Annotated in this window: 44 protein-coding genes and 1 pseudogene (1 of these 45 running past the window's edge); 21 read left to right on the top strand and 24 right to left on the bottom strand. The window is 59.5% G+C overall.

Going from position 1 to position 52,055, the window contains the following annotated elements; all coding sequences use genetic code 11:
• Positions 1 to 57: 57 nt before the first annotated feature.
• From AC2LD7_RS06170 to upp, 3 genes and pseudogenes are all read right to left on the bottom strand, one after another.
• Positions 58 to 361: pseudogene (locus tag AC2LD7_RS06170) on the bottom strand (YkgJ family cysteine cluster protein).
• A gap of 115 nt (positions 362 to 476) precedes the next feature.
• Positions 477 to 1,739, bottom strand: a complete 1,263-nt coding sequence (locus AC2LD7_RS06165; protein ID WP_484596943.1) for a uracil-xanthine permease family protein — start codon at positions 1,737 to 1,739, stop codon at positions 477 to 479.
• Positions 1,740 to 1,741: 2 nt separating this feature from the next.
• Entirely contained in the window at positions 1,742 to 2,380 is a 639-nt protein-coding gene (gene upp, locus AC2LD7_RS06160) for a uracil phosphoribosyltransferase (protein ID WP_484596942.1), read from the bottom strand.
• 311 nt (positions 2,381 to 2,691) lie between these two features.
• On the opposite strand from upp, the gene AC2LD7_RS06155 reads away from it, so the two are divergent.
• The 4 genes from AC2LD7_RS06155 (at position 2,692) to AC2LD7_RS06140 (ending at position 9,998) form a co-directional block, all read left to right on the top strand.
• Positions 2,692 to 3,249: a hypoxanthine-guanine phosphoribosyltransferase gene (locus AC2LD7_RS06155; RefSeq protein ID WP_484596941.1), complete on the top strand. Its 558-nt coding sequence runs from the start codon at positions 2,692 to 2,694 to the stop codon at positions 3,247 to 3,249.
• Between the two features lie 583 nt (positions 3,250 to 3,832).
• Positions 3,833 to 5,632, top strand: a complete 1,800-nt coding sequence (locus AC2LD7_RS06150; RefSeq protein WP_484596940.1) for a DUF1302 domain-containing protein — start codon at positions 3,833 to 3,835, stop codon at positions 5,630 to 5,632.
• A 108-nt stretch (positions 5,633 to 5,740) separates the two neighbouring features.
• Positions 5,741 to 7,102 carry a DUF1329 domain-containing protein gene (locus AC2LD7_RS06145; protein ID WP_484596939.1) on the top strand — a complete coding sequence of 454 codons (1,362 nt, stop codon included), beginning with the start codon at positions 5,741 to 5,743 and terminating at the stop codon, positions 7,100 to 7,102.
• Between the two features lie 274 nt (positions 7,103 to 7,376).
• The gene (locus tag AC2LD7_RS06140; protein WP_484596938.1) at positions 7,377 to 9,998 is read left to right on the top strand and encodes a LuxR C-terminal-related transcriptional regulator; all 2,622 of its coding nucleotides are present in this window, start codon (positions 7,377 to 7,379) and stop codon (positions 9,996 to 9,998) included.
• A 159-nt stretch (positions 9,999 to 10,157) separates the two neighbouring features.
• On the opposite strand, the gene AC2LD7_RS06135 is transcribed toward AC2LD7_RS06140, so the two are convergent.
• From AC2LD7_RS06135 to AC2LD7_RS06120, 4 genes are all read right to left on the bottom strand, one after another.
• Positions 10,158 to 10,427: a DUF3509 domain-containing protein gene (locus tag AC2LD7_RS06135; RefSeq protein ID WP_484596937.1), complete on the bottom strand. Its 270-nt coding sequence runs from the start codon at positions 10,425 to 10,427 to the stop codon at positions 10,158 to 10,160.
• Positions 10,428 to 10,557: 130 nt separating this feature from the next.
• Positions 10,558 to 10,821, bottom strand: a complete 264-nt coding sequence (locus tag AC2LD7_RS06130) for a YebG family protein (protein ID WP_484596936.1) — start codon at positions 10,819 to 10,821, stop codon at positions 10,558 to 10,560.
• Positions 10,822 to 10,921: 100 nt separating this feature from the next.
• Positions 10,922 to 11,386, bottom strand: coding sequence for a multidrug transporter (locus AC2LD7_RS06125; RefSeq protein WP_484596935.1), 465 nt, complete (start codon positions 11,384 to 11,386; stop codon positions 10,922 to 10,924).
• A 119-nt stretch (positions 11,387 to 11,505) separates the two neighbouring features.
• Positions 11,506 to 11,967, bottom strand: a complete 462-nt coding sequence (locus AC2LD7_RS06120; RefSeq protein ID WP_484596934.1) for a DciA family protein — start codon at positions 11,965 to 11,967, stop codon at positions 11,506 to 11,508.
• A gap of 320 nt (positions 11,968 to 12,287) precedes the next feature.
• Here AC2LD7_RS06120 and secA point away from each other — a divergent pair, with 320 nt between their 5' ends.
• The 7 genes from secA (at position 12,288) to AC2LD7_RS06085 (ending at position 21,984) form a co-directional block, all read left to right on the top strand.
• Positions 12,288 to 15,032 (top strand): preprotein translocase subunit SecA, encoded by a 2,745-nt coding sequence (gene secA / locus AC2LD7_RS06115; RefSeq protein ID WP_484596933.1) that lies wholly within the window; start codon positions 12,288 to 12,290, stop codon positions 15,030 to 15,032.
• Between the two features lie 110 nt (positions 15,033 to 15,142).
• Positions 15,143 to 16,360, top strand: coding sequence for a bifunctional glutamate N-acetyltransferase/amino-acid acetyltransferase ArgJ (argJ, locus tag AC2LD7_RS06110; protein ID WP_484596932.1), 1,218 nt, complete (start codon positions 15,143 to 15,145; stop codon positions 16,358 to 16,360).
• Positions 16,361 to 16,463: 103 nt separating this feature from the next.
• Positions 16,464 to 17,405: a Nudix family hydrolase gene (locus tag AC2LD7_RS06105; RefSeq protein WP_484596931.1), complete on the top strand. Its 942-nt coding sequence runs from the start codon at positions 16,464 to 16,466 to the stop codon at positions 17,403 to 17,405.
• A 221-nt stretch (positions 17,406 to 17,626) separates the two neighbouring features.
• Positions 17,627 to 18,190 (top strand): alkyl hydroperoxide reductase subunit C, encoded by a 564-nt coding sequence (ahpC, locus tag AC2LD7_RS06100; protein WP_484596930.1) that lies wholly within the window; start codon positions 17,627 to 17,629, stop codon positions 18,188 to 18,190.
• A 118-nt stretch (positions 18,191 to 18,308) separates the two neighbouring features.
• Positions 18,309 to 19,874, top strand: coding sequence for an alkyl hydroperoxide reductase subunit F (gene ahpF / locus AC2LD7_RS06095; protein ID WP_484596929.1), 1,566 nt, complete (start codon positions 18,309 to 18,311; stop codon positions 19,872 to 19,874).
• Between the two features lie 225 nt (positions 19,875 to 20,099).
• Entirely contained in the window at positions 20,100 to 21,221 is a 1,122-nt protein-coding gene (locus tag AC2LD7_RS06090) for a DUF3182 family protein (RefSeq protein WP_484596928.1), read from the top strand.
• Positions 21,208 to 21,984, top strand: coding sequence for an alpha/beta hydrolase family protein (locus tag AC2LD7_RS06085; protein WP_484596927.1), 777 nt, complete (start codon positions 21,208 to 21,210; stop codon positions 21,982 to 21,984). The genes AC2LD7_RS06090 and AC2LD7_RS06085 overlap by 14 nt, the downstream gene beginning before the upstream one ends.
• Here the strand turns inward: AC2LD7_RS06085 and AC2LD7_RS06080 are convergent.
• From AC2LD7_RS06080 to AC2LD7_RS06060, 5 genes are read right to left on the bottom strand one after another with little or no spacing between them, the layout of a single operon-like run.
• The gene (locus AC2LD7_RS06080; protein ID WP_484596926.1) at positions 21,981 to 23,006 is read right to left on the bottom strand and encodes an ion transporter; all 1,026 of its coding nucleotides are present in this window, start codon (positions 23,004 to 23,006) and stop codon (positions 21,981 to 21,983) included. The two genes, AC2LD7_RS06085 and AC2LD7_RS06080, sit on opposite strands and share 4 nt — an antisense overlap.
• Positions 22,999 to 23,589, bottom strand: a complete 591-nt coding sequence (locus AC2LD7_RS06075) for a cob(I)yrinic acid a,c-diamide adenosyltransferase (RefSeq protein WP_484596925.1) — start codon at positions 23,587 to 23,589, stop codon at positions 22,999 to 23,001. Before AC2LD7_RS06075 ends, AC2LD7_RS06080 begins: the two co-directional genes overlap by 8 nt.
• A 15-nt stretch (positions 23,590 to 23,604) precedes the next feature.
• On the bottom strand, positions 23,605 to 25,620 hold the full coding sequence (locus AC2LD7_RS06070; RefSeq protein ID WP_484596924.1) for a sensor histidine kinase: 2,016 nt from the start codon (positions 25,618 to 25,620) through the stop codon (positions 23,605 to 23,607).
• 42 nt (positions 25,621 to 25,662) lie between these two features.
• The gene (locus tag AC2LD7_RS06065) at positions 25,663 to 26,574 is read right to left on the bottom strand and encodes a putative 2-dehydropantoate 2-reductase (RefSeq protein WP_484596947.1); all 912 of its coding nucleotides are present in this window, start codon (positions 26,572 to 26,574) and stop codon (positions 25,663 to 25,665) included.
• Between the two features lie 5 nt (positions 26,575 to 26,579).
• Entirely contained in the window at positions 26,580 to 27,545 is a 966-nt protein-coding gene (locus AC2LD7_RS06060) for a GGDEF domain-containing response regulator (RefSeq protein ID WP_484596923.1), read from the bottom strand.
• A gap of 149 nt (positions 27,546 to 27,694) precedes the next feature.
• Between AC2LD7_RS06060 and AC2LD7_RS06055 the strand changes: the two genes are divergently transcribed.
• Together AC2LD7_RS06055 and AC2LD7_RS06050 are read left to right on the top strand one after the other, a co-directional pair.
• A complete protein-coding gene (locus AC2LD7_RS06055) occupies positions 27,695 to 28,174 on the top strand; it encodes a YajQ family cyclic di-GMP-binding protein (protein ID WP_484596922.1) in 480 nt (159 codons plus the stop codon).
• 90 nt (positions 28,175 to 28,264) lie between these two features.
• On the top strand, positions 28,265 to 29,089 hold the full coding sequence (locus AC2LD7_RS06050; protein ID WP_484596921.1) for a mechanosensitive ion channel family protein: 825 nt from the start codon (positions 28,265 to 28,267) through the stop codon (positions 29,087 to 29,089).
• Positions 29,090 to 29,307: 218 nt separating this feature from the next.
• Here AC2LD7_RS06050 and AC2LD7_RS06045 read toward each other — a convergent pair whose 3' ends face one another.
• Positions 29,308 to 31,008 carry an AmpG family muropeptide MFS transporter gene (locus AC2LD7_RS06045; RefSeq protein ID WP_484596920.1) on the bottom strand — a complete coding sequence of 567 codons (1,701 nt, stop codon included), beginning with the start codon at positions 31,006 to 31,008 and terminating at the stop codon, positions 29,308 to 29,310.
• A 34-nt stretch (positions 31,009 to 31,042) separates the two neighbouring features.
• Positions 31,043 to 31,402, bottom strand: coding sequence for an MGMT family protein (locus tag AC2LD7_RS06040; RefSeq protein ID WP_484596919.1), 360 nt, complete (start codon positions 31,400 to 31,402; stop codon positions 31,043 to 31,045).
• Between the two features lie 147 nt (positions 31,403 to 31,549).
• Here AC2LD7_RS06040 and AC2LD7_RS06035 point away from each other — a divergent pair, with 147 nt between their 5' ends.
• The gene (locus AC2LD7_RS06035; protein ID WP_484596918.1) at positions 31,550 to 32,554 is read left to right on the top strand and encodes a DUF481 domain-containing protein; all 1,005 of its coding nucleotides are present in this window, start codon (positions 31,550 to 31,552) and stop codon (positions 32,552 to 32,554) included.
• 86 nt (positions 32,555 to 32,640) lie between these two features.
• Here the strand turns inward: AC2LD7_RS06035 and AC2LD7_RS06030 are convergent, their stop codons facing one another.
• Positions 32,641 to 33,399 carry an SDR family oxidoreductase gene (locus AC2LD7_RS06030; RefSeq protein ID WP_484596917.1) on the bottom strand — a complete coding sequence of 253 codons (759 nt, stop codon included), beginning with the start codon at positions 33,397 to 33,399 and terminating at the stop codon, positions 32,641 to 32,643.
• A 107-nt stretch (positions 33,400 to 33,506) separates the two neighbouring features.
• Between AC2LD7_RS06030 and AC2LD7_RS06025 the strand changes: the two genes are divergently transcribed.
• The 5 genes from AC2LD7_RS06025 to AC2LD7_RS06005 all read left to right on the top strand — a co-directional run bounded on the left by AC2LD7_RS06025 (position 33,507) and on the right by AC2LD7_RS06005 (position 37,652).
• Complete coding sequence (locus AC2LD7_RS06025; protein WP_484596916.1) at positions 33,507 to 34,211, top strand: HugZ family pyridoxamine 5'-phosphate oxidase; 705 nt, start codon at positions 33,507 to 33,509, stop codon at positions 34,209 to 34,211.
• 126 nt (positions 34,212 to 34,337) lie between these two features.
• Positions 34,338 to 34,802 (top strand): FxsA family protein, encoded by a 465-nt coding sequence (locus tag AC2LD7_RS06020; protein ID WP_484596915.1) that lies wholly within the window; start codon positions 34,338 to 34,340, stop codon positions 34,800 to 34,802.
• Positions 34,803 to 35,220: 418 nt separating this feature from the next.
• Positions 35,221 to 35,514 (top strand): co-chaperone GroES, encoded by a 294-nt coding sequence (locus AC2LD7_RS06015; RefSeq protein ID WP_181101990.1) that lies wholly within the window; start codon positions 35,221 to 35,223, stop codon positions 35,512 to 35,514.
• A 58-nt stretch (positions 35,515 to 35,572) separates the two neighbouring features.
• Complete coding sequence (groL, locus tag AC2LD7_RS06010) at positions 35,573 to 37,225, top strand: chaperonin GroEL (protein WP_484596914.1); 1,653 nt, start codon at positions 35,573 to 35,575, stop codon at positions 37,223 to 37,225.
• A 196-nt stretch (positions 37,226 to 37,421) separates the two neighbouring features.
• Positions 37,422 to 37,652 carry a hypothetical protein gene (locus AC2LD7_RS06005; protein ID WP_484596913.1) on the top strand — a complete coding sequence of 77 codons (231 nt, stop codon included), beginning with the start codon at positions 37,422 to 37,424 and terminating at the stop codon, positions 37,650 to 37,652.
• Between the two features lie 27 nt (positions 37,653 to 37,679).
• On the opposite strand, the gene AC2LD7_RS06000 is transcribed toward AC2LD7_RS06005, so the two are convergent.
• The 7 genes from AC2LD7_RS06000 to AC2LD7_RS05970 all read right to left on the bottom strand — a co-directional run bounded on the left by AC2LD7_RS06000 (position 37,680) and on the right by AC2LD7_RS05970 (position 49,086).
• Positions 37,680 to 40,721, bottom strand: a complete 3,042-nt coding sequence (locus AC2LD7_RS06000; RefSeq protein WP_484596912.1) for a multidrug efflux RND transporter permease subunit — start codon at positions 40,719 to 40,721, stop codon at positions 37,680 to 37,682.
• A 28-nt stretch (positions 40,722 to 40,749) separates the two neighbouring features.
• Entirely contained in the window at positions 40,750 to 41,904 is a 1,155-nt protein-coding gene (locus tag AC2LD7_RS05995; RefSeq protein ID WP_484596911.1) for an efflux RND transporter periplasmic adaptor subunit, read from the bottom strand.
• Positions 41,905 to 42,197: 293 nt separating this feature from the next.
• The gene (locus AC2LD7_RS05990) at positions 42,198 to 43,823 is read right to left on the bottom strand and encodes a methyl-accepting chemotaxis protein (RefSeq protein ID WP_484596946.1); all 1,626 of its coding nucleotides are present in this window, start codon (positions 43,821 to 43,823) and stop codon (positions 42,198 to 42,200) included.
• A gap of 121 nt (positions 43,824 to 43,944) precedes the next feature.
• On the bottom strand, positions 43,945 to 45,039 hold the full coding sequence (locus AC2LD7_RS05985) for a DUF1513 domain-containing protein (RefSeq protein ID WP_484596910.1): 1,095 nt from the start codon (positions 45,037 to 45,039) through the stop codon (positions 43,945 to 43,947).
• 2 nt (positions 45,040 to 45,041) lie between these two features.
• Complete coding sequence (locus AC2LD7_RS05980) at positions 45,042 to 46,115, bottom strand: imelysin family protein (protein ID WP_484596909.1); 1,074 nt, start codon at positions 46,113 to 46,115, stop codon at positions 45,042 to 45,044.
• 42 nt (positions 46,116 to 46,157) lie between these two features.
• Entirely contained in the window at positions 46,158 to 47,573 is a 1,416-nt protein-coding gene (locus AC2LD7_RS05975) for a di-heme oxidoreductase family protein (RefSeq protein ID WP_484596908.1), read from the bottom strand.
• Between the two features lie 172 nt (positions 47,574 to 47,745).
• Positions 47,746 to 49,086, bottom strand: a complete 1,341-nt coding sequence (locus AC2LD7_RS05970) for an imelysin family protein (protein ID WP_484596907.1) — start codon at positions 49,084 to 49,086, stop codon at positions 47,746 to 47,748.
• Positions 49,087 to 49,272: 186 nt separating this feature from the next.
• Here AC2LD7_RS05970 and AC2LD7_RS05965 point away from each other — a divergent pair, with 186 nt between their 5' ends.
• Both AC2LD7_RS05965 and AC2LD7_RS05960 read left to right on the top strand, forming a co-directional pair.
• Positions 49,273 to 49,845 carry a LemA family protein gene (locus AC2LD7_RS05965; RefSeq protein WP_484596906.1) on the top strand — a complete coding sequence of 191 codons (573 nt, stop codon included), beginning with the start codon at positions 49,273 to 49,275 and terminating at the stop codon, positions 49,843 to 49,845.
• A gap of 44 nt (positions 49,846 to 49,889) precedes the next feature.
• A complete protein-coding gene (locus AC2LD7_RS05960; protein ID WP_484596945.1) occupies positions 49,890 to 50,732 on the top strand; it encodes a GIDE domain-containing protein in 843 nt (280 codons plus the stop codon).
• A gap of 148 nt (positions 50,733 to 50,880) precedes the next feature.
• Here AC2LD7_RS05960 and AC2LD7_RS05955 read toward each other — a convergent pair whose 3' ends face one another.
• The gene (locus AC2LD7_RS05955; protein ID WP_484596905.1) at positions 50,881 to 51,567 is read right to left on the bottom strand and encodes a spermidine synthase; all 687 of its coding nucleotides are present in this window, start codon (positions 51,565 to 51,567) and stop codon (positions 50,881 to 50,883) included.
• A gap of 70 nt (positions 51,568 to 51,637) precedes the next feature.
• Positions 51,638 to 52,055: the 3' end of a putative bifunctional diguanylate cyclase/phosphodiesterase gene (locus AC2LD7_RS05950; protein WP_484596904.1), read on the bottom strand. It continues 1,643 nt past the right edge of the window; only the last 418 of its 2,061 coding nucleotides appear in the window; its start codon lies beyond the right edge, outside the window; it ends in the stop codon at positions 51,638 to 51,640.

The following is a 52,055-nucleotide window of genomic DNA, read 5'->3' as shown; positions in this document are numbered from 1 at the left end:
TCCAGCCTCCAGCCTCCAGCCTCCAGCCTCCAGCCTCCAGCCTCCAGCCTCCAGCCTTTACCGATACGCCGACTCGGATCCCTTTCGCTCTTCCAGGCAATCATCCGAGCCGAGTTCGAACTCCCTGCAAATCAACGGACGTTTTTCATAGATTGTGCAGCGCATGCTGTCGCGGTCGAGCGCCGCGCACCAGCCGTCATCGAGACGGTGCATGACCTGACCGCCCCAGGCGTCCTCATCGATAAAGCGCTCCGGTATCGGTGATGAGAAGTACCTCGAGCCGGCAGCAACAGGCGGCGCAAGTAGAGCAGCTAACGGCCGCTTCGCTCAGTTGTCGGTGGGGGATGTATGAGTTGCTCATCGCGGCAGTCTACCCATCCTGCTCAGCGATAGCTGCAAGCAGTGCGATCGAGGCGCACGATGCGGGGTGACCAACAAGGCCAGCTCGCGAAACGCGGCTGGCCAGATACCACGTTTCAGCTGTTTTCTTCGAGCTGCTTGTTCTTCCAGCCTTCGCCGCCGGGGAGGACCAGGTTGAGAATCAGCGCGACGATCGCGCACAACGAAATGCCCGACAGGCTGAACTCTCCATAACCGATCGCCATGCCGCCGATGCCGAACACCAGCGTCACCGAAACGATAATGAGGTTGCGCGCTTCGGACAGGTCTACCTGGTGGCGGATCAGTGTGCTCAGGCCGACCACGGCGATCGAGCCGAACAGCAAGCAGAGGATGCCGCCCATTACCGGCACCGGAATACTCAGCAGGCCAGCTCCGAACTTACCGATGAATGCCAGAACAATCGCGAAAATCGCGGCCCAGGTCATTATCTTCGGGTTGTAGTTCTTGGTCAGCATCACCGCACCGGTGACTTCCGCATAAGTGGTGTTTGGCGGGCCTCCGAACAAGCCGGCGGCCGAGGTTGCCAGACCATCGCCTAGCAGCGTGCGATGCAGGCCAGGCTTCTTGATGAAGTTATTGCCAGTGACGCCGCCGATGGCGATAACACCACCGATGTGCTCGATGGCCGGCGCTAGCGCCACGGGGACCATGAACAGGATTGCGCCCCAGTGAAATTCCGGCGTGACGAAGTTTGGCACCGCCAGCCAGGGTGCGGAGGCGATGCCGTTGGTATCCACGACCCCAAAAACGAACGACAGACCGTAACCCACCGCGACACCTGCCAGGATCGGCACCAGACGGAACAGCCCTTTGCCGAGTACGGCCACAAGCAGCGTAGTCAGCAGGGCCGGCATCGAGATCATCATGGCCGTTTCGTAGGGGATTAGTTGAGCGCTGCCGTCGCCGGCCTTGCCCATGGCCATGTTCACCGCTACAGGCGACAGGGCCAAACCGATGGAAATGATCACCGGAGCGATCACAACGGGTGGCAGCAAACGGTCGATGAATCCGGGGCCTTTGAGGCGAACCGCAAAGCCCAGAATCATGTAGACGATGCCCGCAGCGACTACGCCACCGAGTACCGCCGGCAGGCCGAAGTCACCCTTGGCGGCGATGATCGGCGCGATAAAAGCGAAGCTTGAGGCAAGAAAAACCGGCACCTGACGCTTGGTGACCAGTTGGAACAACAGGGTGCCGATACCTGCGGTGAACAGCGCAACGTTGGGATCCATACCAGTAATCAGCGGCATCAGAACCAGCGCGCCAAAGGCCACGAACAGCATTTGCGCGCCGGCCAGCACTTGGCGTCCGAGCGACTCTTCCATCTGTTGCGACATGCTCAGATGTCCTTCTGCTTCGTGCCGAAGATCTTGTCTCCTGCGTCGCCCAGGCCGGGCACGATATAGCCGTTCTTATCCAGGCGTTCATCAATGGAAGCGGTGTAAATAATTACGTCCGGATGGGCCTTCTCTACCGCATCGATTCCTTCCGGCGCAGCGACCAGCACCAGGGCGCGGATTTCCTTGCAGCCCGCTTTTTTCAGCATATCGATCGCCGCGACCATGGAGCCGCCAGTGGCCAGCATCGGATCGATGATCATCGCCAGGCGCTGGTCTAGGTCGTCAACCAGTCGTTCGAGGTACGTATGCGCCTGCAGCGTTTCTTCGTTGCGAGCGATACCCACCGCGCTGACCTTGGCGCCGGGAATCAGGCTGAGCACGCCGTCGAGCATGCCGATGCCCGCCCGCAAAATCGGCACGACTGTGATCTTCTTGCCGGAAATCTTCTCGACCTGCACCGGACCGCACCAGCCATTGATGCTGTAGTTCTCCAGCGGCAGGTCACGGGTCGCTTCGTACGTCAGAATCGATCCGACCTCCTGCGCCAGTTCGCGGAAGTTCTTGGTGCTGATATCGGCTCGGCGCATCAGCCCAAGTTTGTGGCGAATAAGCGGGTGGCGAATCTCTCGAATGGTCATGGCTGACTCCGGCGGTCGAATAAACCGGCGTAGATTAATGCATCGAGGTGTTAGCGGCTATTGATGTGGTCAAACAGCACTTGCCCTGTCCGCAACTGCATCGGTATCGTCGCGCTCCTTGAATAACGCAGCTGTCCAGGCTGCTTCCACAGACTGTTGAAAGCTACCTGCGTTGGCAACACTGCGTTAAAAGCAGCTCTTAAAATGCTCGTTTACAGCAAGTAAACTCCGCTTTTCGGCTGTTTTCCTTGTCCTTCCTGCCTCGCCTGCGCTTTTAACAGCCGGCTAACCCTTCTTTCTGGAGCATCGCCATGTCCGTCGATCTCGCACACATTCGCCAAGTCATGGCTGAAGCCGATTGTCTGTACGCCGAAGCCGAGGTTGACGCAGCCATAAATGCGGTCGCGGCAAAAATCAACGGTGAACTGGCCGACCGTAACCCTGTGGTGTTCTGTGTGATGAACGGCGGGCTGATTTTCTCGGGTAAGCTGGTCCCGAAGCTGAACTTTCCGCTGGAGCTGTCCTATCTTCACGCCACGCGTTATCGCAACGAGACGAGCGGTGGCGAGCTGTTCTGGAAGGCCAAGCCGGAAATCTCTTTCATCGACCGCGACGTGTTGATCGTCGACGACATTCTCGATGAAGGGCATACGCTTGGGGCGATAATCGATTTCTGCCGTCATGCCGGCGCAGCTGCCGTGCATACGGCGGTACTGGTCGACAAAGACCATCAGCGCAAGGCCCGTCCGGATCTGAAGGCGGATTACGTCGGTCTGAGCTGCGTCGATCGCTACGTGTTCGGTTACGGCATGGATTACAAAGGATATTGGCGGAACGCTCCGGGTATCTATGCCGTTAAAGGTATGTAAGTCGACATCTGCTGATATTGACCTTGTAAAGGACCGAGTGAGTTCGGTCCTAAATCGACAAGCTATGTGGTTGTGCTGCTATAGCCTCGGTTAAAAGCGGCCCCGCTCTTGTCTGGCTATAGTCTGGGCAAGTGCCCTTTCCTTTGCTTCGAATGCGCCACAGCTCGGAGCTGTTCCTCAAATTCCCCCTTCGACTGTTTCGTTTCACCCCAGGCGCTGCGCTTCGGTAACGCTCTGGTGCGTTGCGGCTCTTCTTTCTCGTTCGTTGTCGGTGAGTCCGGCACCGTGCCAGGCGTTCTGGTTCGGGCAGCCAGCAGCCGGTCCGTCGCGATTTCGCTGACTTTCCCGCCAACAAGCTTGCAACTGCTCTAGTTCGGGGGTTGCGCCAATTTCGTTCGCGGCTAAGCTCTCGAATAGCTTCGCTTGGGGGTGCGTTTCAATTAAGCCGACACACCCCTGAAGCCCAATAGCGGGAAGGTCGTTAATACTTAAGGATTACAAAACAAATCAAACCTTAGTGCGCTTAACCCCCTGCGGCCGTGTGGTTAGGGTGAGCGTACTTCGAACCAACCAGGAGCGCCTCATGACAAAAACAACAAGGCAAGGAATCTTCCAGCCCAAGACACTGGCCCTCGCGGTCGCGTTGGGCACCGCCGCACCGGCTTATGCCGTCACTTTCAATATTGGGGAGATTGAAGGTCAATTCGACTCGTCGATGTCCATCGGGGCGAGCTGGTCGACGACGGATCGGGATATGGATTTGGTGGGTTCTGCCAATGGAGGAACTGGTTTCACCCAGACAGGTGACGATGGCCGCCTGAACTTCAAGAAGGGAGAAACCTTTTCGAAGATTTTCAAAGGTATTCATGATCTTGAACTGCGCTATGGCGACAGCGGCGCATTCATTCGTGGTAAGTACTGGTATGACTTCGAACTAAAAGATGAAGATCGTCTGTTCAAAGATATCAGTGACAGCAATCGCAAGGAGGCCGCGCAATCCTCTGGTGCCCAGATTCTTGATGCGTTTCTCTACCATAACTATTACGTAGGCGACCTGCCGGGCACGGTCCGACTCGGCAAGCAGGTTGTTAGCTGGGGGGAGAGCACGTTTATCGGTAATTCGATCAACTCGATCAACCCACTCGATGCCGCAGCGTTTCGCCGTCCTGGCGCTGAAATCAAAGAGGGTCTGATACCTGTCAATATGCTTTATGTGTCGCAGAGCCTGACCGATCAGCTGAGCATGGAGACTTTCTACCAGCTTGAGTGGGATCAGACGATTGTTGACAATTGCGGGACATTCTTCGCAGGAGCGGATGTGGTCGCCGATGGTTGCGATACAAATTACAACATTCTTGATGCAGCTACCGTTAACAGTCTGCTTGCTTTGCCCGCTGCAACACGCGCTGCGCTTGGAATAAATGTCGAACAGGAAGGTCTTTTGGTTCGCCGCGGCGGTGATCGTGATGCTCGGGATTCTGGTCAATATGGCGTTGCGTTTCGTTGGCTGGCTGACTCCGCTGAATACGGCGCATATTTCATGAACTACCACAGCCGTACGCCGAATTTGAATGTGCGCAATGCAAACGCTGCAGCGATCGGTGCAGCACTCGCTACGCCAGCACTTGCTAGCCCGATTTTGCTGAGCAACGGCGAATATTTCCTCGAATATCCGGAAGATATTCGTCTATATGGCGCGAGCTTCTCCACCACTCTGCCTACTGGTACAGCATGGTCCGGTGAGGTTAGCTACCGGCCTAACCTCCCCATTCAAATCAATAGTACGGACATAACTGGCCGGCTAGCGCGTACCGTTGCGACTGCCGCCGCCATCGGCGGGGCTACCGGTGGGGCAGCCGGGGCTGCTGCGGCAGGGCTTGCTCAAGCAGGCGTTGAAAGTCGCGGCTACAACCGCAAGGAAGTTACCCAGCTGCAAACAACCTTTACGCATTTTTTTGATCAAGTGCTAGGCGCCGGCCGTGTGACCGTGGTGGGAGAGCTTGGCTACACCCATGTCGGTGGGCTCGAAAGCAAAAGCGAGCTCCGCTACGGGCGTGATTCGATCTACGGTCTGGACAATACGCTATACGGAAACGATGGCTTTGTTACGGCTGATTCCTGGGGCTATCGCCTGCGGGCGCTGGCGAACTATAACAATGCCTTTGCGGGTATAAACCTGACGCCTAACGTCTCGTTTTCCCACGATGTTGATGGCTACGGACCTGTGTTCAACGAAGGCTCCAAGGCCGTCAGCGTTGGCGTCGATGCTGAATACCAAAACACTTACACCGCCAGCCTGTCATACACCGACTTCTTCGGTGGCGACTACAACACGCTGGTCGATCGTGACTTCCTCGCGCTGAGCATGGGCGTGAACTTTTAAGGAGGCTGCTTCAATTGGCGATGCGACGGAGCCCTTGTCGGTCTCCGTCGCGCTACAAGCTCTATGCAAGGCCTCCGGCCAAACAAGATCAAGAGGAACTGGAATCGTATGAAAACAACAAGAAAACTATTCAGTGTCTTGGCTCTCTCGCTGCTCGCCAGCAGCGTGATGGCCGCCGTATCTCCAGAGGAAGCCGCAAAACTCGGCAACTCGCTGACGCCGCTCGGTGCCGAGAAGGCGGGCAACGCCGACGGAACCATTCCGGAGTGGACTGGTGGTCTGGCTACCGATGCCGCACCGCTGAAAGATGGACATCTCACCAATCCCTTCAAGGATGAGCAGCCTAAGTTTGTCATCACGGCGCAGAACGTCGATCAGTACAAAGACAAGCTGACCGCAGGCCAGCAGGCGATGTTCAAGCGTTATCCGGAAACCTACAAGATTCGTGTATTCCCGACGCATCGCAGCGCAGCGGTGCCGGATCGAATTTACGAGGCAGCCAAGAAAAGCGCGCTGAATACCGAGCTGGTCGGTGGTGGTAACGGTCTCGCCAACTTTGCTGACAGTCGCTACTACGCCTTCCCGATTCCTAAAAACGGTCTGGAAGTCGTCTGGAACCACATCACCCGCTATCGGGGGGGCAACGTACGCCGCAATATCGTACAGGCCACACCGCAGACCAATGGCAGCTACACCCTGGTGCATTTCGAGGATGAAGTGGCGTTCCCGAGCGACATGACGGATCTCGATCCAGAGCGCGCCCAGAACGCGCTGCTGTTCTTCAAGCAGCGAGTAACAGCGCCGTCGCGCCTCGCCGGTAACGTGCTGCTGGTACATGACTCGCTGGACCAGGTGAAAGAGCCACGCCAGGCCTGGATCTATAACGCTGGTCAACGTCGTGTGCGTCGTGCTCCGCAGGTTGCCTATGACGGCCCGGGTACCGCAGCCGATGGTATGCGGACTACCGATAACTTCGACATGTTCAGCGGTGCTCCGGATCGTTACGACTGGAAACTGGTCGGCAAAAAAGAGCTATACATCCCCTATAACAGCTTCGATATCAACTCCAGCGATGTGAAGTACAGCGACATCCTCAAGGCGGGTCACGTTAACCAGGATCTGGCTCGTTATGAGCTGCACCGGGTATGGGAAATCGAAGCCAATCTCAAGGATGGCGAGCGTAATATTTACGCCAAGCGCCGTTTCTTCGTTGACGAAGATACTTGGACCATCGTGCAATCCGAGCTCTATGACGGTCGCGGCCAGCTGTGGCGCGTAGGTGAGGCGCACATGCTGCAGTACTACCAGCATAAGGTTCCGGCCTATGCGTTCGAAGCGCTCTACGACGTGATTTCCGGTCGCTACATTGCGATTGGCTTGAGCAACGAAGAAGAAGCCCATGAGTTTGGCTACAAAACATCGGCTCGGGATTTCACGCCTGCCGCTCTGCGCAACGCCGGGGTGCGCTGATCATTTAGTATCCATGTGATGAATAAGGCGGCCAGTTGGCCGCCTTTTTTTTTATTGCGAAGCGAGGGATGATACTTTTTAGCCATCAGTTAGGCCGGGTATCGGGTCGAACAGTCTTTGTCTGTTTCTGCGAGTCGACAAAAGTTGCCGAATCGTGCAGCGTGGTCACGCATAAGCGCACCGATACGACTCAGGCAAGCCGGATCCCGGTGGGGCCTTAGCGGCTGCGCATTGCGCTCCTCAATGGACTGACACGAATAAGAGAAACCTCGCTATGTCCGTACGCTTCAACCCTGGTGTGATCAGCACAGAAGCCGCCGCGCAGGTTCAGGTTGCGACTATTCCCCGTCTTCCTCCAGTGCATGTTCCCAGGCCGCGGCTGGTCGATGCTTTACTCGAGGCTCGTTGCCGACTGCGTTTAATCTGCGCCCCGGCTGGTTTTGGCAAGAGCGTGCTGATGAACGAGTGCGCCCGACTGGTGCCTGCCGATACCTATCTCGTCTGGCTCGATCTGGGCGGCCGACCTTTCTCCGCCGAAGCGCTTTATTTCCAGCTGAGTCGATTCCTGACGGGTTCGTCCCCACCGATCGGAGACGTACAGCAAGACCTCATTAACCTATTGAATGGTTTTCAGCGACCGCTGTGGATCATGTTGGACGATTACCCGCGAGACGCAACTACCGAGCTCGATGCCTGTCTCGACATGCTTCTCGAACAAGGTCCCGAATCCCTCAGCTGGTGGGTCAGCAGCCGACGGCAACCCGCATGGAAATTACCCAGACTTTTGCTGCAAGGCGATCTTTTTGAATTAGAAGCAGAGGCGCTGGCACTGACCGCCGGTGAGCTTAGACAGATACTCAAGGCGCATCGTCTGGACCTTGCTGACGATACCTTCAAGCAATTATTGGCGGGTAGCGAGGGGTGGCTGGCCGGCGTCAGCTTGTTGCTACTCAACGCGGATGAACAGGCTGTGCGCGAGCGGTTGGTGGCGGGGACCCCATTGCTCAAGGATTACGTTCAGCGTGAGGTGCTTGAAGGGCAGGGTGAAGATGTTCGCCGAGCCCTGTTCGCGCTGGCGCGCATGCCACGTTTTTCACCGCAGCTTTGTGAGCACGTGCTCGACGGGATCGGCAGCGACATCCTTGATGTCCTGAAAACCTTCCAACTGTTCATCCGCCAGATCGACAACTGCGGTGAATGGTTTCGCCTGTGGCGTCCGCTAACCCTGATGTTGCAGCGCATGCCGGAAGCGGTATCGCCGACCCAGACCCATTTGCGCGCATGTCAATGGTTCGCCAATCGCGGCGAGATGCGCGAGGCGGTGGAGCATGCTCTATGGGCGGGGCAACCAGAGGTCGCAGCCAATTTCCTGCAACGCTACGGGCAGGAACAATTGCTCATCGGCGATAATGTCTCGCATTTCATGAAGTGGCGTAGCGAGCTGCCGCAGGATCTGTTCAATAGCACGACTCGGCTGATTGTCCTGCATGGTTGGGCGCTGATTATTTCCGCCCGGCTCGATGAAGTAGACGATTGTCTTGCAGATCTTGCGAAATTTTTTCCCCAGCCCGACGCCCGGCGTCAGGCGCAGTTGCTGGCCCAGTGGCAGGCATTGCGCGGATTCCTTGCGCGACTGCGTGGCGAGCCGGAGGCCAGAAACTATTGTCTCCAGGCGCTGGAAGTTTTGTCGGATCACGCCTGGGCGCAGCGCGTGCTCTGCTATCAGGCCCTGTCTCAACAGGCCATGGCCGAAAGCCAACTCGAACTGGCTCAGCAATACAACAGCGAAGGAATGAAACTGGCTCGGCTCAAGGGCAGCGTGCTCTACGAAGCGATGCTCAACGTCGACCGAATCCAGTTGCTCGAGCTCACCGGAGAGTTCGAGCGAGCCGTGGGCGTTCTCGAAGAATCGCTCATGGTGTTACGCGATAGCGTCAAACATAGCCCGATCATCGGCCGGTTGAAGCTGCTGCAAGGTCACTTACTGGCGTATCAAGGCCTCGACGAGCCGGCCCGTGAGGCTTATCAGCAGGGGCGAATCGAGACCGAAACCTGCGGCGATTCCTATGTGTTTTTTGGCTACGCCGGATTGGCGGAACTGGCGGCGCGCAACCAGGAATTCCCAACGGCCTATCATTGGTTGCGTGAGGCTGAGCGGCTGACCCAGTGGCGGCACGTCCCGGAGGCGCGTTTCCGCGGCATTCTCCCGCTTATTACCGCCCTGACTTGGCTGCATCAGGGGCAGCTGAAAAAAGCCCGAGCCGTTTTCATTCAAATGGTGGAGCTATACGAGGGGCAAGCGTATCTGGCTCCCTCCGGCTTTTACGAGTTGCTGCCACGTGTTCAGCGCTACCTTGCGGTGATCGATTCTCTTTCTGGGCGTTGCTCATTGGCCATCGAGACGTTACGCGAACTGATCGAGCAGAATCTTCGTGCGCAGCGTCTGGGCTTGGCTTGTGAGTGTCGATTTACGCTTGCAGAGGCGCTTCAACTGGAAGGCCGACATGACGAGGCAGAGCTGGAGTTACGCAAGGCTCTGGGCGAGGCTGCCAGGCAGCACCTGGTCAAGCCGCTGTACGAACTTCAGCATCGCCAGCCGCAATGGCTCGCCAGGATGCTGCCTGCCGGCAAAGGTGAAAGTCTGCGTGATCGGCTCCTGCAGTTCGAGCGCGAGCCCGAAGAGCCACTTGCTCCAGGCGATGAGGTGATTCTGAGCAATCGTGAGCTTACGGTGTTGCGTCTCATCGCGCAGGGCTGCTCGAATCAGGAAATCGCCGAGCAGCTCTTTATTTCGCTGCACACGGTCAAGACCCATGCGCGGCGCATCAATACCAAACTGGGAGTGGCTAGACGTACCCAGGCGGTGGCCCGCGCCAAGGCCCTGGCCTGGCTCTGAGTGCAGATGGCTGGCAACCTGCCGAGATCGGAAAGGATGAGACGCAAAAGAAAGCTGTGCGCAGAGCAACACCGTCGCCCGCGAAGATAATGATTGGCAGTCAGTTACCGAATGGCCTCGCTCGGGGTTGCCGTGGCCGGCATGCAATCAGGCCGGACGTTACTGAACGGTCGGATGCGAATGCTTGGTCAGCAGATGGGAGCTGGGTTGTCCGCCGCGTTCGATCGCGAGGCTGAACTGCAGGCTGGTGATCAGTCGTTCGAGTTGTTGCTGATCCCGCCATTGATTGGCGCTGATGAAACGCTTGACCGCCACGCCAGCAGAGTCGGTCAGGGTCAGCAGAATACTGCCGTCAGGCTTCTCGATACTGAAGTTGACGCTGTAGCCTGGTTGAAATACATCGCTGATCTTTTTGAATGGACTTTCCATGCCGGTTACCTGATTGGAAGACTGCTACCAATGGACCGAATGAGGAATAACTAGTTTCGCCCGCTGGGCCTTTAGCTGTGGTGGGAAGGAAGCAGTGCCGAGCGGATATCGGCGCTGCAATGTTCTCCAATCAGGACGCCTCGGTCGAGCCCGGTAGCTCCGCCAACGCCTCGGGATTGCTCTTGAACGCTTTGGCGAACAGATCCCGATGTCTAGCCATGAAGATGCCGATATCGTCGGCCTGCTGTTCGCTCAGCGACGGCGAAGCCTTCTGCAATGCTGCGGCCAAGGCTTCGGCCAGTTCGAGCATTTTGTCGTGACGATCGGCTTCGGCTTTATCCATGAACAAACGCTCCAGGTCCCGGCTGCTGCGGTACACCACTTCGACGGCCATCTACCACCTCGGCTCAATTGAATTAATACTACTGGTTTTTTATACAGCTTAAGCTGCTTGGCTGGGAATGGAAAGCGCTGTGTCGTCTCGAATATTGCTCTCAGTTGGCGAAGTGGCCTTGAAGTCGTTCTGCCTGAAATTCAAGGCTGCTGCTGCGGTATCCGGAGCGTAATGGCGGTACGGGCGCGCAAGACTCCCAGCGCTCGCCGGGTTGCAGGTCGCCCGGTCCACGGTAGTGCGGTGCATCGTAGCTCGAACCCACCAGGTTCAGGCTGGAGCCGGGTGAGTAGGCGGCGACTTCCCAGCGCAGGCTTCGCAAGGCGTGTGAACTATGATTGTCGAGCGTGATGTGCAGCGGCTGCGCGGCTGGGCAGTCGCCAGGTGCGTAGGTCAGCCGCAACTCGAGTTGGGCAAGTAGATGTTCTTCGCGCTGTTCCTGCCAGATTACCCACGCAGCGACCAGCCCCAGGCCGAGTAGCGCGCCCAGCGAAATCGGAACCGCGCGAATGGGATAGCGGATCAGCAGGATTATCCAGGTGGCGATCAGCAGGGCGCCGATCAGCATGTCGGGTTGCCTCTCATATGCATCGATACCTCGATCTCGATGAGCTCAGCGAACATCCTAACGCTGGCATAGACGGGTTGCGACTGCGCGAATATCAATCGCAAGCCGGGTGGTCCCGGTCAATCTTCTGCGGCTGGCTTGGCGTGGCTGGCGAGCCGCTCAAGCGCGGCCTTGAGTTTGGGGTCCGTAATGCCTCGCGCGGTTTCCTGGATGTTGTCCGCCGCGCGCATGGAGAGTTCCGGTGAAGGTCCAGGCTTGTGTCGGGGTGCCTCGGGAGGCTGAACCTTGAACAGGATTCGGCTTAGGCCGGTGAATTCTTCCATGTTCTGCAACTGGCGTTGCAGTCGACGTTGCTGATAGCGCAAGCGCGTCGCCCAATGGCCATCAGTCACGATGAGCAGCAGGCTGCCTTCGCGCCAGGACGCGACATGGCAATGCTCACGCGCCGCGGGTTGCAGCTGGCTCTCGACCAATTGCTGCAGGCGATCGAGCCGTCTCGCTTCGCCGAACAGGGCTTTCAGCGGCTTTGCCTCGCGCAGCAGCGCAGCGGGCGCTCGGGCTGGCAATGGGCGCAACGACATAGTGACGACTCGGTATAAATGGTGAGCCGTTATGTTAGCAGAAGCATCTGAAGACTCTGCGCTCGCGCTCGTTGGATGTACGACAGGCAAGAGGTCTTGTCGCACCACGTTCGAAGCTGAATTGAAGATGCTGGCAGATCGCCCATATTGGTCTTGGCGTGTGACTGCCGGGTCGGCAGGTTTGCAGTGGCGCTGGTTGCCGTAGCTGCGCAGCAGGCACCTTTCCTCTCAGGCGTTTCCGAGTAGAATGCCCCCTTTGCACGCAGCCGTGGTGGCCCTGCGGCCGTGCCTCCATCCCCAGCATGGAAGTCTTTGTCGATATGTTTGCGCCTTTAATGAAGAAGCTCTTTGGTAGTAAGAATGAGCGTGAAGTCAAGCGCATGCTCAAGGCGGTTCAGTCCGTCAATGCGCTCGAAGAGCAGATGGTGTCGCTCTCCGATGAGCAACTGCGAAGCAAGACCGAAGAGTTCAAGGCCCGCCTCGGCCAAGGCGAGACCCTCGACCAGATTCTTCCCGAAGCCTTCGCGGTTTGCCGCGAAGCCGGCAAGCGCGTGATGGGTATGCGTCACTTCGATGTGCAGCTGATCGGGGGCATGACCCTGCACGAAGGCAAGATCGCCGAGATGCGTACTGGTGAAGGCAAGACCCTGGTAGCGACGCTTGCGGTTTATCTCAACGCACTCGCTGGCAAGGGCGTTCACGTGGTGACGGTGAACGACTACCTGGCGCGTCGCGACGCCAACTGGATGCGTCCGTTGTATGAGTTTCTCGGACTGACGTTGGGCATCGTCACGCCGTTCCAGCCGCCGGAAGAGAAGCGTGCCGCTTATGCCGCGGACATCACCTATGGAACTAACAACGAGTTCGGTTTCGATTATCTGCGCGACAACATGGCGTTCAGTCTCGAGGAAAAGAACCAGCGGGAACTCAATTTCGCGGTGATCGACGAAGTGGACTCGATCCTCATCGACGAAGCGCGGACCCCGCTGATCATCTCCGGTCAGGCCGAAGACAGCTCCAAGCTGTATCAGCAGATCAATCAGCTGATTCCGATGCTCAAGCAGCACATCGAGGAAGAAGAAGGCGTCGTCACCCAGGAAGGTCATTTCAGCATCGACGAAAAGACCCGGCAGGTCGAATTGAACGAGCAGGGCCACCAGTTCGTCGAGGAAATGCTGACCCGCGCCACGCTATTGGCCGAAGGCGAAAGCCTTTATTCGGCGCATAATCTTGGGCTGCTGACGCACGTCTATTCCAGCCTGCGTGCGCACAAGCTGTTCCATCGCAACGTCGAGTACATCGTGCAGAACAACCAGGTGTTGCTGATCGACGAGCACACCGGTCGGACCATGCCGGGCCGCCGTCTTTCCGAAGGGCTGCACCAGGCCATCGAGGCGAAGGAAGGGCTGCCGATCCAGCCTGAAAGCCAGACCCTGGCGTCGACCACCTTCCAGAACTATTTCCGCCTGTACAACAAGCTTTCGGGGATGACTGGCACCGCCGATACCGAAGCCTTCGAGTTCATGCAGATCTACAACCTGCCGGTGATGGTCATCCCGACCAACAAGCCGCTGGCGCGTAAGGACTACAACGACCTGGTTTATCTGACCCAGGAAGAAAAGTTCTCGGCGATCATTGGCGACATCAAGGATTGCCAGAACAATGGCCGTCCGGTTCTGGTGGGTACTGCGACCATCGAGAGCTCTGAATACGTGTCGCGCCTGCTGGAAAAAGAAGGCATCGAGCACAAGGTGCTCAACGCCAAGCACCACGATAAGGAAGCCGAGATCATCGCCCAGGCCGGTCGTCCTGGCGCGGTCACCATCGCCACCAATATGGCCGGTCGCGGTACCGACATCCTGCTGGGCGGCAACTGGGAAGTCGAAGTCGCGGCGCTCGAAAATTCATCAGACGAGCAGGTTGCGCAGATCAAGGCCGATTGGCAAAAGCGCCACCAGGCCGTACTCGAAGCGGGCGGGCTGCATGTAATCGCTTCCGAACGTCACGAATCGCGTCGCATCGACAATCAGCTGCGTGGTCGCGCCGGTCGTCAGGGCGATGCCGGCTCGAGCCGTTTCTATCTGTCTTTGGAAGACAGCCTGATGCGTATCTTCGCCTCGGACCGGGTGAAGAACTTCATGAAGGCGCTGGGCATGGAGTCCGGCGAGGCCATCGAGCATCGCATGGTCACCAATGCCATTGAAAAGGCTCAGCGCAAGGTCGAGGGCCGCAACTTCGATATGCGCAAGCAACTGCTCGAATACGACGATGTCGCCAACGAGCAGCGCAAGGTCATCTATCACATGCGTAACAGTCTGTTGGCTGCCGATGAAATCGGCGAGACCATTGCCGAGTTCCGCCGTGAAGCGCTCGACTACGCCATCAGCCAACATATTCCGCCGCAATCGCTGCCGGAACAGTGGGACATCGCCGGGCTCGAAGCGGTGCTCTACAGCGACTTCGGTACCCGTCTGCCAGTTCAGCAGTGGCTCGACGAAGACGAAAAGCTCTACGAGGAAACCCTGCGCGAACGCATTCTGCAATCCTTGATCGATGCCTACGGAGAAAAGGAAGAGATGGCCGGCGCCGAGGCGCTGCGCACCTTCGAAAAGCAAATCGTGCTGCGCGTGCTCGACGATCTGTGGAAGGACCATCTGTCGACCATGGACCATTTACGGCATGGTATCCATCTACGCGGTTACGCCCAGAAAAATCCGAAGCAGGAGTACAAACGCGAGTCCTTCACGCTGTTCCAGGATTTGCTCGAATCCATCAAGCGCGACGCGATTCGTGTGCTTTCCCATGTCCAGGTGCGCCGCGAGGATCCTGTAGAAGAAGAACAGCGCCTGCGCCGCGAAGCCGAGGCACTGGCTCAGCGTATGCAGTTCCAACATGCCGAGGTTTCGCCGCTGGACCAGTCGGAAGATGAGCCCGAGGCCGAGGCCGAGGGTGGCGTGGCCGCCGCCGCGGCGCCCGTGCGTACCGAGCAGAAGATCGGGCGCAACGAGCCTTGCCCCTGTGGCTCTGGCAAGAAATACAAACATTGTCATGGGCAGGTTCAATAACCGAAGCCGCCTGTACTGACTCGCGCCGCGACCGGCATAGCCGCTCGCGGCGTTTTGCTCCCTGATTTCCATGGCCGAAGGCCATCCAACCCTTTCATAGGAGTGCATCAATGGCTGTCGGTCTTGGTCCTTTACCTACACTGCACCCGGTACCCGGTTTCGAACTCGGCATCGCTTCGGCCGGCATCAAGCGGCCGGGGCGCAAGGACGTCGTCGTGATGCGCTGTGCGGAAGGTTCGACGATCGCTGGCGTGTTCACGCTCAACGCTTTCTGCGCTGCGCCGGTCATTCTTGCCAAGCAGCGCGCGCAGGGAACCGTCCGCTATTTGCTGACCAATACCGGCAATGCCAACGCCGGTACTGGCGAGCCGGGCATGCAGGCAGCGATTCGCAGCTGTGCCAGCCTGGCCAAGCTGGCAGGCGTCGAGGAAAAATCCATCCTGCCGTTTTCCACTGGCGTGATCGGCGAGCCATTGCCGGTGGAGAAAATCGAGGCGGCGTTACCGGCGGCCCTGGCTGATCTGGACGAAAACCATTGGGCCGAAGCGGCTACCGGCATCATGACTACCGATACCCTGCCAAAGGGCGCCAGCCGGCAATTCGAACATCAGGGCGTTACCGTCACGGTTACCGGTATCTCAAAAGGCGCCGGTATGATCCGCCCGAACATGGCGACCATGCTTGGTTACATCGCGACCGACGCCAAAGTCGCCCAGGCTGTGCTGCAGGACCTGATGCGCGATGCGGCGAATAAATCCTTCAACCGCATCACCATCGATGGCGACACTTCCACCAACGATTGCTGCATGCTGGTTGCGACCGGCCAGGCCGGTTTGCCGGAGATCACTGAAGCCCGTGGCGAGCTTTTCTCCAAGCTCAAGCAGGCGGTGTTCGAGGTAAGCATGGAGGTCGCGCAATCCATCGTGCGTGATGGCGAGGGCGCGACCAAGTTCGTCACGGTTATGGTCAATGGCGGCAAGAATCATCAGGAATGCCTTGATGTCGGTTACGCCGTCGCGCATTCACCGCTGATCAAGACCGCACTGTTCGCCTCCGATCCGAACTGGGGCCGCATTCTCGCAGCGGTTGGCCGCGCCGGGGTGCCCGAACTGGATGTCAGCAAGATCGATGTCTATTTGGGTTCGGTCTGTATCGCCAGTAAAGGTGGCCGCTCACCGAGCTATACGGAAGAGCAGGGGGCTGCGGTAATGGCCGAGGAAGAGATCGAGATCCGTATTGAGCTGGGGCGCGGTACCTGCAGCGAGACCATCTGGACGACCGATCTGTCACACGAGTATGTGCGCATCAACGCTGAATATAGGACCTAAAAACAACTTGAGGCCTTAAGCTGAAAGCTTGAAGGAAGAGAGTGACAGGTCGTGCAGGCTGCCCCGGAAACTTGCTTCCAGCTTCCAGCTTTTAATTCTTATCATGAACCGAATCCATGTTGCCGCCGCGGTGGTCCGTTCCACCGACGGCCTCGTGCTAATTGCCAAGCGACCGCTCGACAAGCACCAAGGCGGACTCTGGGAATTTCCCGGAGGCAAGGTCGAGGCCGGCGAAACCGTCGAAGCCGCCCTGACGCGTGAGTTGCAGGAAGAGTTGGGTATTGTGGTCACCGAAGCTCGCCCGCTGATTCAGGTGCGCCACGATTATCCGGACAAGCAGGTTTTGCTGGATGTCTGGGAAGTGTTGGCGTTCTCCGGCGAGCCGCACGGCGCAGAGGGTCAGCCGCTGGTATGGGCGGAGCCTGCGGAGTTGTCGGGCTACAGCTTTCCGGCGGCGAACCGGCCGATCATCGCTGCAGCGCGTTTGCCGGATCGCTACTTGATTACTCCTGACGACCTTTCCCCGCAGCAACTGTTGAGCGGATTGGCCTTGGCACTGGATACCGGCATTAAGCTGATTCAGTTGCGAGCGCCATCCCTGTCTCTCCCCGATTATCGATCCGTGGCAGCTGACGTTATGGAGCTGTGTACCGGACGCGCCCAGCTGATGCTGAAGGGGCCGTTGGAATGGGTGGGCGAGTTTCCGGCAGCCGGTTGGCATCTGACAGGTGAGCAGTTGCGACAGCATGCCGGACGAGGCAGACCAGTTCCGGTCGGGCAGTGGCTCGCAGCCTCCTGCCATAATGCCGCTGAGCTGGATTTGGCTATGACAATGGGGGTCGATTTCATTACGCTCTCACCGGTGCTGCGTACCGCCACTCATCCCGAGGCATCGCCCTTGGGGTGGGCACGTGCCGCTGAATTGCTGTTAGGCTTCAACCAGCCTGCTTATCTGTTGGGTGGTGTTGGCCCCTCCGATCTCGAAAAGGCCTTGCGCGCGGGTGGTCAGGGCATCGCAGCCATCCGGGCGTTCTGGCCGCAGTGAGACGGTTTCGGCTTTATTGACGTTTGGCATCGTTGCGGCACGAGAGCCCTGCTCCGAATTGCCCGTCGATGACGTTGTCGTATTCGATGTCGTTGCAAGTCGAGAAATATTGCAGCGATAGCTAAAATATATCGCTGCTATTTTCTCAATCAATTAACCATATGCGACCAGCTGCGTTATCGTAGCCACCGTTAAATTTTGAATCCCAAAGGAGTTAGTAGATGTCTCTGATCAACACCCAAGTCCAGCCGTTCAAGGTCAACGCTTTTCACAATGGTGAGTTCATCGAAGTCACCGAAGAGTCCCTGAAGGGCAAGTGGTCGGTACTTATCTTCATGCCAGCAGCCTTCACCTTCAACTGCCCGACCGAGATCGAAGACGCTGCCAACAGCTATGCCGAATTCCAGAAGGCCGGTACCGAGGTGTACATCGTCACCACCGATACTCACTTCTCGCACAAAGTTTGGCACGAGACTTCCCCTGCTGTGGGCAAGGCTCAGTTCCCGCTGATCGGTGACCCGACTCACCAGTTGACCAACGCCTTCGGCGTACACATCGCTGAAGAAGGTCTGGCGCTACGCGGCACGTTCCTGATCAACCCGGAAGGCGTGATCAAGACCGTTGAAATCCACTCCAACGAAATCGCCCGCGACGTCAGCGAAACCCTGCGCAAGCTGAAAGCTGCCCAGTACACCGCCGCGCATCCGGGCGAAGTTTGCCCAGCCAAGTGGAAAGAAGGCGAGAAGACCCTGGCTCCATCGCTGGATCTGGTCGGCAAAATCTAAGCCCGCCTTGCCTGCGTAGGGGCTGTAACCCGGCCTCTATCGCCCAACGCCTGGATGAGATTTATCCAGGCGTTTTATTTTCTAAATTTTGATTTTGACTAATGGGGTACCGCTGCTCATGTTGGACACCAATCTCAAAACCCAGTTGAAAACCTATCTGGAAAAGGTCACTCAGCCGTTCGAGATCGTCGCGTCCCTCGATGACGGCGAGAAATCCCAGGAAATGCTCGTTCTGCTGGAAGATATCACCAGCCTGTGCGACAAGATCACGCTGCGCACCGATGGCGATGATGCTCGTCGACCGTCGTTCGCACTCAACCGTATCGGTGGCAACATCAGCCTGCGTTTTGCCGGCATCCCGATGGGCCACGAATTCACCTCGCTGGTGCTCGCCCTGCTGCAGGTCGGCGGTCATCCATCGAAGACCGCGGCGGACGTGATCGAACAGATCAAGAATGTCGACGGCGAATACCACTTCGAAACCTACTTCTCGCTGTCCTGCCAGAACTGCCCGGACGTCGTCCAGGCGCTGAACCTGATGGCCGTGCTCAACCCGAACATCCACCACGTCGCCATCGACGGCGCGCTGTTCCAGGACGAGGTCGAGCGCCGTCAGATCATGTCGGTGCCGAGCATCTACCTCAACGGCGAGCTGTTCGGCCAGGGCCGCATGGGCGAAGCAGAAATCCTTGCCAAGCTCGACACCGGGTCCTCGGCGCGTGACGCCGAAAAGCTCAGCGCCAAGGATGCCTTCGACGTGCTCGTCGTTGGCGGAGGCCCGGCCGGCGCGGCAGCGGCTATTTACGCCGCGCGCAAGGGCATCCGCACCGGTGTCGCCGCCGAGCGCTTCGGCGGTCAGGTGCTCGACACCATGGCCATCGAGAACTTCATTTCGGTTAATGAAACCGAAGGTCCGAAACTGGCCCGTGCGCTGGAAAACCATGTGCGCGAATACGACGTCGACATCATGAACCTGCAGCGAGCGGCAGCCCTGATTCCGGCCTCGACCGAGGGCGGTCTGCACGAGATCAAGCTGGAAAATGGCGGTTCGCTCAAAGCCAAGACGCTGATTCTTGCGACCGGCGCCCGTTGGCGCGAAATGAACGTGCCGGGCGAACAGGACTATCGCGGTCGCGGTGTTGCTTACTGCCCGCACTGCGATGGGCCGTTGTTCAAGGGCAAGCGCGTGGCGGTGATCGGCGGCGGTAACTCCGGCGTGGAAGCGGCCATCGATCTGGCCGGCATCGTCGCCCAGGTGACCTTGCTCGAGTTCGACAGCCAGCTGCGCGCCGATGCCGTGCTGCAGAAGAAGCTTCACAGCCTGCCCAATGTCAGCGTGATTACCAGTGCGCTGACCAGTGAAGTCACGGGCGACGGCCAAAAGGTCAACGGCCTGGTCTACAAGGACCGCAACTCCAGCGAGTTCCACAATCTGGAGCTGGAAGGGATCTTCGTGCAGATCGGCCTCCTGCCCAACACCGACTGGCTGAAAGGCACGGTGGAGCTGACCTCGCGCGGCGAGATCATCGTCGATGCACGGGGCGAGACTTCGCTGCCGGGCATCTTTGCCGCCGGTGACGTCACCACCGTGCCGTACAAGCAGATCGTCATCGCGGTTGGCGAAGGCGCCAAGGCCTCGTTGAGTGCCTTCGACCATCTGATCCGCAGCTCCGTCGAAGCCTGAGTCTGACGGAAACGAAAAGGGGGGAGCAGATTTCGGTCTGCTCCCCTTTTTCGTTTCATCGGTTTTATTGATGTTCGGTCTGGCCGGCTGCAAAGGATAGATAGCGACGCTCCGAGGTCTATCCATTACACCGGATCCGCTTTGGCTCGGGTGGAAACGAGCGAGGAAAGTGGCGATAGCCGCTTCGTCGCACATGTACCAGTAGTCCATGGAGCGAGTCCACCTATGACGAGCGCGGATACGCAAAATCCCCGCGGGGCTGTTGTGACCCTCGCTAACCGACCCAGCGAACCCCACCATGAAAAGGCCGTGCATGAGCAGCTCGCCAGGCGTCTGGCGGAACTGCAAGGGCTCGTTTTCCTCGGCGAGTATGACCGCAACGCCGATTATCCGCGCCAACTGTACTTCGTGCCCTCGGGCACCATCGTTGGCGCAGAGTTGACGCGCGAGCTGCGACTGGAAAGCGAGCGAGATTTGTTCGGCGGTGTCGTGCCGCACGCATTCGTCGAAACCAAGGCGATCACCCATCCGCTGGTGCGGCCTGAGGCCGACTCGCCCATCGGCTGGTCGCGGGATTTCGGCAGGCGGGTCACAGGCAGTGTTCTGCCCGGCTACAGCGTGTTTTCACTGAACGATGCGCGTGAGGCTGGGCGGCGCTTGCTTAACGAGGGAGCACTGCGGCTCAAGCCGGTACGTGCCACCGGTGGTCGCGGACAGGAGCGGGTCAGCACGGTCCAAGCACTCGATCACGCGTTGGAAAATATAGAGGAGACCGAGCTGGCCCAGTACGGTCTGGTCCTCGAAGTCCATCTAGACCATGTGACCACCTTTAGCGTGGGACAGATTCGCGTGGCCGAAAAAACGCTGAGCTACTACGGTACCCAGCGGCTAACGCATGACAATGCAGGCGAAACTGTTTACGGCGGCTCGGATTTGGTACTCATCAAGGGCGATTTCGAGGCCTTGTTGAGTCTTGACTTGCCAGAGAAGACCCGTCTTGCCGTGTCCCAGGCACAAATCTACGACTCAGCCGCGTCGGCCTGTTTCCGCAATTTTTACGCCTCCCGACGCAATTACGATATCGCTCAGGGCATCGATGGCCGAGGGCGCGCCTGCTCCGGCGTGCTGGAGCAGTCCTGGCGAATTGGCGGTGCCGGCAGCGCGGAGATCGCAGCGCTGGAGGCATTCGCGCAAGGCAAGACCGGCACCGTTGTTCGGGCGTCATCGGTTGAGCTCTATGGGGAGTCGACGGTGCCGGAGGGCGCGACGGTGCTGTTTCGCGGCGAAGACGCTGAGGTTGGCTTCATAACCAAGTACGCAATGGTGGAGGATCATGGCAACCCATAGCGAAAGCGTAGACATTCTGGTGGATGACGAGCACATTGCCGGCACCTTTCTGTCGCCTCCGACCAAGCTGCCGGGGGTGCTCTTCGTGCATGGCTGGGGCGGTAGTCAGGAACGCGATCTGACGCGCGCCAGAGGCATCGCTGGCCTCGGCTGCATCTGTCTATCGTTCGATCTGCGCGGCCACGCCCTCACGCTGGCGCAACAGCAGACCGTTACGCGCGAGCAGAACCTGCATGATTTGCTGGCGGCCTACGACCTGCTAGTACAGCACCCGAACATCGATCCATCGGCGATTGCCGTGGTTGGCACCAGCTATGGTGGTTATCTGGCAGCACTGCTCACCTCGCTGCGACCGGTCAAATGGCTGGCGATGCGGGTGCCAGCGCTGTACCGGGACGATGACTGGGCGGTGCCCAAGCGGCAGCTGGATCGCGATCTGCTCAACCAACTGCGCGGCCGGCGAGTCACCGCCGAGGAGAACCGTGCGCTGGCTGCCTGCGCCGAGTTTCGCGGCGACGTCCTGATCGTCGAGTCGGAGCATGATCATCTGGTCCCGCACACTACAATCATGAATTACCGTGCGGCGTTTCAGCAGACGCATTCGCTGACCCATCGCATCATTCTGGGTGCCGATCACGGCTTGACCAACGAGAGATGCCAGAAGGCCTATACCGATATCCTAGTCAGCTGGGCGACTGAAATGGTCGTCGGTGCCCGCATCGATCAGCAGCAAGGCGCCGCGGCTGCGGCCAGATCGTCTTAACCGGGTGGGGTGGGCGGCTGGATCGGACCGACGAAGCGGCTCCAGCGTCGGTCGAGCACTTGCTGCTTGAGCACCTCGATAACGTCCACCAGCAGCTCTTCCAAGGCCAAGTCAGTGTTCTCATCCTGATAGACCCAGGCTTCGAAGAACTCGTCGGCCAGGCTGCGTGCCAGCCGCTGGAATTGCGGACTCTGCAGCCCGTCGGCGGCACCCTGCAGCAGTCGAGCAGCGATATCGGCGAGTGCCTCGTCCAGGGTGTCGGCGACTCGGCCGCCCAATGGTAGGCGGCGTAGGCTGACAACCTCGGGATTGTTCGCCAGAGCCTGGTGAATCAATCCGCCCACATAGCCTTCGATGGCGCCACGGTGATCCCGATAGCCGCTCTCCAGCATCCCTTGCAGGCGCCGTGACAAGTCATTCAGCAAGCGATCCTTGCGCGGCCGCACGACTTCCTGCAGCAAGCGTCGAGATAGATCGTCGCTGGCACCAATCTCCTGCTGCAGGCGACTGAACAGACGCACCATAACCCGGTCCGCAAGCTCCTCCAGCAGCATCAGGTAGTAACGCTTGACCAGCCCGTAGACGGCCCAGCTGCGGATGTCGATCAGGCCCAGCCGCTGAAGCCGGATCAACAAACTGCCAACCCGCAGCACGCGTAACCAGCGGAACCCGCTTAGCGGAATGCAGCCGAGCACGTCATACCAGTGTGCGAAGGGATAGTAGTACCAGCGCGCATAGCGCCGTTCGAACAACGCAACGATCCAGCCGAGGATCACATCGAGAACGAATACCGCGACGAAGCCAAGATCGATCAGCTGGAAGTTGCGGTGGATGACCGTCTCGTACTGATGATGCAGCCCGGGTAACCAGTTGCCGAGCATCTGGTTTATCGGCTGCACGATGAACAGGCTGTCGAACAGGATCAGCCCCAGGTTGATGCAGACCAACAGGACGATGAGCGTTTCCCAGGCGGCGTGCAGCCCGTCGAGGAAGCGGCGTTGGTCTGCGGCGCGTTCAGGCATCGGCTTTGGCGGGCGCGCTGACGGCGTGCCAGAGAATTTCTGCACAGCCCTGGCGGCGCGCGATCAGGCGAGCAGCGACGAATAATAGATCCGATAGGCGATTGAGGTAGGCCAGCCCGACAGGACGCAACGGCTCGATGGCGTTGAGCTGCTGGCAACGTCTCTCGCTGGTGCGCGCCATGCTGCGGCACAGATGGGCGAGGGCGATCAGCCGCGAGCCGCCGGGCATGATGAAATCTTCGAGCGCTCCGAGCTCGGCATTCCAATGATCTATCGCGGCCTCCAAGCGAGCCACCTCGGCTTCCGTCAACGCCTGGTATTCCGGCATCGCCAGTTCACCGCCGAGGTCGAACAGACGGTGCTGGCAGGGGGCCAATACCTCGATCAGCTCAGCCAGTTCCGGCCATTGCACCTGGGCTTCGGCAAGCTCGGCGAGTAGCAGGCCCAGCTGGCTATTGAGCGTATCGATCTCGCCCATGGCTTCGATCCGCGGATGGTCCTTGGGCACGCGACGACCGTCGGCCAGTCCGGTTTGGCCGGTATCCCCGGTGCGGGTGTAGATTTTCGAGAGTCGATTGCCCATCTGCGGTTCCTTGGGTCAGTTGCCGTTAGCCTCGGATGGCGATACCAGCGGCAGACGCAGGGTAAAGGTGGTGCCCTGGTCCGGCCTGCACTGCACTTCCATCTGGCCTTTGTGGTTGTTGGTAATGATGAAATACGAGACGGAAAGTCCCAGCCCGGTTCCCTGACCTACTTCCTTGGTAGTAAAAAAAGGCTCGAAGATCCGCTTGCGAATATGTTCGGGGATACCGACGCCGTTGTCTTCCACCTGGATTTCGGCCCATGGCGGGTTCAGCCGCGTGCGCAGGATGATCTGCCCTCGCGTCCGTTCGGGTTTCTGGTGAATGGCCTGCGCAGCGTTTTTCAGCAGGTTCAGTAACACCTGTTCGAGTTCGTTGCCGATGCAGGGCACGCGATCCAATTGTGGATCGAAGTCTCGGGCGATCTCGATGGAGCGAAAGTCGAAGCTGTCGATCAGGGCGAAGTCGTTGCCGGCAATCTCCAGCGCTTGGTCGATCAGCACGGTCAGTTGGCATTCAGCCAGTTGCCGGTTGCTCAGACGACTAAAACTCAGCATGTGGCTGACGATCTTCGCCGCACGTGAGCCGGCTTGTTGGATGCCGTCGAGCAACTGCGGTATTTCTCGCCGCTGCAGATATTGGTTGACCGCTTCCAGCAATACGCCGGTTTCATCGGCGGCCTCGCGGTTTCGCTCCAGATCCGGAGACAGGCGTCGGCGGATGTTCTGCGCGTTATGCAGGATTGCGCCGAGGGGGTTGTTGATTTCGTGCGCCATGCCGGCGGCCAGGCTGCCCACCGAGAGCATTTTTTCCGACTGCACCATGATCTCTTCCATATTGATGCGCTCGGTGATGTCGTCGATGCGGATCACCACACCGCGACCGCCGCCTCCCATGAGCGGATAGAGCGTCAGGGCGTAATGCCGGGGTTGGTCGTTGAACGTCCAGGTGACGCGCTCGATCTTCTCCACCTGGTGCCGTTCGGATGTACGGCGAATCTGTGTGAGAAAGGGCTTGAGCGGCTCGAAGGCAATGAATACCGGCTGGTTCAGCGCATCGTCGATGGAGGTGCCGGATAGGGCGCTGGCCTGCTGGTTCCACTGGGTCACGTAGAGTTGCTCGTCCAGTGCGATCAGCACTGATGGCATCGAGTCGATGATGCTGTTCAGGTAGTTCTGGAAGCCGGTGAGCTTTTTTTCGATCTTGCTGCGAACCTGGACTTCCAGTTCCAGCTTGCGGTTGGAGTGTCGGGTTTCCTCCGCCAGCCCTTGGGCATGATCGAAGGCGTCCTGGGCATCGTCACGGGCGCGTTTGAGCTGCTGCTCGCGCGCCTCCATGCGTGACAGCATGGTATTGAACGCATCGGCAAGGTGACCGATCTCGTCCTGGTTTCGAGACGTCGCCCGCAACGAATAATCTTCCTCACGCGTGACCTGGCGCGACAGCGCTTCGAGGTCGCGAATCGGGCGGGTGATCAACCGCCGGATCTGTCGGGCGACCAGCACCCAGAGCAGCAGGCTGGCCGCGAGAATTGCGAGGCTGGCGGTCAAGGTGCCGGTGTAAAAGGCGCCAGGTAGTTCGCTACTGGCGACGATCAACAAATGACCCGGAGGTCCTTCCCGTTGTGGCAGCTCGACCAGCAGGTTCGCGCGCATCTCGGTCTTCTGCCATGCCGGAAGGTCACGTATCTGCTGCGGCAGGTCCAGCGGGTCACCGCGATACAGTTGCGCCAGACTTCGGCCCGCATTGTCGTAGATCATGGCTGCACGTAGCGGGGCATAGTCGTTCAGTTTTTGCAGCAGTTCGTTGGCAGCCGTTTCCGATTCGAGAGCACGGTTACTCAGCTCGGGTGTCGCAAATAGCGCGCCGAGAGTATGCATGGCCTGGGGCGCGACGCTCTGACGGGAGATCCAGTAAGCGGCACTGATGAACGCCAAGTTGGAAACCAGCAGTACCGCAGCAAGCAGCACGAGCAGGGCGATCAGCAACTTGCGACCGACCGGGAGATTTTCGAGACGCTGGCGCAGGGTCATGGCAGGCACGGGCGAGGGGTGTTTCAGCAGGGTAGCGGTGCCTCAGTCCGCGGGCAATCCGTGACGGTGCAGGAAAGTTTGCAGCTGCTCCAGCAGCGTGTGCAGCTCGACCGCCGCCAGACCATGCTGCCGAGCCGCCTGGCACGCCTGGCCGAGCAGAAAGCTGATTTCGGTCCGGCGCCCGCTTCGGACGTCCTGATGCATCGACGAGTAATTATTGGCAGTGGCCTCGATTACGCGCAGCACTTCTTCTTCAAGCCCATGGGCCGCGTCATCCTGTTCGCTGGCCTCGAGTATGTCGCTGAGCTCGTTGCAGAGCCTGTGTAACCGTTCGCGATGAGCCTGCAATTCGCCGTTGCGGCAGTCATGCAGAACGGTCAGCGGATTGATCGCGCAATTGAGCGCGAGCTTGCGCCACAGCTTGCCCATGATATCGGCTGTCCAGTCGTACGGAATGCCCGCGGCGGCCAGGTCGTCCAGCCATGACGGTGGGCTTCGATGGTTGGGTTCGCCAAGCCAGTTCTGCCCTCGGCCAGCGTGAACGATCTGGAAATCCTCCTGACGATAGGCGCCTTCAGTACTGGAAACGAAGACGCAGCGACTTTCTGGCCAGCGTGCCGCGATGGCCAGCTGACTGCCCAGGCCGTTCTGCAATAGAAGGATTTCCGATCCATTGACTAGCCGCGGCGCCACCTCTGCGATGGCGGCTTCGGCATCGTAGGCTTTGCAAGCGACCAGCAGCCGCCGTATCGGTGTCGTGGCATTCGGCAGCTCCGCTGGCATTGGATAGGAAGTGGTCACGCCATCTTCGATCAGGCCGAGGCCGCCAGCAGCGCCGTACTCGGCGAATCGTTGCGGGTTACGCAGAATGATTTGCACCGGCACACCGGCGCGAAACAGGCGCGTCGCCCAGAGCCCGCCGAGGCTGCCGACGCCGAGAATGTGCCAGAGCATGGACATCAGGCAGGTTGTTTGTAGCGCAGGGGAACGATGCGCCCCGTGATGTATGCGTCGGATAACAAGGATTCGGCGCGTTCGATTATCAGTCGGGGGTCGGCGGGTAGAGCGTCCGCGTCGAGGCTGACCAGACCGATGCCGGCCCTGACCGAGATGAAGCCTTCGCTGGTCTTGAAGGCCTTGAGGTTCAACCCCTCATGTAAACGTTTGAAGCTGCTTGGCGAGCAACCCTGCAGATCGTCGACCAGGGCAAGCAGGCCGAAGTGGTTGTCATCCAGGCGGGTGAGAATATCCAACGGCCGCACCAGCTGCTGCAGGCGCCGCGCCATACCGCGCAGCAGCTCATGATGGAAGTGCTCGCCGTAGCGCTGTCGCTGGCTGGCGATTTCTGGAAGACCGATCGCCAGGTAGCACAGCGCACCGCCACGGCTTTCGATCTGACGCAGGCTGTCGCCGAGTTTTTGCTTGAGATAGCGTGTGTTGCCGAGACCCGTGACCGGGTCGATCAAGTTGCGCTGCTCCAGGCTGGCGATGTTTTCGGTCAGCAAACGGTTTTCCCGCATCAGTCGCTGCAGAGAGCCACAGATGCGGTCAGCGGCGTAAACCCGTGGCACCAGTTGGTCGTTCATCGCCGATTTGCCAATGAAATCATCCACGCCGTGATCGAACGCCTTGCTCAGCACGTCCTGGCCGTCCCGCCCGGTAAGCAGAATGATGTAGGTGTAGTGATCGGACATCTCGTCCTGCTGGCGCACCTGGCCGGTCAGCTCCAGCCCGTCCATTTCCGGCATCAGCCAGTCGGCGAGCAAAACATTGGTAGGTCGCTGCTCGATCAACTCCAGCGCGGCGCTGGCACTGTTGGCGAAGCGGACATCTTCATAGCCGGCCTTGGACAGGGCGCGACCGATCATCACGCTGGAGAACTTGGCGTCGTCGACCACCAGGATGCTGAGTTGAGGATTGGGCAATTCATGAGCTCGGTGAAAGAAGGAGTTGCCGTAACGCATTGGCGGTCGGGCGTTGTTGGCCTGAACAGTTATAATGATGGCGCATTTGACCCGTCAAGCTAAGCGCGCTGGATCACACCATCGCGCCGTTTTCTATCTGGAGGAAGCCCATGCCCTCGTTCGACGTGGTGTCCGAACTGGACAAGCACGAAGTCACCAATGCCGTCGACAACGCTGTCAAGGAACTGGATCGGCGTTACGATCTGCGCGGTAAAGGCAGTTTCGAGTTCAAGGAACTGACGGTCCACCTGACTGCGGATGCCGATTTCCAACTTGAGCAGATGCTGGAAATCCTCAAACTGAGCCTGGTCAAGCGCAAGATCGATATCCAGTGCCTGGAGTTCAAGGATCCTTTCCCCTCCGGCAAATCGGTCAAGCAGGACGTCATGCTGCGCGAGGGTATCGACAAGGAGCTGGCGAAGAAGATCGTTGCCTATATCAAGGATGCCAAGCTCAAGGTGCAAGCAGCTATCCAGGGTGAACAGGTTCGAGTGACCGGCAAGAAGCGCGACGATCTGCAAGAAGCCATCGCGCTCCTGCGAGCCAAGGATTTCGGCATGCCGCTGCAGTTCAATAATTTCCGCGATTGATTTGACTCTCACGCACGCTAGCGTGCCCTTCCCGCTTTAAACCGAGCGGTCTGCCTGGATCGCTCGGTGCCCCAAAGGAGATTCCTACTGATGGATTTCAGTGTCGATTATCTGGCCGATCTTTCCGAAGCATGGTTGCCGATCGTTCTGCAATACGGTGCTCAGTTATTGCTGGCGCTGGCGACTTTCCTGATTGGCTGGTGGCTGATCAACAAGCTCGTCAGCAAGATCGGCGGCCTGCTACAGCGACGCCAGGTTGATCCTTCGCTGCACGGTTTCATCGAGAGTCTGTCAGGGATCGTACTGAAGATCCTGCTGCTGGTCAGCGTGGCATCGATGATCGGGGTGGAGACGACCTCGTTTATCGCTGTAATCGGTGCGGCCGGTCTGGCCATTGGCCTAGCGCTGCAAGGCAGCCTGGCCAATTTTGCTGGCGGGGTGTTGATCCTGCTGTTTCGCCCGATCCGCGTCGGTGAATGGATCGAGGCCCAGGGCGTGGCCGGGACCGTGCATGCGATCCAGATCTTCCATACGATCCTCAAGTCCGGCGACAACAAGACCATCGTGGTGCCCAACGGCAGCCTGTCCAACGGCCACATCACCAATTATTCCCGCGAACCGCGTCGTCGCGCCGATATCAACATCGGCATCGATTACAGCGCGGACATCAAACTGGCACGCAAGATTCTGTTGGAGATCGCTGATGATGGGCGCGTGCTGCGCGATCCCGAGCCGGTCGTCTTCGTGACAGGGCTGGGCGACAGCTCGGTGAATTTGTCGCTGCGGGTGTGGGTGGCGACCGGTGACTTCTGGCCAGTGACTTTCGAGTTTACCGAGCGGGTGAAGGAACGCTTCGACGAGTCGGGGATCGGCATTCCGTTCCCGCAACGTGTGGTGCATCTGGTCCAGAGTTGAGTCGAGCCAGAACAACGAAGCCGGCAAATCAGACTGTGTGAGAACTACTGCGCTCGGTTATGCCGCGTTAAAAACAGGCTCGGATGCGAGCCCAGTCGGAATGCTCATTTACAGCTCGTAAACTCGAGTGCGAGCCCAGTCCGCTTCCTCGCCTGTTTTTGCCTTGCCTAACCTTCGCTCGCTACGTTTTCACACGGTCTGAAATGCCGGCTTTTTTGTCAGCTTCGCTCGGTGGTGGCCAGCGGATCGGCCATATCTGGCTGCCGACGGCTGCGTGACCACTGCCAGACGATAAGTACCAGGGTTGGCACGCCGAGCAACGCGGTAACCAGAAAGAAATCGCTATAACCGAGGTGCTCCACCATGACACCGGAGTAGCCGCCGAGTAGGCGTGGCAATAGCAGCATCAACGAACTCAGCAAGGCGTATTGGGTGGCCGAGAACTTCAGGTTGGTCAGGCTCGACAGATAGGCGACGAAGGCGGTGGAGGCCAGGCCTCCGCTGAAGTTGTCGCAGGAGATGGTCACGATCAGCATGTTCAGATTGGCGCCCATTTCCACTAGCAGCATGAACATGAGATTGGTTGCCGCGGATGCAACTCCGCCGACGAACAGGATCGGCAGGATGCTGAAACGCACGATCAACAGACCGCCGAACGCCGCACCGAGCAATGTCATGATCAATCCGAACAGCTTGCTGACGCTGGCGATCTGATCCTTGCTAAAGCCTTGGTCGATGTAAAAGACGTTGGCCATGACCCCCATCACCGTGTCGGACATCCGGTACGTGGCAATCAACCCCAGCAACAGCAATGCCTGCCAGCGGTAGCGCAGGATGAAGTCGGTGATCGGTGTCAGGACCGGTCCCATCAGCACCCGACCGGGCCCAGACAGACATCCCCAGCAGATCAGCAGGTACATGGTGCCACGTGGCCAGTAACCGCCCCAGTAGGACTGGAACATGCCGGTGGTCGACACCATCAGGATGATCAGCACAATGACCGATACCGCCTGATGAACGAAATCGAAGCGCGCCGGGCGCTGACGCTGACCGGCTTGATGCAGCATCTGCCGCACCGGAACCAGCAAAGAGCGGCCCCAAGGCGACAGCGAACCGATAATAAACAGTAGATACAGGGTTGCGCGCGGCCAAGCCTGGGCAATCAGGGCGTTGATCATCGCCGGCACGGAAATGAGCAACACCAGCAACAGGCCAACCGCTGCCATCTGGTGGTTGAAACTGAACTTCGAGGGCTCATTGGACAACGGAGCCGCGCCTTGGGGCTCCGGAATCAGCAGGCTGGTGATCAGACCCGGCAGAATCAGCAGAGCGAAGGCAATATAGGTGGTCGCCCAGGCGGTCTGGCTGTATTCGAGGTTGGTCGAGCCTAGCCATTCAGCGAGAAATAGCGCGCCGGCGCTAGCCAGTAGCATGGCGATGCGATAACCGGTCATGTAGCTCGCTGCCAACGTCGCTTGCAGCTTGTCCTCGGCGATTTCCAGGCGGTAGGCATCGATGGCGATGTCCTGGGTCGCCGAGGCGAAGGCGACCGCGACGGCCAGGGCGATCAGCATCGTCAGGTTGTGTTGTGGGTTGCACAGCGCCATTCCGACCAGACCGATGGCAATCACCGCCTGTGACAGCACCAGCCAGGAGCGGCGTCGACCCAGCGCGCCGATCCAGGGCAGGCGCCATTGATCGAGCATCGGCGACCAGACCCACTTGAATGCGTAGGCCAGGCTGATCCAACTGGCAAAACCGATGGTTTCGCGTGATACACCTGCTTCGCGCAGCCATACCGAGAGCGTCGAAAACACCAGGATTGCGGGGAGGCCGGCCGCGAAGCCGAGCACCAGCAAAGTCAGCGAGGCGGGGCTGGCATAGGCGGCGAGGGCGGTGCGCCAGGTTTCACGGGACATATGACAGGACGGAGATAAACATGAAGCGCGCACTCTACCCGCTGTGCTCCGCCCAATGCCAGCCGTGCCGACGTATGTCCACGCGGTCGTTACGGATGGTCAATCCCTCGCCGCGCAGCCGCATGCGCTGTTCGTGCCCGGCGGCGCTGCCGGCTGGCAGGCTTAGGCGACCACCGGCGGCGATCACTCTGTGCCAGGGCAGACGGGTGTCATTGGGTAGTTGCGACATCAATCTGCCGACCCAGCGTGCGGCACGACCGAGCCCTGCCATGGCGGCCAGTTCGCCATAGCTCACGACCTTGCCTTCAGGTATTTGTGCCATGACCAAATAAACCGCCGCGCGACGGGATTCGGCATCAACACCGGGCGGTAACAGAGGCGGTTGCTCAATCATGCTGGACGCTTCCTGTGTACGGTCTGGCTTGCCGGTCAGAACAGCGCATGAACTCAACCTCCATTCAGCGGTCAGTGCTTGCTGTAATTAAAAGCATAGGGATAATGCCAGCCTTTTAAACGCACTTACCCAGAATTTCAGCACTTTATGTTTTCCAAAACTCTTTTTTGCATATCCCTGTCCGTGTTCTCCCTGCCGTCATTTGCCGATACCGTATGGCTGAAAAACGGTGATCGCCTAACCGGCAAGATCAGTGTGCTCGATGGCGGTAAATTGCTTATCGAGACCGATTATGGCGGCTCGATTCCAGTGAAATGGAGCCAGGTCGCGACGCTGGAAAGCAACCAGCAACTGCTCGTCAAGCAGGACGATGTCACAGGCGAAGTGGCGAAATCGCTGCAGGCCGCTGACGATGGGAAGGTCACCCTGAGCAACGGCGGCGCGCCGCGCACGGTTGAGCTGGACAGCATCTCGCAAATCATTCATCCGAAACCGCTGATCCAGGATCTGACTTGGAAGGGCAACGTGGATGTGGCGATGGACTACAAGCGCGCCGAAACCGATACCGACGATTACGACGTATCCTTCGATACCTCGGCGCGTCATGGGCTATGGCGCCACAACGGCACCGCCAATTACAACCGTGAATACAGTAATGGCGTAACCGCGACGGACAACTGGGACGCCGAATACGCACTGGATCGTTTTATCGACGAGAACTGGTTCTGGCAGGGCCGCTTCGAGTACAAGCGCGACAAGATCGAAGATGTACGCCGCCAACGCACCTTGGGTACCGGCCCGGGTTATCAGTTCTGGGACAACGAGCTGGGCGCCTTCTCCCTAGCGTCGCTGATCAATCGTAGCGATTACGAGTTTGCCAACGGTGATAAAGAAAACTTCTATTCGCTGGCGATGAAGTGGGACTACAACCGCTACCTGGTGGGCAAGACGTTCGAGCTGTTCAGCAATGGCGAAATCGGTAAGCCGCTGGAAAACGTAGCGGATTACGAGTTCGATGCGGAAATCGGCCTGCGTTACAAGGTTACCGACTGGGCATCGCTCAACATGAAGGCTGAAAAAGACATTGTCAGCGGCGCGGAAAGCAACCTCGACGAAACCCATTACAGCATCGGTTTCGGGGTGGGCTGGTAAAAGCGGCTGCAGGCTGCAGGCAAAGGCAAATCGTATGGGCGCGACCCATATGCTCTTGCCTGAAGCCTGAAGCCTGAAGCGTCTGTTTACAGCCGCAAACCCCCGTCCAGTTCCAGAATCCGTCCAGTGTAGTAATCGTTCTCGAAGATATAAGCGACCGAGTGGGCGATTTCAATCGGTTTGCCGAGCCGCTTGAGCGGAATGCCTGACGTCATCTTATCGAGTGCTTCGGGTTTCATGCTGGCGACCATCTCTGTCTCGATGAAGCCGGGCGCAACGCCCGCCACCCGTATGCCGTAGCGTGCCAGTTCCTTGGCCCAGACCACCGTGTCCGCAGCGACGCCCGCCTTGGCCGCCGAGTAATTCGCTTGTCCCATATTGCCTGCGCGCGAAATTGAAGAGATGTTGACGATCGCGCCCTGGCGCTTCAGTTCGATCATTTTCGCCGCCACTTCACGGGTGCAGAGAAACACGCCGGTCAGATTGACATCGATTACCGCCTGCCATTGCGCCAGGCTCATCTTCGACAGTTCGCCATCCTTGACCTTGATAGTCAGGCCATCGCGAAGGATGCCGGCATTGTTGACCAGGCCATCGAGGCCGCCGAAGTCATCGCTGACCTGGCTCACCATATGGCTGACCTGTTCTTCGTTGGCGACATTGCACAGATAGGCCCGCGCGTCGCCGCCGGCGCTCTTGCAAGCCGCCACCGCTTCGTTCAGTCGATCCTGGTTGAGGTCGACCAGCGCCAGGCGCGCGCCCTTGCCGGCGAGGTATTCACCCATCGCGCGTCCCAGGCCCTGGCCGCCGCCCGTGATGATGATGACCTTGTCGTTGAGTTGCATGCGAATCTCCTTCTTCTTGTGGTGCTTGCCGCGGAAAACGACGCCCGTAGATGAAACCGTTATGCTGAACGCCCCGTCGAACCGAACAAACCTATCGAGGAGCCCCTGTGAGCGCTGAAGCCGTCAAGCATGCCCGACAACTCCTGCTCAAGGAATACCGTGGTGTGCTCTCTACGCACTCCCAGACGATGCCCGGATTTCCCTTCGGATCGGCGGTGCCCTACTGCCTGAACGAGGACGGCTGGCCGCTGATCCTGATCAGCCGAATTGCCCAGCACACGAAAAACCTGAAGGGCGATCCGCGTTGCTCGTTGCTAATCGCAGAGCGCGACGCTGAAGACGTGCAGGCAACCGGCCGCCTGACCATGTTGGCCGAGGCGCGACCGCTCAACGAGCCGCGGGCTGTCGAGGCAGCGGCCGAGCGCTACTACCGGTATTTCCCCGAGTCGCGCGACTACCACCGCGTGCACGATTTCGATTTCTGGACACTGCAACCGGTGCGCTGGCGCTACATCGGTGGATTTGGTGCGATTCGCTGGCTGGACGATGTGGCCCTGGCCAACCCGTTCGCGCCAGCTGATGGCGGCGAAGGCGCAATGCTCGATCATATGAACGGCGACCACGCTGCGGCGATCGCCCACTACGTCGAGCGGGCAGGGCTGCCGCCGCGTCCTGAGGCTTGCATGGTCGGTATCGACAGCGAGGGCTTTCATCTACGCATCGGCCAGGCAATTCACTGGCTGGCGTTCCCGGCCTCCTGCCTCAACCCCGGCGCGGTGCGCCAGGCGTTGGTGGCGATGGCCCGGGACTGATTCAGCCTGACGTAAGCACAGGGGCGAATAATCCGGTTACAGCCTCTTCCACGAACGGGTTGAATTCGGTGCAGACTGCCGTCATCTACACGAGATCGGAAGCCGTTCTTCCGCCAAGGATTATCGATGCGCATTTTCTTACTGCTGTTTCTCCTGTTTCCGCTGGCCGAGCTGGCGCTGCTGATCAAGGTCGGCAGCTCGATCGGTGTGTTGCCAACCATCTTGTTGCTAGTGATCAGCGGCATGGCGGGCATTTTGTTGCTGCGTCTGGCAGGTTTTGCCACTGCCTGGCGCGCGCGCGAGCGACTGGCACGCGGCGAACTGCCGGAGCGGGAAATGCTCCAGGGCCTGATGATGGCCGTCGCGGGAGGTTTGCTGTTCCTGCCAGGTTTTCTCAGCGACATCATTGCGTTGCTGGTGCTGTTTCCACCATCGCGTAAGCTGTTTCTCGGCATCGTCCGCCGTCGCGTCGAAGCCCAGGCAGAGCGCCGTCGCGCGTTTGCCGATGATCTGCGCCAACAGCAGGAGCATAGCGCCGGGCCACAGCGCCCCAACGTGATCGAGGGCGAGTGGGAGCGTCGCGATAAGTAAGCTCGCTCATCCAACGGTAGGCATACGCTGCAGGCTATGTGAAGGCTCCGCACTCGGTTATGCAGCGTAAAAGCAGGCTCGGTTGCGGGCCAGACAAAATGCTTATCTGCAGTTCGTAAACTCCGCCTTCGCCTGTTTTGCCTGGCTGGGCGTCCCTGCCTCAACCATTGTTCGCTACGTTTGGACACGAGGCCTGACAGGCATGTCTTTCCCTTCGCAGATGCAAAAAAATCGCCGCTGTGCCCTTGAAATCATTTTCCACGCCCGCATGTAGCGGTCACCGCAAGGTCGCTGTCGTGTTTTGACAGTCCGTCTTCTGCGGCTCGCATTGCGGGCCGCAACCGGCACCGCCGGATTTGCCAACCCGCCGATGAGAATGCATCGGCATGGAAACCACTGTACTTAGGAGAGATCGACAATGAAGCTTCGTCCTCTGCATGACCGCGTCGTGATTCGTCGCAGCGAAGAAGAAACCAAGACCGCAGGCGGCATCGTGCTGCCAGGCTCCGCTGCAGAAAAGCCGAACCGTGGCGAAATCGTCGCAGTTGGTACTGGCCGCGTTCTGGACAACGGCGAAGTCCGCGCGCTGGCCGTCAAGGTTGGCGATCAGGTCGTATTCGGCCCTTACTCCGGCAGCAACACCGTCAAGGTTGACGGTGAAGACCTGCTGGTGATGAGCGAGAACGAAATCCTCGCCGTCGTCGAAGCCTGATCCAGCGCTCGCTCATAGCGAACAGCGTTCCATCAACAGAATTTGAGGAAGAATCAACATGGCTGCTAAAGAAGTAAAATTCGGCGATTCCGCCCGCAAGAAAATGCTGGTTGGCGTCAACGTCCTGGCTGATGCGGTAAAAGCGACCCTCGGCCCGAAAGGTCGTAACGTCGTTATCGAGAAGAGCTTTGGCGCTCCGACCATCACCAAGGATGGCGTTTCCGTTGCCAAGGAAATCGAGCTGAAGGACCGTTTCGAGAACATGGGCGCCCAGCTGGTCAAGGACGTTGCTTCCCGTGCTAACGATGATGCTGGCGACGGCACCACCACTGCTACCGTTCTGGCTCAGTCGATCGTCAACGAAGGCCTCAAGGCCGTTGCTGCCGGCATGAACCCGATGGATCTGAAGCGCGGCATCGACAAGGCGACCATCGCCATCGTTGCTGAACTGAAGAGCCAGTCCAAGCCATGCGCTGACTTCAAGGCCATCGCCCAGGTTGGCACCATTTCCGCCAACTCCGACAACTCCATCGGCGACATCATTGCCGAAGCCATGGAAAAGGTTGGCAAGGAAGGCGTTATCACTGTTGAAGAAGGCTCGGGCCTGGAAAACGAGCTGTCCGTCGTTGAAGGCATGCAGTTCGACCGTGGCTACCTGTCCCCTTACTTCATCAACAAGCCGGACACCATGGTTGCCGAGCTGGACAGCCCGCTGCTGCTGCTGGTCGACAAGAAGATCTCCAACATCCGTGAAATGCTGCCGGTGCTGGAAGCTGTTGCCAAGGCTGGCCGTCCGCTGCTGATCGTTGCCGAAGACGTCGAAGGCGAAGCGCTGGCTACTCTGGTGGTCAACAACATGCGCGGCATCGTCAAGGTCGCCGCTGTCAAGGCGCCTGGCTTCGGTGACCGCCGCAAGGCCATGCTGCAGGACATCGCCATTCTGACTGGCGGTACCGTGATTTCTGAAGAAGTCGGCCTGAGCCTGGAAACCGCTACCCTGGAACACCTGGGTAACGCCAAGCGCGTTGTGCTGAACAAGGAAAACACCACCATCATCGACGGTGCTGGCCAGCAGGTCGACATCGAAGCTCGCGTTGCGCAGATCCGCAAGCAGGTCGAAGACACCACGTCCGACTATGACAAAGAGAAGCTGCAAGAGCGTCTGGCCAAGCTGGCCGGCGGTGTTGCGGTCATCAAGGTCGGCGCTGGTACCGAAGTCGAGATGAAAGAGAAGAAGGCTCGTGTTGAAGACGCGCTGCACGCGACCCGTGCCGCCGTTGAAGAAGGCGTGGTGCCTGGCGGCGGTGTTGCCCTGGTGCGTGCGCTGCAGGCTATCTCCGAGCTGAAGGGCGCCAATGCCGATCAGGACGTTGGTATTACGCTGCTGCGTCGTGCGGTCGAAGCGCCGCTGCGCCAGATCGTTGCCAACTCCGGTGACGAGCCGAGCGTGGTTGTCGACAAGGTCAAGCAGGGCACCGGTAACTACGGCTATAACGCCGCTACCGGCGAGTACGGCGACATGATCGAAATGGGTATTCTCGATCCGGCCAAGGTCACTCGTTCTGCTCTGCAGGCCGCGGCTTCCATCGCCAGCTTGATGATCACCACCGAAGCGATGATCGCCGAAGTGGCTGACGACAAGGCTGCTGGCGGCGGCATGCCGGACATGGGCGGCATGGGTGGTATGGGTGGCATGGGCGGCATGATGTAACCCAGCCAACCTGGCGCCAAAATGCTCGTCAGGCCCGGTGAAAAACCGGGCCTGAACGGCAGATAAAGAAAATGCCCGTATCGAAAGATACGGGCATTTTTCGTTATGGATCGTCCATTGGTCATTTAACCAGGCGCATTGTAAAAAGCTGAACTATGGTGAATTTCCTATCCCCATAAAAACAAGGGCTTGCGCAATGAAGCTTGAAATTGCACGAGGAGTCTTTCTAGTCGGCGCCCTAGGCGTGGCATCACTTTGCGCCGCCGCATGGAGTGAGCCCGATGCGGCGGTCATTCAATGTAATAACGGCCTTGGCCATTGCCCGCTGCCGTCCGATATTCGGACGAGCCTCGTCGAGCAGAAGCCCGAAAAGGAGCTGCTGTTGTTTCTATACAGCCTGACTCAGCACCTCGGTATCAGGAACTGAATGCGGGACAAGGCCATGGACCGTTGACTAGATATCTTGCTCGGCAAGCTTGTCGCTTCGCGCTATCAGGCTGTAAACCGCAGGCAGGACAAACAGCGTAAAAAGCGTGCCAACGGACATGCCTGTGGCGATCACCAGGCCAATATCGAAACGGCTGACGGCGCCAGCGCCACTGGCAATAATCAACGGCACCATTCCGAAAACCGTCGCCGCAGTGGTCATCAGCACGGGACGCAGCCGAATCGCTGCCGCCTCTTCCACCGCCTCTCGGCGACTCATGCCCTGGTCTCGACGCAACTGATTGGCAAATTCGACGATCATGATGCCGTGCTTGCTGATCAATCCGATCAGTGTCACCAACCCGACCTGGGTGTAGATATTCATGCTCGACAGACCCAGAAACAGCGGCACCAAGGCGCCACAGATGGACAGCGGCACCGTGACCAATATCACCAGCGGATCGCGGAAACTTTCGAATTGCGCCGCCAGGACCAGGAAAATGACGGCCAAAGCCAATGCAAAGGTCGCGTATAGCGCGCTGCCTTCCTGAATGTACTGGCGCGACGCACCGGCATAATCGAAGGTGAAGCCCTGCGGCGCTTCTTCCTGAGCGATGCTGCGCAACGTGTCGATGGCCTCGCCCATGCTGACGATAGGGAAGCCCTGAATCGTCGCCGCATTAAGCTGTTGAAATTGCTTCAGCTGGGTCGGTCGGGCACGGTCATGGACCTCAATCAGCGTCGACAATGGCAGCATCTCGCCCTGCTCGTTCTTCACGTAATAGTTGCTCAGCCAGCCTGGATTGTCCCGGTAGGCCTGTTCGACCTGGGCGATTACCTTGTAGCTGCGGCCTTCGATGGTGAAACGATTGATCTCGCTTTCGCCAAGCAGGGTGGCTAGCGTCACGCCAAGGTCTTCCATCGTCACGCCCATTTGCGCAGCCTTTTCGCGGTCGATATCGACGGCGATCTCGGGCTTGTCGAAAGCCAGATCGACATCGAGAAAAGCGAATTTGCCGGATGCCTCGGCTTTCTCCTTGATGCGTTCGGTCACCTGCAGTAGCGACTCGTAATCGTTCGCGGTGTTGATCACGAACTGGAACGGCAGGCCCTCGCCTGTGCCGGGTAATGACGGCAGGTTGAAGCCGAACACCTGCACGCCGGGAATCTTGTCGAGCTTGGCTTGGACCTCCGGCAACACGTCCATTTGGGTACGCTCGCGCTCATCCCAAGGCGTCATGAGAAAGCCGCCAATGCCGCTCTGCACGCCATTGAATCCATTGATCTGGAACCAGGAGTAGTACTCGGGAAAGGACTGGAAGATTTCCAGGAACTGATCGGTGTAAGCGTTCAGGTAGTCGAGGTTGGCCGTTTGCGGCGCGCTGGCCATCATGAAGATGATGCCTTGATCCTCTTCAGGTGCCAGCTCGCTTTCGGTGAACTTGAGCAGCACCGGAATCAGCCCGAGCACGATCACTGCGAACACCAGCACCACCGGACGGGTGTTCAGCGTGCCGTGTAGGGCGTTCTGGTAGCGCAGCTTGAGCCGGTCGAACAGCAGGTCCAACCGATGTGCCAGGCCCGAAGGGTTTTCTTCATGGCGCAGCAGTTGCGAGCACATCATGGGTGACAGCGTCAGTGCCACCACACCGGAAATCAGCACGGCGCCGGCCAGGGTCAGCGCGAACTCCTGAAAAAGCGCACCGGTCAGGCCTTGTAGAAAGCCGATAGGTGCATACACCGCAGCCAGGGTGATGGTCATCGTGACGACCGGCATGGCGATTTCGCGCGCGCCGTCGATGGCCGCCTGGATAGGCGTTTTACCTTTCTCGATATGGCGGTGAATATTCTCGACCACGACGATTGCGTCATCGACCACCAAACCGATCGCCAGGACCATGGCCAGGAGCGTCAGCAGGTTGATCGAATAACCCATGGTCTGCATGAAAAACATCACACCGATCATCGACAGCGGGATCGTCACTACTGGAATCAACACCGAGCGCAGCGAGCCGAGGAACAGGAAGACCACGATGATGACGATCACTACCGCCTCGGCGAGGGTTTTCACCACTTCGTCGATCGAGGCCTGGATGAAGCGCGTGGCGTCGTAGGCAATGGTGACTTTCAGGCTTGGTGGAAGCTGCGATTCGATCTCCGGCATCACCGCACGCACTTCACTGATGACATCCAGTGGGTTGGCGCTCGGGGTGCCCTTGATGCCGATATACACCGAAGGGATACCGTCAAAGGAGCTGATGGCGTTGTAGCTTTCGGCACCCATCTCGACCCGCGCAACATCCCCGAGCAGCACGCGACTGTCGCCTTGGGTCTTCAAGGGAATGGCCGCGAATGCCTCGGGAGTTTTCAGTTCGGTGTCGGCATTGATGCTGGTGACGACGTACTGCCCCTTCACCTCGCCAGCTGCTGAGAGAAAGTTGTACTTACGCACCGCCTCGTTCACATCAGCTGCAGACAGACCGTAGGCGGCGAGCTTCACCGGGTCGAGCCACAGGCGCATGGCAAAGACCTGATTACCGAGAATTTCCGCCTCGGCCATGCCGGGCAGGGTGGCCAGCTTCGGCTGGATGACTCGCGACAGGTAATCGGTGATCTGTGGGTTGCTCAGCTGCTCACTATAAAAACTGATGTACATGAGCGCTGTGGAGTCGGCGGCCTGCTTGTTCAGCACGGGGTCTTCGGCGTTTTGCGGCAGCTGATTCTTCACCGAGTTGGCCTGGCTCAACAGCTCGGTGTAGAGCCGGTCGGTGTCGGCGCCGATGCGTGCGTAAACCGAGATGACCGAAAGGTTCTGCTGGCTCACCGAGGTCATGTAATCCACGCCTTCGGCACTGGCCAGACTCTGCTGCAGTGGCTGGGTGATATAGCCCTGGATGGTTTCCGCGTTCGCGCCCGGATAGGCGGTCGTCACCGTGATCAGCGCGCTTTCCATTTGTGGATACTGGCGGATCACCAGGCTGTTGAACGCCTGGAAGCCGAGCAGCACGATCAACAGGCTGATCACGCTGGCCAGCACCGGACGGCGAATGAATGGATCGGTAAAAGCCATGACGATCTATGTCCCTGTAGTCGACGCCTCAGCGGGCATCGGACCCGCTGTTCGGCTCGAGCTCGAGCGTGCGTTTTTCGGCGATGGCAACGTGAGCACCGGTGTCCAGTTTGAGCTGGCCGGCAATCACCACCCGTTCGCCATCCGCGAGCCCTTCGAGAATTATGGCGCGACCGTCACGACGTTCACCGCTCTTGACGAAACGCCGCTCCACGATCAGATAGGGTTCGCTGCGCTCGGCGGCCTCGACGCCTTCCTCGGGTTCAGGCGCCTGACCTTCCTTCACCACCAGCACCGAGTTGCCATACAGGGTGTAGGTGATTGCGGTCTCCGGCACGACGATCTGGGGCTGTTCATCGGACAGTAGAACCTGCAGGTCGGCGAACATGCCGGGGAGCAGGCGCTCGTCGGGGTTGGCCAGCTCCGCGCGGACCCGGACGTTGCGGGTGGTGGTTTCCACCTTGGGGTTCAGCGCGATGATCGTGCCTTCGAAAGCCTCACCGGGGAACGCAGCCACCTGAAGGTGCACAGGCTGTCCGATGGCAAGCAACGGAACCTGCTGCTCGGCGAGGTAAAAATCGACGAACAAGGTGGACAGGTCCTGCAGTGTGGCGATGGGCGTACCGGCGGCTACGAAGTCACCGACGTCTACCTGACGGATCCCAATGGTCCCGGAGAACGGCGCGAGGATGCGTTTCTTCGCCAGGCTGGCCTTCAGCTGCGCAACCGTGGCTGCCGCTTTCTGCGACTCGGCATTAAGCCGATCGAACTCGCTGCGCGAGATGGCCTGGCTATCTACCAAGCTGCGTGCCCGTTCGAATTCCACCTTGGCCAGGTGAAGATCGGCTTGAGCCGCTGCCAGGCTTGCCTGTTCGATTGCGCTGTCGAGCAGAACGATCGGCTGGCCCTTGCTCACTTTCTCGCCTGAGCGGAACTGCACATCGCTGACGGTCCCGGCGATCTCCACGGAAAGATCGATGCCCTGTGAAGCCCTGAGCGTGCCGATCGCCGGGAGCCGGTTCTGCCATGGCTGTCGGCGCGATTCGGCAACCTCGACGTTGATCGGCGGCTTCGGCGCCTTGAACTGTTGAATCTGTGAATAGATGGCGTTGAATTTAAGGGCGGCGAGGATCAATACAACGACGATCACCGCGCCCAGCATGAGCAGCATGCGGCGCAACATTTTCCGTATTCCTTGGAGAGATGAGCCGGCTGACTACTGCCATGAAACGAGGCAGCCGTTCTGGATGCATGACAAACGACCAATTGCCGGCCTTGCGGCGGCCTCGGCTTGTAACTATTCGGCCAGATGGCCTGAGACAGCGAAATTAGCCGCGAACCAGACGCAAGTAAAGGGACATGCATCCAATGTGCTTGGCAGGACGGATCAGCGAGATAGGACGCGGCAAGGCCTGTCGGCGCTTTGCTTGCAACGGCCCTCTGCTGTGGAGGGCTCATTGCGTTGACAGGGTTGCGTCAGCCTGCGAGGCGCTGGGTCACTTCGCTGAGTTGGGCAGATAGGCCGTGCAGGTTCTGACTGGCTTTTTCGGTGCGCTCGACATTGTCCTGGTTGGTGGTGGCGATGGCGGTAATTTCGGTTAGGTTGCGCGAAATATCTTCCACCACTGACGTCTGCTCTTCGGCCGCGGTGGCGATTTGCCGGTTCATACTGCGAATCGCTTCGACTTCCAGGGTGATGCGCTGAAGCATGCTGCCTGCTTCCGTGACCTGCTCGACGCCCTCGTCACTGCGGCTTTGGCCGCTTTCGATTGCACGCACCGCATCCACGGCGCCGGTCTGTACGGTATCGATAATCTGATGAATTTCGGCGGTGGAATCGGCGGTGCGCCTGGCCAATGTGCGCACCTCGTCGGCAACGACAGCAAAGCCGCGACCGGCATCACCGGCGCGGGCTGCTTCGATGGCTGCGTTCAATGCCAGCAAGTTGGTCTGGTCGGCGATGCCACGAATGACTTCCAGTACCTTGCCGATGCGACCGCTGTCGGCTTCCAGACGGCGTATGACCTCAGCGGTGTTGCTGATCTCGCCGCGCATGTGAGTGATCGTCTGAATGGTCGAACGCATCATGCTTTCGCCCTGCTGCGCCGAGTGATCGGCTGTATCTGCAGCGCGTGCTGCTTCGGCCGCATGGCGGGCCACTTCCTGAGACGTTGCGGACATTTCCTGCATGGCGGTTGCGACCTGATCGGTACGCGAAAATTGTTCACGAGTGCCTTGGCCCATCAGCGCCGCGATGGCGTTCAGTTCGCCACTGGCATTGTCCAGATCCGAGGTGCTGCGTTGCAGGCGGGCGAAGGTATCGGCGAGGAAGTCGCGCAATACGTTAGCGGCCACCGCCAAACGTCCCAGTTCGTCGGCACGGCCCGTATCGACGCGCTCGCTGAAATTGCCCTGGCTTAGCTTGGCGATATGGTCGATCAAATGGCGGATAGGGTCGATCACATTGCGATTGACCAGCCAAAGGCTGAGCAAAGCAACCAGCGCGCCAGCGGCGAGCATGATCAGCGATCCGGTGATAATGGCCTGGTCCGCGGCATGGCTGATTTCGTCGGAGCTGCGCAGAGAAGAGTTGCGCAGCTGTTCGACCAATGCGCTGAGTTGTTCGCCGGTGGCACGGTCGATTCCCTGAACGGCCTTGTCGCCTGCCACCGGGTCGTAGCCCGCGGCGATATAGGCATCACGGCCTGATCGATAGGCCGTACCCAGACTGCGATGTTCCGCAAGCAGCCCCTCGATTTGGTTCGCAAGGTCCGGCTTGTGGCTGCTCAGCTGCACGAGCGTGGTGAGCCTATCTTGAACCTTTCGCTCCTGATTCTCGAAACTCTGCCAGTACTTGCTCAGGGCCTCAGGCGATTTGCCACGCAGTAGGACATTCTTCCATTCCTGCACCTGGATCTTGAATTCCAGGTTGGCTTCATCGATCAATCGAGACGCTTCGATCGGTCCTTTCAGCAGCCTTTGGTACGCGGAGACACCGTCGGATAAAAAGGAAAAGCTGGTGAGGGCGATCGCAAGCATAACCAGCAGGCTCGCGCCGATCAGTCCCAATAACTGAGCCCGTAGGGATTTCTTTAGAAACATCAGAGCGTTCTCGATCGGGTGGGGTGCGTTTGCGCTATTGGCAAGAACGAAGCGAGCGGTCACGTGAATGACTGCTCGGTCGTTCTGTTTCTCGGCACGCCGCCTCGATACTTGAGGTCTTTCAGACCAGGCGCAAATGGTTGTCCCAGAGCCCTGCCGGCAGTAGCAGAGCGGTGCTGACGAAGCGCTCACCGCTGCAGTCAACCAGCCTGCAGCGCCCCTGGCCGGAGCTCACCACGAAGCCTTGCTCGACTGCTGCTACACCGGCGCAATCCGGCAGATGGATTTCCTCGCGCAGGGCTGCGCTGTCCAAATCCCAGATGAATACCTTGTTGCCCCGAGGCGCCGTCACGGCCAGCAGGCGCAGGCGGTCGTTGATCGCCAGACTGGCGGTGTACTGGTTCATTGTCCGGCGTTGCACTTCACCCAATGGGAACGTCTGGAAGGCTTCGCCCGGGCGCTTGATCGCCAGTAGCGGCACCTGATCCATGGGATCGCCTTCGTACTGCTGCCCGGAAACCACAGTGCCGTCCGCAGCAACCGCGAGGTGACGCACACTGTTCATCTGCTCGGGCAGCTGTTCCTTGCTGATCAGCGTGCCGTCGCGATGCAGCAGCACCAGGCTTGGCTCCATGGCGTCGAGGTTCATCATCTCGCGGCTGTCGGCTTCGGTGCGGATACCGCCGTTGGCAATCACCAGCGTCTCGCCATCGGGCATCCACAGCAGCTGATGCGGCCCTATGCCGTGGGTCGAATGCTCGCCGCTGCGAACCAGCCGGCGTTCCTCTACACGGTAGATACCGAGCACGCCACGACCGGCATCGGCCGTGTCGTTTTCGGTGGTATAGAACCAGTCGCCGCTGGCGTGGAATACGCCATGGCCGTAGAAGTGACGATCCGGTGGTGAGGCGAGCACTTGCAGCAAGGTGCCGTCACGGCTGTCGATCAGATAGCTCTCGCGGCTCGGTCGACGTCCGACGAACACCGCCAGGGGCAAATGTGGATGGGCATAGACATCATGGCAGCGCTCGCTGACCGGCGTCGCGAACACACGGCTGCCATCGAGCCGGTAGCCGACCGCGTAGTGACGGCCATCGGCATCGTCGCGCGCGGAGAGCAGCAGCGGTTGCTCGGTGTGTCGTGTGAGCGTCCAGCCGCCGACTGCGGAGGCTGCAGCCAGGGCACTGCCCAGGCCGATAAAAGCACGGCGTTTCATGATCAGTCTCCGTCGTGGGCGTTGAAGCCGATCTGTACACCGAGTGCCCGGGCCAGTTCGGTCTGATGCAGGCGGTGCAGCACGTCGATTTCCTGATACAGCGCATCCAGGCGCTCGCGACCGGCTTCATCGGCGATCAGTTCGCTGAACGGCAGCATGATGTCTGCCAAGTGCTTGCGGGTTGTCGCGTAGGCAACGTCGATGCGTTTGATCAGGTCGGCCTGATCGGCGGGGACCAACTGCTTGAGACCGTTGTCGTCGCTGCCCTGCCATAGACGTTGGGCGCCAGCGAGGGCGGCATCAATGCTGCCGAGCGTTGCGTCACTGCGCCAGGCTTCGGCCTGGAAGGGCTGCGGGAAACCTTTGCTCTGACGGCCCAGCGGGGCGCCGAGTTTCTTTTTCAAACCATCCAGCGCGGTGACCTGTACGCGCAACAGGTCGGCGATCGCCTCCTGCGATTCGGCGTAGCGCTCGTTGGGAAACTCGCTGAGTTGCGCAACCATGCCGTCTTCGGCCTCCCACTCTTGCAGCATATTGGCGGCAAGCTTCTGCTGGTGTTCGCCAATTGCTTCCAGCAACCGGCAGTAGCGTGCCTTGGTATCGCTGGCGTCCAGGTCGACTGCCTTGTCATAGAGCACATATTCATACGCCGATAAGCCCTGCAACACGACACTGCCATCTTCCAGATCGGCCTGAGTCAGCTCGGGTTTGTTCTTCAACAGGGCGGTGACCTGACGACCGACCAGATTCTTTTTGTCGGGCCAGAACTGCACTTGCCAGGCTCGGTTACCTTCGCCCATCGGGCCGATCAGCAGCGGCTGCAGGCCCGCCCAGGCGAACTGCGCTTGCAGGAAGGCTTTGCGCGCATCCTCCAGCTCTTCGTTGCCAGCGCAGAAGGCGATACTGCTCGCGGCCATGCGTCGGTTGGTTTCGGCCCACTGGGTATATGCCGGAAGCAGGACCTCATCGGCCAGGGCCTTGCTCGTCTCGGCAAAGGGATCGGATGGCGCGCAAGCGCTCAGCAGCAGACCCAAAGCGGTGGCCGTGAGTGCTGAAAAATAACGGTTGGGGTACATGTTGCTCCTCGGCAAGGCAGGACTCCGATGGTTGGTCCGGCACTAGAGTGATTCGAGAAAGGTCAGCAAGGCGCTGCGTTCATCGCTGTCGAAGCCGAGCACGGTCTGCTTGGCTTTTTCCGCTTCGCCGCCATGCCAGAGTATGGCTTCGAGCAGGTTGCGTGCACGTCCGTCATGGAGAAACTGGGTGTGATCGCTGACCGTTTCGGTCATGCCAATGCCCCATAGCGGTGGCGTGCGCCACTCACTGCCGCTGGCCTCGAATTCCGGGCGGCCGTCGGCAAGTCCGTCGCCCATGTCATGCAGCAGCAGATCGGTATAAGGCCGGATGAGCTGATTGGCCAATTCCGGCTCGGCGGCATCGCCAGTGGTGAATGTTGGAACATGGCAGCTCTGGCAGCCGGCGCGGTGGAACAGTGTCTTGCCTGCGAGTACCTGGGGTGCGTCAACATCGCGACGCGCCGGTACGCCCAGGTTGCGGGTATAGAACAGCACCTGGGCGAGGATGTTGTCGCTGACTTCAAGCTCACCGCCATCGGGCATCTTCCGGCAATCCTGCTGCCGGTCGGTGCAGCTACTGCCCGTGAGCAAGCGGGTAGTGAGGCCCATGTCATTGAAGAACGCATCGGCATTTTGCTGGTTAAGGTTTGGCTGTCCGGCTTTCCAGCCGAAGCGACCCATCGCCGTCTCGCGCGTGGTCTGGTCGAAGACCCGGTTGGGGCGACCCGAAATACCGTCGTCGTTGCTGTCGTCCGGATCGGCATTGGCCAGCAGTGCAGATTCGGGAATCGCTTCCAGCAGCCCGAGGCCGATCATCGCCGGCGCCACGCGGACGGAAAATTGCGTCTGCGGATGCATCGGGCCATAGCCGAGCTCGGTGATCGTCAGCTTCGGCTCGCGCAGCTCCACCTCGAAGCCGTCGCTGAATCGCTCGGTCCGGGTGTCGTAGCTGAGCCGGACCTTGCCTTCGGGCACCACGCCGGGAATCGCCATATCCTGCAATTGGCCTCCGTAGGTGGGCTCCGGCGCGATGCCGCGCTGCCGGACGACCTCGGCATGCTCAGTGCCAGCAGGTATCGAAAGCCGCACTAGCATGGATACGGCATTGGCGCGCTCGGTGTCTGCCGGGCGACCGCGACCATCCTTGATATGGCAGCTCTGACAGGCGTTGGTGTTGATCAGCGGGCCGAGGCCGTCGCGAGCTGTGGTAGAGGCGGGGGCGATGACCCAGGGATTTCGGAAAAAACTGTTGCCGACGCTGAAATCCAGTCGCCGGATCGGGGCCAGGTTGGCAGCAGGCATCGAGAAAGCATTCTGATCGAACTGCATAACGGTTGCGCTGCCGGCGGAAAGCGCTTCGCCCGGCTCGGCCCGCTCGAAGCGTGGCGCCTGCTCGCCGCAGGCGGCAAGGCCACAGGCCAGCAGCAGGGCAGTAGCAGCGCGGAAAAACGGGTGCATCGGGATACCTGAGCCTGTGACAGGGCGGCAATCTTAGCAGGCTAATGGAGCCTGAATAAGAGCAATTTGCATTTGCTGACAGGGCTGGGCTGGTCGAGCGAGCACAGGACGCGTTCGTCGAAAGGGCTCATAGGGAGCGGCATCGCGCCGCTCCCTATATAAGGACGGCGGATCAGAATTGGTGATCGGCCGTATCCGGGTTCAGGTCGCTGATACCCAGTGCGGCAGCGGCTTTCTCGATCGAGCCGGTCTGCTGCACCAACGAACCGATTGCGGCGCGCACGTTTTCCTGTCCTTCGCTGTTGTTGGGCGCGATCAGCTGATCGAACGCTTCGCCTTCGTTGGCACTGGTAACCAGCACTTGCAGCTTGGCTTCGGTAGTTTCCAAGTCGGTCTTCACTGCAGTGTTGACCTCAGGGGCGGCTTCTTCGACCAGCGAGGCCAAGCTCGGGCCGCTGAGAGTGCTGCCGTCGACGCGCTTGTACTCGCCGAGGTAAACGTTCCGGATACCCTTGGCATTGTAGAAGTGTGAGTTATGCGTGTTGTCGCTGAAGCAGTCGTGCTCGTCTTCCGGCGAGTTGGCTTCCAGCGCGACTTTCATACGCTCGCCGGCCAGTTCGCCCAGCGACAGGCTGCCCATGCCGAAGAACATCTTGCGCAGGCCATTTTCGGCGGATTCGCTTTCTAGGCTGGCGCGGTAGTTATCGGCGACGCCGACCTTCCACTCGCCAACCATCTCTTCGAGGTCGCTGATCAACAATTCGGTGGCGGCTTTCAGGTAGGCGCGGCGGCGATCGCAGTTGCCGCCGGTGCAATCTTCACCCTCGACGAAGTCGCTGACGGGACGTTCGCCAGCGCCGGGGTTGGTGCCGTTAAGGTCCTGACCCCAGAGGAGGAATTCGATCGCATGGTAACCGGTGGCGACGTTGGCTTCGGATCCGGCCAGTTCGTTCAGGCTGGCAAGCTTCTCGCCAGTGATTTCGCTGACATCGATCTTATCTTCGCCAATCTGCAATTCCTTGTTGGCGATGATGTTGGCCGTGGCGCCAGGGTTGCCGAGGGCATGCTGATAGTCGCCCTTGACGTAGTCGATCATGCCTTCGTCCAGCGGCCAGGCGTTGAGCTGGCCCTCCCAATCGTCGACTACCGGATTACCGAAGCGGAACACTTCGCTCTGCATATAAGGAACGCGCGCGGCCCGCCAGGCGTCTTTCGCGGCTTGCAGGGTTTCGTCGCTCGGATTGGCGAGCAGGGCGTCGACGGCTTCCTGGAGTTTCAACGCGGTGCTGTGCGCATCGCTGAATACGGCATTTGCGATATCGGCGTAATGCTTGACCACGGCCTGCGCGGCCTCGCTGTTCACGGCCTCTGGCGCGCTCGCGGCCGGCTCGCTCTGGGTGGTTGCTTGCGGAGCGGCTGCCTGTTCGGCTGGCGCTTTGTCTTCGCCGCAACCAGCGAGTGAAATGGCAACAGCCAGAAGGCTGGCGGTGGCCCAGACGGGAGTGCGTAGCATGGCGGGTTCCTTTGCTTGCAGAGTGGTATTGGGGACGCCGGCAGATGGGGTGCGACAATCCGATGCGGGTAATAATGCGAAAGATTTGCATTTTGTGCAAAGAAATTGCGTGCGGCATGTCGCGCTTCGCTTTCAGCGGTGCCGTTAGAATGCCATCCCGATATCCGGACTTCATGGACACGCCTGATGAGCCTGAACGCTGTAGTTGCACTGGTTGTGCTGTTTCTCGTCGCTGCCTACGCGGTGGTTCTCTACAACGGTCTGGTGCGCCTCAAGCATGGAGTGAGCAAGGCATGGTCGAATATCGACGTGCTGCTGCGCCAGCGGCACGAAGAGTTGCCAAAGCTGGTCGAGACCTGCAAGCAGTACATGCAACACGAGCGCAACACCCTGGAGCAGGTTATCAATGCTCGCAACGCCGTATCCATTGCGCGCGAGCAGGGCGATGTAAACGCTGTAGGGCAGGCCGAAACCGGGTTGCGCGCCGGTCTGGGTCGCCTGTTCGCCCTCGCCGAGAACTATCCGGAGCTGCGCGCCAACGAGAGCTTCCGCCATCTGCAACAACGCATCAGCGGCCTGGAAAGCGGCATTGCCGATCGCCGCGAGCTGTATAACGAGTCAGTCAATCTGAACAATGTACGCATCGAGCAGTTTCCCGATGTGTTGCTGGCGCGTGCCTTTGGCTTTCACGGGGCCGCATTGTTGCAATTCAGCGAGGCGGAGAAGGCCGACGTTGATCTCAAGCCGCTGTTCGGCTGAGCAGGAGTATCGGATCGGTGCTGCTTTTCGGCGCGGGCGTCGTGATGTGCCTGGCGGGTGGCTGGCTGTGGGTCAGCCGCTGGTCGAAGGTGCGCCATTTATTGGACACGCCGACATCGAGGATTCGCTCGGCGGCGCAAGGCTACGTCGAGCTTGCCGGGGTGCTGCGCGATCTTCCCGACGCGCCAGCGATACTCGCGCCGCTGACGGCCAAACCTTGTCTCTGGTGGCGCTATCGCATCGAGGAATACCGCTCCAGCGGCAAGCGTAGCAGTTGGTGGATTGTCGAAAAGGGCTGCAGCGAAAGACCGTTGCGCCTATGCGATGCGACTGGAGACTGCCTGGTCGATCCGCGAGGTGCCGAAGTACTGCCGGCTCGGCGTGAAAGCTGGACCGGCGATCTGCGTCATCCCAGAGGCCAGCCACGAAGTGGACTGTTTGCCTGGCTCAATGGCAATCGCCGATATCGCTATACCGAGGAGCGCCTGCACGCCGACGAGCCGCTTTATGCTATCGGCGATTTCCGCACCGCCGGGGGCGGCCGGCAAGGCCTCGACCTCCAGACCGCTCAGGGCCAGGTGGTGCGGGAATGGAAGGAGAACTACGCCGGGCTACTGCAGCGTTTCGACAATAATCGTGATGGCCAGCTTGACCAGGCTGAGTGGGGCCGGGTACGGCTCGCTGCCGGGCTTGAGGCGGAAGAGCGTCACCGTCTCGCCAGTACTCGCCCTGCGCAACATCGACTGGCACGCCCGGCTGAAAGTCTGCCGTTTGTCCTGTCGAGTCATGGTGAAGAAGAGCTCGCGCGTCGCTATCGTTGGCACGCCGTTGGCGGCGCCATGCTGTGCATCTTCGGTGCCGTCGTGCTGGCGTCACAGTTGAGGTAGTGGAACCCGCTCGGTAGCCGGAGCGCTGCACCGAGCAGACGACAGCGTCGAGATGGAGCTGAGAAGACCCGCACCAGGCCAACCACAATGGTGCGGAGAGTGACCCGATTACTTCGCCAGATACCTGGACTTACGGTTGGCAAACGAATCAGCCGCCGCGCTTCTCGGCAATCCAGATGGTGTGACGGGTGCCGCGGTTGCCATGTGCGAACACCTGGACTTCTTCTGCTCTGAACCCCGCTTTGCCCAGCTTGGCCGAAAACCTCTGATCGGCGCTGGCTGACCATACGGCTAGCAGTCCTTTGGGGCGCAGGGCTTGAGCACAGGCGGCGAGGCCGGCCATGGAGTAGAGCCAGCTGTTGCTCCGTTGAGTCAGGCCCTCTGGGCCGTTGTCCACATCGAGCATGATCGCGTCGAAGGCCTGAGGCGCGTTCCGAAGGACATCGGCGATATCCTCGTTGAGCACGCGGGTACGCGGATCATTGATCGGCAATCCGGCCTTTTCCCCTAGCGGGCCGCGATTCCATTCGATCACGCCTGGCACCAGCTCTGCGACCTGGACCTCGGCGTCGCTACCCAAATGCTTCAGCGCCGAGGCGAGGGTGAAACCCATTCCCAGCCCACCGATCAGCACTCTTGGCTGCGCGCGCTGCGCGATTTTACGGCAGGGTATTTCGGCCAGCGCATCCTCGGAGCCGTGTGTCCGGGTGTTCATCAGTTGATTGCCGTTGCCTCCTTGGATCTTGATGACGAAGTCATCGCCATACTCGAACAGGCAGAGAGCACCCCCGTCGTCAGGAATTTCGGCGGTGTCGATCAATACAAAACGCTTCATGCGTGGCGCTCATGGCTGGGCAGCGGGAGGGCGCGCGGCGCTTCGAGTGCTGCGCAGCGGGGGCTCGTAGTTACAGTGGCTCCGAGTTGAATCTGTGCTCGAAACGCAGGGATTGGCGTAGCAGCGTGGCCAGTTCAGGCGCGGGCAGGGGTTTGCTGTAGTAGTAGCCCTGGCCTTCGTTGCAGCCTTCGTCGATGAGATAGCGTTCCTGCTCGGCGGTTTCCACACCCTCGGCGATTACCTGCATGCCGAGGCTCTTGCCCAGCTGGATGATGGCGCTAACGATGGTGGTATCGCCGTCGCCCAACGCCATGTCGCGGACGAAGCTCTTATCGATTTTAATCTTGTCCAGGGGCAGGCTTTTCAGGTAGCTGAGCGAGGAATAGCCGGTGCCGAAATCGTCGATGGCGATCAGCGCCCCGGAGCGGCGCAGGCTGTGCAGGTTGTGGGTGGCAGCGGCGATATCTTCCATCAGCCCCGTTTCGGTC

The organism is Stutzerimonas sp. (assembly GCF_982611455.1).
Note: the sequence above shows the minus strand (reverse complement) of the source record. Positions and strands in the feature narration are given on the sequence as shown.

Coding starts and splice junctions, on each gene's coding strand:
- AC2LD7_RS06165 (WP_484596943.1), bottom strand. CDS start 1,739: ATGTCGCAACAGATGGAAGAGTCGCTCGGACGCCAAGTGCTGGCCGGC.
- upp (WP_484596942.1), bottom strand. CDS start 2,380: ATGACCATTCGAGAGATTCGCCACCCGCTTATTCGCCACAAACTTGGG.
- AC2LD7_RS06155 (WP_484596941.1), top strand. CDS start 2,692: ATGTCCGTCGATCTCGCACACATTCGCCAAGTCATGGCTGAAGCCGAT.
- AC2LD7_RS06150 (WP_484596940.1), top strand. CDS start 3,833: ATGACAAAAACAACAAGGCAAGGAATCTTCCAGCCCAAGACACTGGCC.
- AC2LD7_RS06145 (WP_484596939.1), top strand. CDS start 5,741: ATGAAAACAACAAGAAAACTATTCAGTGTCTTGGCTCTCTCGCTGCTC.
- AC2LD7_RS06140 (WP_484596938.1), top strand. CDS start 7,377: ATGTCCGTACGCTTCAACCCTGGTGTGATCAGCACAGAAGCCGCCGCG.
- AC2LD7_RS06135 (WP_484596937.1), bottom strand. CDS start 10,427: ATGGAAAGTCCATTCAAAAAGATCAGCGATGTATTTCAACCAGGCTAC.
- AC2LD7_RS06130 (WP_484596936.1), bottom strand. CDS start 10,821: ATGGCCGTCGAAGTGGTGTACCGCAGCAGCCGGGACCTGGAGCGTTTG.
- AC2LD7_RS06125 (WP_484596935.1), bottom strand. CDS start 11,386: ATGCTGATCGGCGCCCTGCTGATCGCCACCTGGATAATCCTGCTGATC.
- AC2LD7_RS06120 (WP_484596934.1), bottom strand. CDS start 11,967: ATGTCGTTGCGCCCATTGCCAGCCCGAGCGCCCGCTGCGCTGCTGCGC.
- secA (WP_484596933.1), top strand. CDS start 12,288: ATGTTTGCGCCTTTAATGAAGAAGCTCTTTGGTAGTAAGAATGAGCGT.
- argJ (WP_484596932.1), top strand. CDS start 15,143: ATGGCTGTCGGTCTTGGTCCTTTACCTACACTGCACCCGGTACCCGGT.
- AC2LD7_RS06105 (WP_484596931.1), top strand. CDS start 16,464: ATGAACCGAATCCATGTTGCCGCCGCGGTGGTCCGTTCCACCGACGGC.
- ahpC (WP_484596930.1), top strand. CDS start 17,627: ATGTCTCTGATCAACACCCAAGTCCAGCCGTTCAAGGTCAACGCTTTT.
- ahpF (WP_484596929.1), top strand. CDS start 18,309: ATGTTGGACACCAATCTCAAAACCCAGTTGAAAACCTATCTGGAAAAG.
- AC2LD7_RS06090 (WP_484596928.1), top strand. CDS start 20,100: ATGACGAGCGCGGATACGCAAAATCCCCGCGGGGCTGTTGTGACCCTC.
- AC2LD7_RS06085 (WP_484596927.1), top strand. CDS start 21,208: ATGGCAACCCATAGCGAAAGCGTAGACATTCTGGTGGATGACGAGCAC.
- AC2LD7_RS06080 (WP_484596926.1), bottom strand. CDS start 23,006: ATGCCTGAACGCGCCGCAGACCAACGCCGCTTCCTCGACGGGCTGCAC.
- AC2LD7_RS06075 (WP_484596925.1), bottom strand. CDS start 23,589: ATGGGCAATCGACTCTCGAAAATCTACACCCGCACCGGGGATACCGGC.
- AC2LD7_RS06070 (WP_484596924.1), bottom strand. CDS start 25,620: ATGACCCTGCGCCAGCGTCTCGAAAATCTCCCGGTCGGTCGCAAGTTG.
- AC2LD7_RS06065 (WP_484596947.1), bottom strand. CDS start 26,574: ATGCTCTGGCACATTCTCGGCGTCGGCAGCCTCGGCGGGCTCTGGGCG.
- AC2LD7_RS06055 (WP_484596922.1), top strand. CDS start 27,695: ATGCCCTCGTTCGACGTGGTGTCCGAACTGGACAAGCACGAAGTCACC.
- AC2LD7_RS06050 (WP_484596921.1), top strand. CDS start 28,265: ATGGATTTCAGTGTCGATTATCTGGCCGATCTTTCCGAAGCATGGTTG.
- AC2LD7_RS06045 (WP_484596920.1), bottom strand. CDS start 31,008: ATGTCCCGTGAAACCTGGCGCACCGCCCTCGCCGCCTATGCCAGCCCC.
- AC2LD7_RS06040 (WP_484596919.1), bottom strand. CDS start 31,402: ATGATTGAGCAACCGCCTCTGTTACCGCCCGGTGTTGATGCCGAATCC.
- AC2LD7_RS06035 (WP_484596918.1), top strand. CDS start 31,550: ATGTTTTCCAAAACTCTTTTTTGCATATCCCTGTCCGTGTTCTCCCTG.
- AC2LD7_RS06030 (WP_484596917.1), bottom strand. CDS start 33,399: ATGCAACTCAACGACAAGGTCATCATCATCACGGGCGGCGGCCAGGGC.
- AC2LD7_RS06020 (WP_484596915.1), top strand. CDS start 34,338: ATGCGCATTTTCTTACTGCTGTTTCTCCTGTTTCCGCTGGCCGAGCTG.
- AC2LD7_RS06015 (WP_181101990.1), top strand. CDS start 35,221: ATGAAGCTTCGTCCTCTGCATGACCGCGTCGTGATTCGTCGCAGCGAA.
- groL (WP_484596914.1), top strand. CDS start 35,573: ATGGCTGCTAAAGAAGTAAAATTCGGCGATTCCGCCCGCAAGAAAATG.
- AC2LD7_RS06005 (WP_484596913.1), top strand. CDS start 37,422: ATGAAGCTTGAAATTGCACGAGGAGTCTTTCTAGTCGGCGCCCTAGGC.
- AC2LD7_RS06000 (WP_484596912.1), bottom strand. CDS start 40,721: ATGGCTTTTACCGATCCATTCATTCGCCGTCCGGTGCTGGCCAGCGTG.
- AC2LD7_RS05995 (WP_484596911.1), bottom strand. CDS start 41,904: ATGTTGCGCCGCATGCTGCTCATGCTGGGCGCGGTGATCGTCGTTGTA.
- AC2LD7_RS05990 (WP_484596946.1), bottom strand. CDS start 43,823: ATGTTTCTAAAGAAATCCCTACGGGCTCAGTTATTGGGACTGATCGGC.
- AC2LD7_RS05985 (WP_484596910.1), bottom strand. CDS start 45,039: ATGAAACGCCGTGCTTTTATCGGCCTGGGCAGTGCCCTGGCTGCAGCC.
- AC2LD7_RS05980 (WP_484596909.1), bottom strand. CDS start 46,115: ATGTACCCCAACCGTTATTTTTCAGCACTCACGGCCACCGCTTTGGGT.
- AC2LD7_RS05975 (WP_484596908.1), bottom strand. CDS start 47,573: ATGCACCCGTTTTTCCGCGCTGCTACTGCCCTGCTGCTGGCCTGTGGC.
- AC2LD7_RS05970 (WP_484596907.1), bottom strand. CDS start 49,086: ATGCTACGCACTCCCGTCTGGGCCACCGCCAGCCTTCTGGCTGTTGCC.
- AC2LD7_RS05965 (WP_484596906.1), top strand. CDS start 49,273: ATGAGCCTGAACGCTGTAGTTGCACTGGTTGTGCTGTTTCTCGTCGCT.
- AC2LD7_RS05960 (WP_484596945.1), top strand. CDS start 49,890: ATGTGCCTGGCGGGTGGCTGGCTGTGGGTCAGCCGCTGGTCGAAGGTG.
- AC2LD7_RS05955 (WP_484596905.1), bottom strand. CDS start 51,567: ATGAAGCGTTTTGTATTGATCGACACCGCCGAAATTCCTGACGACGGG.